This is a genomic window from Paenibacillus sp. RC21 (genome assembly GCF_044907935.1).
Taxonomy (GTDB): Bacteria; Bacillota; Bacilli; order Paenibacillales; family Paenibacillaceae; genus Paenibacillus; species Paenibacillus terrae_A.
Map to the genome: position 1 here is coordinate 1 of NZ_JBIYCS010000016.1, position 48,934 is coordinate 48,934.

At 42.4% G+C, this 48,934-nt stretch carries 40 protein-coding genes and 1 pseudogene; 8 read left to right on the forward strand and 33 right to left on the reverse strand.

Annotated features, from left to right (window positions below; genetic code table 11):
- Window positions 1-180: 180 nt before the first annotated feature.
- The 9 genes from ABIA61_RS25900 to ABIA61_RS25940 all read right to left on the reverse strand — a co-directional run bounded on the left by ABIA61_RS25900 (window position 181) and on the right by ABIA61_RS25940 (window position 14,404).
- On the reverse strand, window positions 181-1,338 hold the full coding sequence (locus ABIA61_RS25900) for a glycoside hydrolase family 32 protein (protein ID WP_404520726.1): 1,158 nt from the start codon (window positions 1,336-1,338) through the stop codon (window positions 181-183).
- Window positions 1,302-1,589: a glycoside hydrolase family protein gene (locus ABIA61_RS25905; protein ID WP_283656228.1), complete on the reverse strand. Its 288-nt coding sequence runs from the start codon at window positions 1,587-1,589 to the stop codon at window positions 1,302-1,304. Before ABIA61_RS25905 ends, ABIA61_RS25900 begins: the two co-directional genes overlap by 37 nt.
- Before the next feature lie 261 nt (window positions 1,590-1,850).
- Window positions 1,851-4,319 carry a glycoside hydrolase family 3 N-terminal domain-containing protein gene (locus tag ABIA61_RS25910; protein WP_404581454.1) on the reverse strand — a complete coding sequence of 823 codons (2,469 nt, stop codon included), beginning with the start codon at window positions 4,317-4,319 and terminating at the stop codon, window positions 1,851-1,853.
- Window positions 4,316-6,868 carry a beta-glucosidase BglX gene (gene bglX / locus ABIA61_RS25915; protein WP_404581455.1) on the reverse strand — a complete coding sequence of 851 codons (2,553 nt, stop codon included), beginning with the start codon at window positions 6,866-6,868 and terminating at the stop codon, window positions 4,316-4,318. The genes ABIA61_RS25910 and bglX overlap by 4 nt, the downstream gene beginning before the upstream one ends.
- 479 nt (window positions 6,869-7,347) lie before the next feature.
- A complete protein-coding gene (locus ABIA61_RS25920; protein ID WP_404581456.1) occupies window positions 7,348-8,940 on the reverse strand; it encodes an ABC transporter substrate-binding protein in 1,593 nt (530 codons plus the stop codon).
- 91 nt (window positions 8,941-9,031) lie between these two features.
- Window positions 9,032-9,916 carry a carbohydrate ABC transporter permease gene (locus ABIA61_RS25925; protein WP_404520714.1) on the reverse strand — a complete coding sequence of 295 codons (885 nt, stop codon included), beginning with the start codon at window positions 9,914-9,916 and terminating at the stop codon, window positions 9,032-9,034.
- Window positions 9,917-9,944: 28 nt separating this feature from the next.
- Entirely contained in the window at window positions 9,945-10,910 is a 966-nt protein-coding gene (locus ABIA61_RS25930; protein WP_283655297.1) for an ABC transporter permease, read from the reverse strand.
- Window positions 10,911-11,021: 111 nt separating this feature from the next.
- The gene (locus tag ABIA61_RS25935) at window positions 11,022-12,812 is read right to left on the reverse strand and encodes a sensor histidine kinase (RefSeq protein ID WP_404581457.1); all 1,791 of its coding nucleotides are present in this window, start codon (window positions 12,810-12,812) and stop codon (window positions 11,022-11,024) included.
- Window positions 12,809-14,404 carry a response regulator transcription factor gene (locus ABIA61_RS25940; RefSeq protein WP_283655295.1) on the reverse strand — a complete coding sequence of 532 codons (1,596 nt, stop codon included), beginning with the start codon at window positions 14,402-14,404 and terminating at the stop codon, window positions 12,809-12,811. The genes ABIA61_RS25935 and ABIA61_RS25940 overlap by 4 nt, the downstream gene beginning before the upstream one ends.
- 528 nt (window positions 14,405-14,932) lie before the next feature.
- Here ABIA61_RS25940 and ABIA61_RS25945 point away from each other — a divergent pair.
- A complete protein-coding gene (locus tag ABIA61_RS25945) occupies window positions 14,933-17,245 on the forward strand; it encodes a GH36-type glycosyl hydrolase domain-containing protein (protein WP_404581458.1) in 2,313 nt (770 codons plus the stop codon).
- A gap of 252 nt (window positions 17,246-17,497) precedes the next feature.
- Here the strand turns inward: ABIA61_RS25945 and ABIA61_RS25950 are convergent, their stop codons facing one another.
- From ABIA61_RS25950 to ABIA61_RS25985, 8 genes are all read right to left on the reverse strand, one after another.
- The gene (locus tag ABIA61_RS25950) at window positions 17,498-17,755 is read right to left on the reverse strand and encodes a hypothetical protein (protein ID WP_283655293.1); all 258 of its coding nucleotides are present in this window, start codon (window positions 17,753-17,755) and stop codon (window positions 17,498-17,500) included.
- A 327-nt stretch (window positions 17,756-18,082) separates the two neighbouring features.
- Window positions 18,083-18,556, reverse strand: coding sequence for a PTS sugar transporter subunit IIA (locus ABIA61_RS25955; protein ID WP_044647955.1), 474 nt, complete (start codon window positions 18,554-18,556; stop codon window positions 18,083-18,085).
- A gap of 48 nt (window positions 18,557-18,604) precedes the next feature.
- Window positions 18,605-20,662, reverse strand: a complete 2,058-nt coding sequence (locus tag ABIA61_RS25960) for a BglG family transcription antiterminator (protein ID WP_404520717.1) — start codon at window positions 20,660-20,662, stop codon at window positions 18,605-18,607.
- A 162-nt stretch (window positions 20,663-20,824) separates the two neighbouring features.
- On the reverse strand, window positions 20,825-21,388 hold the full coding sequence (gene hxlB, locus ABIA61_RS25965; RefSeq protein ID WP_025722481.1) for a 6-phospho-3-hexuloisomerase: 564 nt from the start codon (window positions 21,386-21,388) through the stop codon (window positions 20,825-20,827).
- A 10-nt stretch (window positions 21,389-21,398) separates the two neighbouring features.
- Complete coding sequence (locus ABIA61_RS25970; protein WP_023988788.1) at window positions 21,399-22,451, reverse strand: galactitol-1-phosphate 5-dehydrogenase; 1,053 nt, start codon at window positions 22,449-22,451, stop codon at window positions 21,399-21,401.
- Window positions 22,448-23,113, reverse strand: a complete 666-nt coding sequence (gene rpe / locus ABIA61_RS25975; protein WP_404581459.1) for a ribulose-phosphate 3-epimerase — start codon at window positions 23,111-23,113, stop codon at window positions 22,448-22,450. The genes ABIA61_RS25970 and rpe overlap by 4 nt, the downstream gene beginning before the upstream one ends.
- Window positions 23,114-23,135: 22 nt before the next feature.
- Window positions 23,136-24,389: a PTS transporter subunit IIC gene (locus ABIA61_RS25980; RefSeq protein WP_404581460.1), complete on the reverse strand. Its 1,254-nt coding sequence runs from the start codon at window positions 24,387-24,389 to the stop codon at window positions 23,136-23,138.
- 14 nt (window positions 24,390-24,403) lie between these two features.
- On the reverse strand, window positions 24,404-24,706 hold the full coding sequence (locus ABIA61_RS25985; RefSeq protein ID WP_049828419.1) for a PTS sugar transporter subunit IIB: 303 nt from the start codon (window positions 24,704-24,706) through the stop codon (window positions 24,404-24,406).
- 270 nt (window positions 24,707-24,976) lie between these two features.
- Between ABIA61_RS25985 and ABIA61_RS25990 the strand changes: the two genes are divergently transcribed.
- The 3 genes from ABIA61_RS25990 (at window position 24,977) to ABIA61_RS26000 (ending at window position 27,922) form a co-directional block, all read left to right on the forward strand.
- Window positions 24,977-25,252 carry a hypothetical protein gene (locus ABIA61_RS25990; protein ID WP_404529596.1) on the forward strand — a complete coding sequence of 92 codons (276 nt, stop codon included), beginning with the start codon at window positions 24,977-24,979 and terminating at the stop codon, window positions 25,250-25,252.
- A 1,024-nt stretch (window positions 25,253-26,276) separates the two neighbouring features.
- Complete coding sequence (locus tag ABIA61_RS25995) at window positions 26,277-27,185, forward strand: arginase family protein (RefSeq protein WP_283655289.1); 909 nt, start codon at window positions 26,277-26,279, stop codon at window positions 27,183-27,185.
- Window positions 27,186-27,331: 146 nt separating this feature from the next.
- Window positions 27,332-27,922, forward strand: coding sequence for a TetR/AcrR family transcriptional regulator (locus ABIA61_RS26000; protein ID WP_283655288.1), 591 nt, complete (start codon window positions 27,332-27,334; stop codon window positions 27,920-27,922).
- 79 nt (window positions 27,923-28,001) lie between these two features.
- On the opposite strand, the gene ABIA61_RS26005 is transcribed toward ABIA61_RS26000, so the two are convergent.
- Both ABIA61_RS26005 and ABIA61_RS26010 read right to left on the reverse strand, forming a co-directional pair.
- On the reverse strand, window positions 28,002-28,724 hold the full coding sequence (locus tag ABIA61_RS26005; RefSeq protein WP_044647961.1) for a DsbA family oxidoreductase: 723 nt from the start codon (window positions 28,722-28,724) through the stop codon (window positions 28,002-28,004).
- Between the two features lie 43 nt (window positions 28,725-28,767).
- A complete protein-coding gene (locus ABIA61_RS26010) occupies window positions 28,768-29,415 on the reverse strand; it encodes an NAD(P)-dependent oxidoreductase (protein WP_283655287.1) in 648 nt (215 codons plus the stop codon).
- A 126-nt stretch (window positions 29,416-29,541) separates the two neighbouring features.
- Here ABIA61_RS26010 and ABIA61_RS26015 point away from each other — a divergent pair, with 126 nt between their 5' ends.
- From ABIA61_RS26015 to ABIA61_RS26025, 3 genes and pseudogenes are all read left to right on the forward strand, one after another.
- The gene (locus tag ABIA61_RS26015) at window positions 29,542-30,198 is read left to right on the forward strand and encodes a TetR/AcrR family transcriptional regulator (protein WP_404559640.1); all 657 of its coding nucleotides are present in this window, start codon (window positions 29,542-29,544) and stop codon (window positions 30,196-30,198) included.
- 167 nt (window positions 30,199-30,365) lie between these two features.
- Entirely contained in the window at window positions 30,366-30,584 is a 219-nt protein-coding gene (locus tag ABIA61_RS26020) for a hypothetical protein (protein ID WP_283655285.1), read from the forward strand.
- A pseudogene (locus ABIA61_RS26025) lies at window positions 30,533-30,658 on the forward strand (transposase); the annotation flags it as partial. The gene ABIA61_RS26020 and the pseudogene ABIA61_RS26025, both read left to right, overlap by 52 nt.
- A 497-nt stretch (window positions 30,659-31,155) precedes the next feature.
- Here the strand turns inward: ABIA61_RS26025 and ABIA61_RS26030 are convergent.
- The 7 genes from ABIA61_RS26030 to ABIA61_RS26065 form a co-directional block, all read right to left on the reverse strand.
- Complete coding sequence (locus ABIA61_RS26030) at window positions 31,156-34,749, reverse strand: GH32 C-terminal domain-containing protein (protein WP_483874949.1); 3,594 nt, start codon at window positions 34,747-34,749, stop codon at window positions 31,156-31,158.
- Window positions 34,750-34,929: 180 nt separating this feature from the next.
- Window positions 34,930-35,754: a PTS mannose transporter subunit IID gene (gene manZ / locus ABIA61_RS26040; RefSeq protein WP_283655284.1), complete on the reverse strand. Its 825-nt coding sequence runs from the start codon at window positions 35,752-35,754 to the stop codon at window positions 34,930-34,932.
- A gap of 28 nt (window positions 35,755-35,782) precedes the next feature.
- Complete coding sequence (locus ABIA61_RS26045; protein ID WP_044647965.1) at window positions 35,783-36,553, reverse strand: PTS mannose/fructose/sorbose transporter subunit IIC; 771 nt, start codon at window positions 36,551-36,553, stop codon at window positions 35,783-35,785.
- A 39-nt stretch (window positions 36,554-36,592) separates the two neighbouring features.
- A complete protein-coding gene (locus ABIA61_RS26050) occupies window positions 36,593-37,075 on the reverse strand; it encodes a mannose/fructose/sorbose PTS transporter subunit IIB (protein ID WP_044647966.1) in 483 nt (160 codons plus the stop codon).
- A gap of 1 nt (window position 37,076) precedes the next feature.
- Window positions 37,077-37,526, reverse strand: coding sequence for a PTS sugar transporter subunit IIA (locus tag ABIA61_RS26055; RefSeq protein ID WP_404581461.1), 450 nt, complete (start codon window positions 37,524-37,526; stop codon window positions 37,077-37,079).
- 170 nt (window positions 37,527-37,696) lie between these two features.
- The gene (locus tag ABIA61_RS26060; RefSeq protein WP_404581462.1) at window positions 37,697-40,477 is read right to left on the reverse strand and encodes a sigma-54-dependent transcriptional regulator; all 2,781 of its coding nucleotides are present in this window, start codon (window positions 40,475-40,477) and stop codon (window positions 37,697-37,699) included.
- Between the two features lie 49 nt (window positions 40,478-40,526).
- Window positions 40,527-41,348, reverse strand: coding sequence for a Cof-type HAD-IIB family hydrolase (locus tag ABIA61_RS26065; protein ID WP_404581463.1), 822 nt, complete (start codon window positions 41,346-41,348; stop codon window positions 40,527-40,529).
- 277 nt (window positions 41,349-41,625) lie between these two features.
- On the opposite strand from ABIA61_RS26065, the gene rpoN reads away from it, so the two are divergent.
- Window positions 41,626-43,008, forward strand: a complete 1,383-nt coding sequence (gene rpoN / locus ABIA61_RS26070; protein WP_404581464.1) for an RNA polymerase factor sigma-54 — start codon at window positions 41,626-41,628, stop codon at window positions 43,006-43,008.
- A gap of 555 nt (window positions 43,009-43,563) precedes the next feature.
- Here the strand turns inward: rpoN and ABIA61_RS26075 are convergent.
- From ABIA61_RS26075 to ABIA61_RS26105, 7 genes are all read right to left on the reverse strand, one after another.
- On the reverse strand, window positions 43,564-44,532 hold the full coding sequence (locus tag ABIA61_RS26075; RefSeq protein ID WP_404581465.1) for a LacI family DNA-binding transcriptional regulator: 969 nt from the start codon (window positions 44,530-44,532) through the stop codon (window positions 43,564-43,566).
- Between the two features lie 882 nt (window positions 44,533-45,414).
- The gene (locus ABIA61_RS26080; RefSeq protein WP_404520729.1) at window positions 45,415-46,065 is read right to left on the reverse strand and encodes an FMN-dependent NADH-azoreductase; all 651 of its coding nucleotides are present in this window, start codon (window positions 46,063-46,065) and stop codon (window positions 45,415-45,417) included.
- Between the two features lie 560 nt (window positions 46,066-46,625).
- Window positions 46,626-47,057: an RrF2 family transcriptional regulator gene (locus ABIA61_RS26085; protein ID WP_044647973.1), complete on the reverse strand. Its 432-nt coding sequence runs from the start codon at window positions 47,055-47,057 to the stop codon at window positions 46,626-46,628.
- A gap of 202 nt (window positions 47,058-47,259) precedes the next feature.
- Window positions 47,260-47,439, reverse strand: a complete 180-nt coding sequence (locus ABIA61_RS26090; protein WP_404581466.1) for a hypothetical protein — start codon at window positions 47,437-47,439, stop codon at window positions 47,260-47,262.
- A 109-nt stretch (window positions 47,440-47,548) separates the two neighbouring features.
- Entirely contained in the window at window positions 47,549-47,935 is a 387-nt protein-coding gene (locus tag ABIA61_RS26095) for an integrase core domain-containing protein (RefSeq protein ID WP_404520719.1), read from the reverse strand.
- 53 nt (window positions 47,936-47,988) lie between these two features.
- Entirely contained in the window at window positions 47,989-48,432 is a 444-nt protein-coding gene (locus ABIA61_RS26100; RefSeq protein ID WP_404529599.1) for an IS3 family transposase, read from the reverse strand.
- Window positions 48,429-48,743: a transposase gene (locus tag ABIA61_RS26105; RefSeq protein ID WP_404581467.1), complete on the reverse strand. Its 315-nt coding sequence runs from the start codon at window positions 48,741-48,743 to the stop codon at window positions 48,429-48,431. The genes ABIA61_RS26100 and ABIA61_RS26105 overlap by 4 nt, the downstream gene beginning before the upstream one ends.
- Window positions 48,744-48,934 lie beyond the last annotated feature (191 nt).

Consider the following 48,934-nt stretch of genomic DNA (forward strand, 5'->3'; position numbering starts at 1 on the left):
GTTGTGAACCGATCGGGTGTTACGTGTCAAGGCAGAAAAATGTTACTTTAATTAGTTTTGGGGACCAAGTTCAGATATTGATGCACGCAGCCGGGCTGTAACACTTCGTCAAATCAAGCCGCTGCTTAACGAGTTCTGTCGTGAGATAATTTTAATTTGAATGATAACGGTAACTAAAGTCTAAACAGTCTCATTTCCCCAAATGCTTACTAGATCATTGATCTGAAGCGACTCGACCCTTAGTTCTCCACCAATGGCGTAGAGTTCTAGACCCTTACTTTCGAAATCCGGGAAAATCATGTCTGAAATGATTGTTTTTCCATGATTTCCGAAGACTTCAACACTTGACCAATCCAGATAAATGCTCAACTGTATCCTCTCATGCTCTGGCTTCATAGTGGCCTTGTGTATTGCTGTGAAATCGGAATGAAAATCAGTGGCGCTCGACTTCGTCCGATCGACGAACAATTCCTCATTCGAGATATTATATCCGATAATCGTCTCCTGATTGGCGGACTTCCGTACTTTAAACCCGAATTCCACAGCAGTACCGATTTCAAATTCTACAATAATTTCTGCCTTGGCTGCGGAAATATCAGACAACACGTTCATACCTGGCTTAATCATCAAATCTTGCAGAGACAAAATCGGTTTTCTTAGCTGACTTAATTCATTTATGGGTGTTTGGATTAATTGAAGTCCCTCTGGATAAGTCCTAAGCTGTAGCTCACGAGGAATTGACATCTTGCCACGCCATTCCTCTGAAGGTAGCGTGGTACCATAACGCCAATTGTTCATCCAGCCGATCCAAATCTTTCGTCCGTCCTCGTTCGGAATGCCATTCCAGGTCACAGCCGCGTAAAAGTCTGATCCGTAGTCTACCCATTTAATAGCATCGAAAGTTTCCAGCGCTTCATCCAGAGTAAATGTCTTACCGTCAAAGTTGCCAATGAAATACATCATGCCAGAACCCCCTGCCGGTGGTTCCGGATCGTCTGGATTCACACCATTTCTATCCCCCACGCTTAGCATTAGTATCCACTTCGTGGTATTCTCATCCCCATCTACTCGGATTCGAAATACATCAGGACATTCAAATATCCCTCGGTGTATACACGGAATGTCGGAACCGAACTCGCTTGCAAACGACCATTCTTTCAGGTTTGGAGATGTGTAAAATTCTACACGTTCTCTTACAGCAAGGACCATGATCCACATCGACGATTCATCATGCCAAAACACCTTCGGATCACGAAAATCTAGCGTTTCCGTTGGGAATAAGACCGGATTACCTTCATATTTTATCCAGGTTCGACCTTTGTCCTTGCTATAAGCAATGGCTTGCCGGGTTGAGCCCTGTTGCCCTCATTCGTATAAATTGCAACCAATCCTGATCCTTCTTCGTTGAAAAATCCGCTTGTATTGTTCTTACCCACCACCGCACTTCCCGAGAAGATCGCTCCGTCCTCTCCAGGCGGAATTGTCGGTGGGAGTTCGTCCCAATGTACTAGATCCTTGCTTACCGCATGCCCCCAATGCATGCGGCCAAAGTCAGGCTGCGTATCATGGGGCGTATGCTGGTAGAACAGGTGGTACTCTCCTTCATATTAAACCAAGCCGTTGGGATCGTTCATCCAATTTTTCTCAGGTGAATAATGGAATTGAGGCCTGTATGTCTCCCTATAATAACTGTTTCGTGATCCTTTTCTGCTGCTACTGTCGTCCGTTAGGTACATGTCTTTAATGGTATCAACTCTCCTCTGAATATCTGTTTCAGCCTTGATCTATAAGATATCGGTCGTAATAGGAAGCATTCGTGCAATCGCCGGCCTCCATTATCTTCAGACGTATTAATTAATAATTACTTGCGAGGCAAATGCCTTTCTGTCTACAATAAGTTTTTCTCCGGCAATTTCAAAGGATCCTTGTAAGCGAATATCCTGGGAGGAAGCCCCGATAAACACTTCCATCATCCCTGGTTCAACCACTTGCTCCATGTTCAGGTCATGGAATGCCAGTTGTTTCATATTTACCTTGAAGGTAATATCCTTCGTTTCATTAGGATCTAGGGTTACTTTTACAAATCCAACAAGCTGCTTAACGGGTCGGGCGACACTGCCAACACTATCTCTTATATAGACTTGAACCACCTCGTCTCCAGCATATGAACCTGTATTCTGCAGCTTGAAACTCAGATTCAATTCTCCATTGGGCTGAACGGTGCGGTTCCAATTCAATTCACTGTATTCAAATTTCGTATAACTCAAACCGTGTCCAAACGGATATAGCGGGGTAGCCTTATCGTGCCCGATATATTCCGCCCAATCATTAATTTCGACATAGAGCGACAATCTGCTGTTGTACATCGGAATCTGCCCGGCCTCTCTTACAATGGTCACCGGCAGCTTTCCACTCGGGTTTCTTCGACCGGTAAGGATATTCACAATGGCTTTCGCACCGAACTGTGCCGGCAGCCAGGAATATAGGACCGCCTTACTGTGCTCGCTAATCGAAGGCGTGGCCAGAGGCCGACCATCTACGATAATTGAGATAACAGGTTTGTTCAGCTTAAATACTTCGTCCATCATTTCCAATTGCGGTTGCTCAAGCTGGATATTGATATTATCCCTGTTTTCTCCGCAGGTCGCCTGAGGATCAATCATGCTTTCCTTGCCGCCTAATACAGCAATCACAATATCTGCTTCCTGAACAGCTGCCTTTACGGCCTCGATTCCCCCATCTATAGCCTCAAAAATAGTGCAGCCTTTGGCATACAGGATCTGATCCAAACCAAACTCTTCTTCCATGACTTCCTTTATCGATTTGCAGTCCGGATAGTATTTCCGGGCAAATTCTTCTGTCGTGTCATATACTTTGTTGGCGTTGCTGCCCGAGCTCAGGCTTTGCTTGATCATATTGATAATTTTCACTCTTTGTTCTGGAGTGGGCTTATCATCAAATTCTAGTCCTAAAGCTTTATAGGTCTCCTTGTGTTCGGAAATCGCGCCGGCATAAATCATTTTCAAAAAATTATCCTCTTCGGATTTGTCGAAGTCACTGCTTTGAGTACTCGCCGAATTCACAGAGGAATATCCTCCGAAAAAGTTCGTTCTTTCGTCTGCGGTAGGGCCGATAAGCGCGATTTTAAGCTTCTTTTGGAGCGGTAAAAAGTTGTCTTCATTTTTAACCAGTACGATGGATTTCTCAGCAATTTCCTGTGACAATTCCGCAGGTTCAACTTTGGAAATTTCCGCAAAGAAATCACCGATTTCAAAAGGATTCTCAAATAGACCCATTTTGAACTTGGTTTCCAGCACCCGTCTGACAGAACGATCAATATAGAACTCTTCCAATTCTCCGGATTCGACCGCTTCCACTAAGTACTTATAACAATTGTTATTTGGCTGCTCCACATCCATGCCGGCACGAAGGGCCAGAACTGCAGTTTCTTTCAGATCCTTGGCCACCCGATATCGTGAAAACGCATGGTTTATGCTGCCGTAATCCGCGACCACCAAGCCATCGAAACCCATTTTGTCTCTTAGTACGTCTGTCAGCAGCCATTTTGAAGTGGACACGGCCTGCTCATTCAAGATGCCGTAGCTGTTCATCACAGCCAGCAACCGGGCATCATGGATGGCCGCCTCAAAAGGAAAACAATAGGTATCGAATAATTTTCTGTCCGCGATTTGCTGTTCTCCACCGTTTCTTCCTCCTTCGGCGTTGCCATACCCGACAAAGTGCTTGGCGGCCGCCATTACTTCATGGTCACCCTGTATCCCCTTGACGTATGCTACGCCCATCTGCGCAACTAAATAAGGATCTTCACCATAGGTTTCGCCAATTCTTCCCCATCTTGGATCTCGGCCCAAGTCAAACAGTGGAGAATGCACTGCCCTGAATCCATAGGCAATTAGTTGTTTTTTTACAGCTTCACCCATTTTTAGCGCTAATTCGGGCTCCCAGGTGGACGCAAGGTTCAGCGACTGCGGAAAAGTCGTCGCTCCCGGGATCTGCGCTCCAGCGATCCCTTCGTTATGAATAATTACCGGAATCCCTAATCTGGTTTCCTCCAAAAGATATTTCTGAAGGCTTTTTAATTTTTCGATATCCTTCTTGTTGTCCCCGGTTAACGAAGAGTTCAGACAACTCAACGTCCCGATACCGTCTTTCATCGCTTCTTTCAGCGGTGCTACACTATCGTCGGCATCTGAAACGGAAGCACAATATAACTGGGCTACCTTTTCCTTGAGGGTCATTCTTCCAAGTAAATCCTCGACTCTTTCCGGAATAGGTTTGCTTGCATCTTTATAAGTCATTTTTCTGCCTCCTGCCAATTTATATTTGAGTTTGGGCTAAGCTCGAAAGATGCTTCCTTCACATCACAGGAGCTCGATCCGATATATACCTTGAACTCCCCCGGCTCTGCTTCGTTCTTCTTCTCCAGGTTCCAATACTCCAAATCAGCTTCAGTAATGCTGAAATGAACGTCCTGTGCTTCGCCTGCAGCCAGAATCACCTTTTGAAATCCTTTCAGTTCTTTCACCGGACGAACCACACGGCCATACAGATCCTGAATGTACAGCTGAACGGTCTCCTCTCCCGAAACCTTTCCTGTATTGGTTACCGTGACGCTGGCAATGAGCGTTTCCGAAGCCGTCATTTGGGTGTGGGACAACTGGATATCCGAATACTCAAACGTTGTATAGCTTAATCCGTAACCGAACGGATACAGCGGCTCATTTGGCCCATCAATATACCGCGAGAAGAATTTCTGTCCTTGATTGCTCTCTGTTGCAGGTCTTCCGGTGTGGAAATGATTATAATATACCGGCACTTGCCCGGAATGGGCCGGGAAACTCATCGTCAGCTTGCCGGACGGATTATAATCGCCGAAGAGTACATCGGCGATGGCATGCCCGGCCTCAGATCCCAAGAACCAGGTTTCAACGATCGCATCAACCTGGCGTACGAACCCGTCCAGTACCAGTGGGCGGCCATTGGTTAATACCAGAATGGTCGGTTTCCCTACCCGGACAACGGCCTCTGCAAGCTCCTGCTGTACCTTAGGTAAATGAATGTCCAAGCGGGAAGCCGCTTCTCCGGACATTTCACTGTTCTCTCCGAGCGCCAGAAGAACGATATCCGCTTGCTCCGCTGCGGCAACCGCCCGCTCTACTCCCCCATCCACTGCTTCTTCAACCTTACAACCTTCTTCAAGCAATAGATGTGTTTCTGAAACCCCTTTTTCTTCCATACCTTCTCTGAGCGTAACGGTCTCCTTTGTGAACCGGGACCACTGCCATGGTCCTAGGAGATCTTTGCTGTCACCAAAAGGTCCGATAATGGCTATCTTCTGTGCCTTGCATGCCAGCGGGAGAACACCGTTATTCTTCAGCAGCACAATCGATTTCCTTGCCAGACTCCGGCTGACCTCCAGATGCTGCGTATGGAAATGATACTCCTTTTCTTTCTCTGGACGCACATAACGGAACGGGTCGTCCATAATGCCGATCTTGTATTTTAGGGTCAGGATGCGCCGCACGGATTCATTGAGTTGTTTCTCCGCCACCAGACCTTCTTCAATCAATTCCTGCAGCTGATCGTAAGACCGGGTTACCATCTCAATATCCATCGTGGCATCCAGAGCCTTTCTCGCCGCTTCCTTGCTGTCCTTGGCATTCCCATGTGCAACAATTTCATCTATGGAACCATAATCAGAAATCAGGACCCCGTCGAAGCCCAGTTCCTTCCGCAGTACATCGTTAAGGAGGTAACGATTTCCTGCCACCGGCACACCCTGATAAGTATTAAAAGCATTCATGACCGACCCGGCGCCAGCTTCAATCCCCGCCTGGAACGGCGGCAAGTACACATTGCGAAGCGTGCCTTCTGAAATGTCCACCGTATTGTAATCCCGGCCGGCTTCAGCGGCTCCATAAGCGACGAAATGCTTCAAGCAAGCAATAAGCGTCTCCGGATCAAATAAGTTGTCACCCTGCAAGCCTTCGACCTGGGCTTTGGCGATCAGACTTCCCAAATATGGGTCTTCGCCGGCGCCTTCCACTACCCGGCCCCAACGCGGGTCTCGCGTAATATCGACCATCGGGCCATGGTTATACGTATTGCCGGAGGCACTAGCTTCTTTCGCCGCGATCGAACTGGCTTCTCGAATGGCCGCTATATCCCAGCTACAGGACCCCGCAAGCGGTACCGGAAACACCGTTTGAAACCCGTGAATGACGTCAAAGTTAAAAAGTAAGGGAATCCCGTGTGGAGACTGCTCGACCGCAATTTTTTGCAATTCGAACACACGCCGACTGGTAATAGCCGAGAGGACCGAACCTACCCGGCCTGCTGCAATCAACTTCTCCGGCGAGTCAGACGCCACCTCTGATCCGAGGGAAATGTTAGTCGACATACACTGGCTCATTTGGCCGATCTTATCGGCAACGGACATCTTCGCCAGAAGTATCTCCACCGCTTGACGGATTTCTTCCTCGTTTCGCTGCCTCACCTCATGCTTGCGGTAGGGTTGAAGCTCGGAAATCAGCATATCCTGAAGGGAAGGGCCAGGCCCTTTGGCACCTTGCATGAAGAAGGCTTCCTGATAGGGCAGCTTCACTCTGCCGTGGAATTCATCGTCTTCGAAGGTCAAATCAAATTCAATCGGTTCATCCGCTACGTAACGGGATGAGCCTTTGGCTTGCAGCATATCCCCGTCCACTGTCACGGTGTGAATCTCAATAGGAAATGGAAAAGGCTCCGCAATGACGGACAATGCATAAGCTTCCATTTTTTCAATGATGAACTGCAATTTAATCGTGGATTCAGGCGTTTGCAGTAAGAAATGCCAAGTGCCTATCATAACTCTTCATCTCACTTTCATTACTATTTGTTTAATCCTTTACATTACGTATGGTCACGCCTATAAAAAGCCTCTCCTATCATGGAGAATCAATTGTAGAGATACAGTTGCTCCCTTTTCTACCCAAACTACGAGATTGAATTGCGGTTCATCGAAGACTTGCTCCCACCAGGGGAGGTAGGGATTTAATCCTTGCTTCATAGTAAATCAGTTCCTTATAAGCGCATCGGACCAACTAATCATTTACTTAGAAATTGAAGAGTCGAAAGAAGTTACTTTATCCCATCCAATCATTATAGCTTTGGAACCTAATGATGACGCTCCTCTTAATAATGCCAGCAGATTGGTGGGAGTTGGGTTGTCTACCATACGTCAACTCGGAATAAATAGAATGCTCAGCAGCATATGCTGCTGAGCTTCTGGGTGCTTTATCCTTTACAGCTTTAACGGTCAGTCCAACTATTTTGATCGGAAGTATCTTATTTTTTCTTTGCTAAGAACGCCTCAGCCTGGGCCTGCACTTCCGCTTTCACCTTATCAAGACCAGCGCTTTTCAAGTTTTCAGCTAATTCTTCAAATGCTTTGTCGACATTCTTGACTGCACCGATATAGATTGGATTGGCATATTGCGTTGAAGCATTAGCCAGATTGGCGATCTGTGTCTTGACTTTGTCTGAGTCGAAAGTGAACCCGTTGTATACAAAGTCATCAGTTACATAATCCTTCACCTTCTCCCGGTGGTCAATATAAGACTGCGGCCAGGTGCTCATTGGCTTGAACAAATCCTTGTTCAGGAACCAGAAGCCCGCAGCATCCGGCGGATAGGTATTGTTAGCAGCCGTTACACCTTCCGGCAGGCCGATTTTACCATCTCCAGTGATGATGTAGTTTTGTCCTTCAATACCATAATAAGCTAGATACGCATAAGATGGATCTTCCATGATAAGGTCGAAGGCCTGCATGACACGATCGGGATTTTTCGAATTAGCCGCGATGGAGATCCCTTGAGTAACCCAGGGGCTAAAAGGTGCTTTACCGTTTGTCATCAATGACGGGACCAAATAGGTTTCAATCCCTTTCGCTTCAGCAGCTTCCATGGTGGCAGCGATATCTATGGTGTTACCAAATGCTACCGCAGATTTGCCTTCCACAAAATTATCCTTGGAGCGGATTTTATTCGAATATGGATTTTTATTGATATAACCTTTGTCGTACCAATCCTTCATAATACCTGCAGCATATTTCTGCGCGCTGAGGTAAGGCTCATCCACCATACTGTAGATCTTGCCGGTCGGATCTCCGAAATCGTAAGCTACGCCCTGGGCCAGAGGACCACCGCCAAAAGGAGCACCCCTGTAGCCAATTTTATCGCGCATCAGATGTTGATAAGGCGTCGGCAGGTCAACCTGTGAGTCCAAGTTCAGGCCGATCATATCCGGATGGTTTTTCTTCACGGCTTCCAGATAAGGGCCAAGCTCGGAGAACCGTTTCACCTCAGTCAGGCCCGCTTCCGCCATAATATCCTTACGGAGCACAGCTACAAAAACCGAACGATCCGCGGAGGAGCCCGGGATCATAAAGATTTTATCCTCAATCTTGACGGCATCCCAGGCGGCTGGATCGAGGATAGCCGATTTCTTCGGCATATTTTTGGCAATATCCTCAGCTTTCAGCTCATAAAATCCCCCTTTATTCGCTTGTTCAGCATAATAATTCCATTCAGCAGAAAAGATAAAATCCACATCTTCACCTGCAGCCAACAAAAGCGGGTATTTTGACTGCACGTCGCCCCAGCCGATGTAATTCAACTCAATGGTGGTATTGATGTCCTTTTTTAGCTTTTTATTGAGTGCCGCAAGCACCTCCGGCATCCCTTTCGGCGCTTCGCCAAGCAGATATCCCTTCAACACAACCTCTTTCTGATTGTCCGGCGAACTGGTGTTGCCTCCATCCGGCTTGTTTCCGTTTGCGTTATTCGTTTGGTTGTTGCTGCCGGCACAGGCAGACAATAGCATGGCCAGAGACAGAAGCAGCGTCAAGATGAACATAGATTTTTTCTTTGGTTTTCTCACTCTTTTTCCCCCTTTGGTGATGGAAATTTTATATAAATCCTCCATCTTGCAGGATTTATAACGAAACGGTTCTACACCGGCACAGAAGGGTTTAACCCTTTACTGCACCAATAGTGATGCCTTTGACGAAGTACTGCTGGAGAAATGGAAACAGAATTACAATGGGTCCGGTGGCAATCACTGTCATAGCGAGTTTGAATGTTTCCTTCGGTGTGTCGAGAGACGTCATATGTTGGGCCATTGCCGCAGACATGTTCATCGAGGACAGCATTTTATAGAGCAAGTACTGCAGCGGTACATACTGCTCCTTATCGGTGAACATCATCGGGGTCCACCAGTCATTCCAATAGGCCAAAATAGTGAACAAACCGATGGAAGCGAGCGCGGGCTTGCAGAGTGGCAAAACCATCTGCCAGAAGATCCGGAAATCCCCTGCTCCATCAATTTTGGCTGATTCCACCAGCGGCTCCGGCACGGAGCCCTGTATGAAGCTGCGCAGAATCAGCACGTACATCACATTGAACATGGGGAGCAGAATCAGCACCGCAAGCGTGTTCTTCAGATGCAAATAGCTGGTAATCCATATGAAATACGGGGCAAGTCCACCGTTGAACAATGTGGTAAAGAACAGGAAGAATGCCAATTGGTTACGGTATTTCACTTCCTTGCGGTACATGACATAAGCAGCCATCGTGGAAATCAGCAGTGAGAGTACCGTTCCAACCACTGCCACAATCACCGACACGCGATAGCCAGAGAGAATATCGCCGGGATTTCGAAAAATAAAGGTGTAGGCATCCAACGAGAATCCTCGTGGCAGAAATGAATAGCCCTTCGCCAGAACCTGCCCTTCATCCGAGACAGAGCCGGAGATTAGGAAAATAAAAGGAAGCAGACATAAAATAGCAATCAGCGATACCACAATATACGAGAAAGCCTGAAAGACAGGCGCTGAGTTCAATTTATTTTTCTCCATGGTTAAATTCCCCTTTCATGCAATCAAGTTAGAACAGCGCGTTGCCCTTGTCATAACGGCGGACTAAATAGTTGGCGAACAATACGATTATCAGCGTCAGAACAGATTGATAAAGTCCCACTGAGGAAGCCATGCCAAAGTCCTGTGTGCCCACAAGCGAGCGGAATACTAGTGTATCAATGATATCAGTGGCATTCATCAGCGCGCCGTTGTTGCCAATCAATTGGTAGAACATATCGAATTCGCCGCGCATGATTCTTCCCAGCCCCAACAAAATCAGTACCACTACTGTCGGCTTGAGTAAGGGCAGGGTGATTCTCATGATCTTTTGAAAACGGGTAGCACCGTCAATCGTCGCCGCTTCATAAATTTCCTGGTCGATCCCGACAATCGCCGCCAGATAAAGGACACAGCCAAACCCGACCCACTTCCACACATAGAGCAGCGGAAGCAGAAGATACCAGTAGCTGCTGGTCGAGTAGATATCAATGGCCTCAAGCCCCATATTCCGTAGGAACACGTTTACAATTCCGAACTCATAATTCAGAAAATTGTAAACGAACGCGGACACTGTAACCCAGGAAATGAAGTAAGGCAGGAACATAAACGTCTGAGCGGTTTTTTTGAAAAATTTGTTATACGTTTCCGAGATCAGCACCGCAGCCAGTATCGAGAAAAAAGTATATGCTCCCAGAAACACCAGATTGTACAGGATGGTATTCTTGGTCACAAGCCACGCCTTCCCGGACTGAAAAAAATATTCAAAGTTTTCAATCCCGTTCCATGGGCTCATAAAAATACCATCTCTGTAGTTAAATTCCTTAAATGCCATAACGACACCCGTCATCGGAATATAGGCAAAGATGATGAAATAAATAGCAATCGGCACAAACATCGCATACAGCACCCAGTTCCTCCTAAGCTCCCGCAGCAGCGACAGACTTTTGGCCGGTTTATGCTTGTGATCCGCGACTTGCTCTACCTTGGTACCCATAAGTAGCCTCCTTCAGTATGTTTTCTCTTTCTCCTCATTTATTGTAATTGGCTTTAAAGCCTGTACCTACGGGGCAAAGTTTCGTTCTTCTTTGAAAGTTTGTGATAACGCTTACATTTTTACTGATTTGGGAAGACGTATCCGGACACTGGTCCCTTCACCTGGGCGACTTGTAAAAGACAATCCATACTTCAGTCCATAATTCAGCTGTAACCGCTCTTGAATATTCCGGATGCCGAAGCCGCCCGTCCGTTTGCTTACGGCCTTAGTCAGTAAAGTCGACAACACCTCTTCATTCATGCCGATACCGTCATCGCTAATATCCACGACCAGATCACCCTTTTCCTCCATAGCAGATACATGAATTATCCCCGTCTCCACTTCCTTCTCCATAATGCCATGCAGAATCGCGTTCTCAATCAGGGGCTGCAGCATAATTTTCGGCACCTCGCAGCTCAGCAGAATTGGCGGTACTTTGAGGATCAATGTAATCACATTGCTGAAACGCATATTCTGAATTGACACATAGGATTCAATATGCCGCAGTTCACTCTCCAGGGTGACAATCTCACTCCCGTTCGACAAGCTCAAGCGGTAGAATAACGCCAACTGATCTACTACTTTGGATATTTCTCCATTACCGGATTCAATAGCCATAATATTGATCAGATCCAGCGTGTTGTACAGAAAATGCGGATTGATCTGAGCCTGCAACGCCTTTAGTTCCTTGTTTTTCACTTCCCGCCCAAGAGTATACGTCTCCTCAATTAACCTTGATATATTCTCTACCATCACATTAAAGTTCGTGGTCAGTTCACCGATTTCATCCTGGTTACCCGGAAGAGGGGAGATTTCAAAATTTCCGTCTTTCACCTTACGCACATGCCGAATGAGCTGACGCAGACGTTTGGTTGCGGAACCGGCAACGATATAGGACAGAATGAAGGTGAGCGGGATGATAAGTGAAAAAATAAGGATCAGCCGGTTACGCATCTTATTGCTGGATTTCTGAATGTCGGAGTAGGGTACAATCATCGCTATATTCATATCTGTGTCAGGGATAGCCTGCAGTCCGAGCAGAATTCGTTTTCCATTGAACTCCAAATGATCCGCCCAGTAGTTATCCTGCTCTCTACCAGTTGAAGCCTGTGACAACATATCTAGAAACTTTCTGGAGGTATGTTGAAATCTGCCTGCAGTGCTGAGAATATCTCCGCGGTCATTGAACAAGACCACAGAGGTATATGGAGTAGCAATGGCATGGTCCAGCACGGAGCGCAATGTGCTCTGGGAGATCTGGGCGCGAACAATACCATCGTTCTCCTGTATATTGTGAACATTTGGAATGAGGCGCAGAACCGATACCTCGTCGCCCTCTTCTTTCTCTCCAAAGGCGGAAGAGGGTAGCCAGGTGAGAACAGAATGGGATGCGATAAACTCCTTGAACCAGTGGCTCTGCTCTACCTTGCCCATGTTTAAATAGTCGAAATTTTCTGTAGCTGAAGCAAGCCCCTTCTTCATGTAGAGTTGAACGGTTTCAATATCTGAATTGTAACGAAATTTCCCCAGTACCCTGGCCAGTCTATTAGCGTCGGTTCCCCAAAGATTGACATCTTCATATCTACTTGGGTCTTCTGCTACCATCGTCTGCACTGTATCATTGAAGGCAATAAAGTTCAGTACCTCTCTGACTGTTTCTGCACGGTACTGCAAGTAGGATTTCGTTTCCTCCAGCATCTTTTGGGCCGTATACAATGCCTGCTTCTCATTTTCATTAGCGGTTAGATGTAAATGCAGAAAAAGCAGCACGACAAAGGGAATAATTATTACCATCATATAGGAAGCAAACAGCTTGTGGCGGATGCTGAAATCAGCGAACGGTTTTGGGGGTTTTAATCTCATTTGGCCATCTTCTCCCGATACTCCGAAGGCGTACAGCCCGCATATTTTTTGAAAAAGGTAGTGAAGTAATTGGCGTCCGTGAAGCCTGTCCGATCCGCAACCTCGTACAGTTTCAGTTCCTTGTCTAGCAGCAGCTCCTTGGCCTTTTCCACTCGCAGCGAAGAAATATATTCCTTAATCGTGCCTCCACTTTGCTTCTTAAACAGGGAACAGAGATAGGCCTCACTCAGCGACACATGATTCGCAATGTCTAGAATTGTGAACCCCTTTTCTCGATAGTTTTTGTGAATATAATGAATAATATCCCTCATCTTGGGTGTTATTCCGCTTGGATCCTGCGAAATCTGAAACAAGTCAAGAAAGGAAAGAATATATTTCTCTATACTTGCCAAATCTTGAATACGGTCAATCTCCTTCAAGATATAGCGTCTCTCCGTGTCTTCATCCGTATCTGTGAATCCAAGCTGTACCGCTACATCCAGAATCACAAACAAAAACTGGAAATAGGAATTCTTGAGCCGGGAAATATCCAGATCGCGTGCTGCCCTGGCCTCTTCCGTCCAATTCACAATAAGACTGCGAGCATCCTCCAGTTCGCCCTGCTTTAGCAGTCCGCGCAGACTACGAACCATGTTCCAATCTGTAGCAAGCTCCCGGTTACCGCCAATGGCACCAGCAAAGATCAATTGGCTACCTTCGCTGTAATAATGCAGATTGCACGCATCCACGGCAGATCTGTACGAATCAGGAATCTGCATCCTTTCTACCACTGGCTCACCGACCCCCATGCGAAAACGGATATCATCTCCTATGGTCTTAGCTAACTCCGAATACAGTTCTTCCAGCACGTTGCGATGTTCCCGGTAGCTGCTGCCGAAGGCTCCCGGCAGAATGAAGATCAAAAACTGATGGTAATCAAAACCACAAATGCCCTGTAGTGAAGCCAGTCTGCTGCTCATATTTATCTTCTGAAGCACTTCTTCCTGCACAACCTTCGGATTCTCCAGGTATTGCGTCGGATACCAGTACAAGGAAGATGCGATTACGGTGAAGGGTCCTTCTAAAGGCAGAAGAAAAGTTTCCCTGCTCTCTAGAGCTTTTGTCACATTGGGAGAACCGGGAAGCGAGATCAGCTTGCGGATCATCTCTTGTCTCAGGTAAGGCAGACCTTCATCATAGGCATCCTGCAGTTGGCGTTCCTCCATACGTTTCTTCTCATCATGCTTTCTGGACTCCACTGCAGCTTGAACGGCCTTTCGGACCTGATCCGGATTGATCGGCTTCTCGATATAGTCCAAAGCGTTCAACCGGATCGCTGACATCAGATATTCTTTGTCTGAGAATCCGCTCAGAAACAACAGCTTGCATGAAACTTCGCTTTCACGTAGTCGTTGTGCAAATTCTATACCGTCCATCTTCGGCATCCGGATATCACAGAGCACAACATCGGGGCGAAAGCTCCGGCAAAGTTCCAGGGCAATTATACCATTACGTGCTGTTTCAACCTCATGAATACCTATTTCCTCCCAAGCAATATGCTTGCGAAGCATTTCTCTGGTTCTCTCTTCATCATCTACGATCAGCAATTTCATGATGCTCCCCCTTTGAGATGTTTAGTGCTGGGATCTTCTTGAAAACAACAAAAGCAGACCGTTTAATCGGACTGCGATTAATCTTCAATATACAGTAATTGTACAGGATGGTGACTTTAAGCTACATAATAAACTGCAGGAGGCAGTTCATTAACATGTATTGATAACGGTTTCATAATAAATAATATTCAATTAAGAATCCACTGGTATGAATTCCCCCTCCTATATCATAGAGCATTCCCTTCCCCAGACCTACCAGAGAAACTTGTGATTTTCTTTGAAAGTTTGTGATTGTGGTATTCCTTATACTTCAAGTTATTCTTTCATTAAGCAAGCAGCACCTAAAATGAAGAAAGGGCAAAGAAGATTCTCCTACAAAATCGAAAGATTGACTGGTATCATCTCCTAACAAATGAAGTTAATATTATTCTGTAAAAAATGGACATGAAGATGAACGTTGCATTTTCAGCAGGTGACGGCTAGAACTCATCTCATAAAGGACATTAATTTATAATGGAGGGATTAATAATGAAAACAGGCAAAATTCATTATTTCAAAGATCACGGAAACTCATGCGTTATCACAGACCCTAGGCCCCCTCGGTACTGGTACAATTATTTGTGGAGTGAACAAGGATATTGTACACAGGTATCTCAAATTGGACACGGCCGCAGCTATTACATTAACACCAAAGCAGATATGTGTATGATTAATAACCAGGATGCAAAATATATTTATCTGAGAGATGATGACACGAACACATACTGGAACATCGGTGAAGGGCCACTCAATGAGGCTATAGATGACTTTACTTGTGAACACAGTATTGGCTATTCTGTTGTTCAGTCCCAGAAGAATGGTATTCACGCTTCCTGGAAACTGTTTGTACCGCATCAGGGCTATAATGAGGTATGGGTGGTAAAAGTCAAAAACTCCACAAATCGCGTGAAAAATATCAGTCTTTTTTCTGCAGTGAGCTTTGAGCTCGAAGGTTTTAAATACCCCCGCTATTATGAAATGTATAGAAGCTGCGAAACAATGTTTGATTCCGATCTCAACGGTGTTTACTGTCAGTCCAAGCATCCTTTTGCACCCCATGCCCGTTATAACGGCTATATCTCCTGTTCAGAAACCGTACATGCCTACGATGGTGACCTTGGAGAATTTTTGGGTCCATTGGGATCCATCACCAAGCTCGACTCCATACCTGCTCCCTTATTCCAGCGGCCTGATGTTGTTATCAAAGGCCGGGACTGTACAAATTCCACAACTACACTTTCCAATTTGGGAGGCGTGCTGCAGAATAAACTATCTTTGGCACCTGGTGAGGAGAAAGAGCTCTATTTTGTTATGGGAGTCAGTGAGACCCTGAAGGAAGCTGTTCAGACTGCGGACAAATATTTCGATAAGAACCGACTCGAGGAATCATTGCTTGAGACCCAGGTACATTATAAATCCAAGTATAAAAGCTTAAGTGTAAATACACCTGATGATAAGCTCAACATCATTATGAACGAATGGGTAAAGAAGCAGATTGATTTTTGCATAGTCGGCAAGAAAGGAGTTCGGGATAATCTTCAAATAGCTGTTGCTCTGCTGAATTATCGACAGGATCGGGCCAAAGAAGAAATTATCGAATGCTTGAGACATCAGTTCAAGGAAGGTCATGCCGTACTTACTTGGTTCCCCTATGACGACACTCGCTACTCGGACCAACCCTTCTGGATTATATGGGCGGTAATTGAGTTAATTAAGGAAACTGGAGATTATTCACTCCTTGATCTAGAGATCGAATATCAGGATGGTGGCTCTGGAACGATACTTGAGCATATGAAGGTAGCTGTCAATCGCTTGATTGAGGATAAAGGGACAAATGGCTTGGTGCGTATCATGTTTGCAGATTGGAATGATGCTCTGAATATTACAACTGACCCTGAAGCAGAGTCAGTCATGCTCTCAGAGCAGTTCTGCTACGGCCTGCGAGAATTGAGCCAACTGATGCAAATTGTCGGAGATAGTGACTATGCCAGTTACTTAACAGAACAGTACGATCTGCTCCGTCGGGCGATTAATGAGTCAGCCTGGGATGGAAACTGGTATATGCGCGCGCTGAGCAAAATAGAAAATATCGGTTCCAAAGACAGTGAAGGCAGCAAGATTTATATCAATGCCCAATCATGGGCTATTCTTGCGGACATTCCGAATGAGAAAAAACTCCCAAAAGTGTTGGAGTCGATTGACAGTATGGAGCATGAATTTGGTTTCCCAATCAACATGCCTCCCTATCCGGAGTACTCCCCTAACGTTGGGAGAATGTCTGGTATGCTACCGGGGTTATTTGAGAATGGTGGGGTTTACTGTCATGCCACAGGCTTCAAGATAATTGCAGATTGTAAGGTGGGGCGTGGAGAATCAGCGATTCGTACGTTGAAGAAAATCATCCCTGACAGTGAAGCAAACCCTTCCACTCGATCTGGGGCAGAGCCGTATGTCTTTACCAATTGTTATTCCATACATCCTAAGTTTTACGGAAAATCCTATCAATCCTGGACAACCGGAACTTCTGCCTGGGGACTCATGAGCCTGTACGAAGGCATACTGGGTATTAAGCGGGATTACGCTGGATTGCGAATAGATCCTTGTTTCCCTCCGGAATGGGATTCAGCTGAAGTGTACCGCAAATTCCGCGGCAATCAATATCAGATTTCCATTAATAACCCTTCCCATCTATCCAAAGGAAATGTAGAAATCCATGTAGATGGTCGCTTGATTTCTGGTAACATACTGCCGTTATTTGATGACGGGCTGCTGCACCAAGTTGAGATAACGTTAATACCTTAAATGGATAGGATGAGAAAGTGCGGAATTTTTTAAAAACCTAATTTATAAAGTGAGCTGACACCCACCTCAGAACAATAACTCCGTGCAGTGCTTGTTGTTTATTCATGCACTGCACGGAGTTTTATCGTCATGGTCTTTTGTTAAAATGCCTCTTCCCTTAAGCCAATATCCAAGGTAATCGTCCCAATCTCCAGTTCCGATACCCACATTACATACTTGGATTTCATAAAAATATCGAATCGTAATCTCTTGTCACCAACTGTGTGTGAATGCACTGTGAAGAGGAGTTCCATCCCTCGCATTCGGACCTTTGAGTTCCAGATAATATTGCAGTAATTTCTCCTCATCCTTATTCATTGATAATGCCCCCATCATTAAGGTATGTTTGGTTTGTTCAATTCGATTAAATACAAACAAAAATTGCTCTTCCAACTTTATGCCTTTCCCACTTGATATTTTGCTTATAATGTATTCTTCACCCCATATATAGAAGGTATCGTCTTCAATCATAACCGCCTCTGCAAATTTCCTGCTTAAGCTTGGATTTTATAAAGGTAGTTTTGATTGGAAACTTTGTGTCGATGTACATTGAACCAAACAGGATTAAGTATTCTGTCTCTGAAAATGGACCAAATAATTAAAAAAAGCCGTTGTATCCCATACATTGAGCCCAAAGTATCCTTCTTTATAAGTTTATCTTTTGTGTCAATAACTAATTTATTGTTCAAACTATTTGGCTGTAAATCCAGTTTTCCATCATTGTTACATGTTGCAATTTCATATCCGGTCCCATCAACAAATTTAATTAATTTTACAACATTATTTTATGTGTCTCTATTAAAGCAACTTCAAGAGTATTTCCTCGATCTCGTCAGGATTAGTTGCATTTTGAAAACGTTTAACGAATTTTTCTTCTTGAAACAAACTTGTTAAGTTCTTTAAAAATGAGATGTGCATCTTAGGATTTTTCACTACAAGTACCATCACGATTTCTGCGTTGACAGTTTCATCTGATCCCCCCATATCCTCGAACTCTATGCTATTATCTAAAACTGCAACGGCAATAGCAGTTTCGTTAACGAATTCTTTATTTGTATGTGGAATTGCTATACCAATTGTCCCCATGTTGATTCCGGTCGGATATTCGATTTCACGTTGAAGCAATGATTCTGTATATCCTTTTTTGGCATAATTTTTCTCTTCTATCATTTTTCCAAAGCTTTTGATAAGCTCTTCCCTCGAATCGTAACGTGCGTGCAGTTGAATTAAATCCTGATCAAACACGAGTCCATTTATCGTTTTTGCGCTCATAATAATTACTCCCTTTTATAAAAATCGGAAAACATAGATATCTTTTTATTAATCCGTACCATATTTTTTGATGATACTATGGATATCCATTGCACTTTGGGCTTGAATGATAGCTTCACAATCGTCTTTACTTTCAACAAGTTTCATTAACTGAACCAATGCCCTTAAGTGCTGTTGTTTATCGACAGCGGCTATAATAATAACGATGTTTATCGGCCTATTTCTTGCAAATTCAACGCCTTGCTCTAAACGGAGCAAGCTCATAGCTACTTCGTTTACGCCACTTTCGGGACTATCATGAGGAATTGCCACATTTGGGCTAATAATGATATATGGATCTTCCACATCGTAATGTTGGATCATAGCTTCTACATAAGAAGGTTGGATACTCCCTTGAAGCAGCAGCGGTAGCGCCCCTAATCGTATAGCCTCTTCCCAAGATGATACTGAAGGAAGCAATGTAATATTCTCCGGCGTTATCAGGTCATGCAAATTTGTCTTTTGTAATTCGGGTTGTGTTTTGAAAGACAACGAGTGATGGCTTGTAAAGTATTGTTGTAATTCCTTTGCAAGAAGTTGCCTGTTCTGAACGGTTGCATATTTCTCAACGATCTCTAGAATATTTTTCAAACTTAATTCAGATGGAGTGAATCCATGCAATAATTCCATCACTTGTTTTCGTAGAGAGATTTTTTCTTCCTTTTGTAATATTGGCTTGACTATAAATAGTCGTTTGTTCGTTTGCAGATATACGGAAGAAAAAACAATGTCATATTCCAAATCATACATCTTGAATTCTCTCACAGATAAGGAATCCAGAAAAATGAATTCAGGAAATAAATCATTCAAGGTAATGAGTAAAAGCTTAGAAACGGATACTCCGTTAGCGCAAACCACTACTGCTTTTGTTTTACTCAGAATGCTGTCTCCTTGCTTTGTTAACCAACCGCCTATCAGCATCGTTAAATAAGTGCATTCACTATCTGGAATATCACAGCCAATGTAATCAGCTAAAGGTTTTGCTGACTTTTTTACAAGGTGGTGCAGTTCTATGAATTCACTGTTAATTGTTTCTTGTAGTGGATTAGTAATAGTAAGTTTATATTTAATGCGATAATATGCAGGTTTTATATGCAGCATGATCATATGCAACAACTGCTTTTTGTCTTGTAAGAGGATGCAGGACATTTTCTCGAATCGCTCCAGCATCTTTTTCAATGCCTGATTTAAATCTGATACGATATCTTCCCCAAGGAGCTCAGATGAGGAAACATTCGTCGTAAGAATTTGCAATGTTATGAATAATCTTTCCTCGGTCGGTATATGCTCCAAATCCGATAGTAGTTCTTGAACCGCTTGGTACTCCTTGGTATCCGATAATTCTTCATAGCTAATATGAAAGGAATTTATTGTTTTCCCAAGTTTGATTCTTCGCAGCAAGATCAGTAGGATATGCGGCAAAGTTTTCATCTTATCGTCTGTAAATTTCAAGCTCAGATGGCTTTCAATCTTTTCAAGACGTTCATGAATCTGTTGCACTTCTTTTTCAGTGATCTCTGCTAACTGTTGAACCCATTTTTCCCCATTGTACATGTGATGAATTTTGTTAACGACATCAATCAATAACTTTCTTTTTTGAAATTCAACACCCTCAATTGAGTAACCAGATAACCGAGAATAACGGATACTAAGATCATAAGGTTCGACTAATTCTTGTGCTGCTTTTAGATCATTTAGTATGGTATTCTTGCTTACATAAATGGAACTGGTAAAATGAAATAAAGATAATTCTTCACTACGACTCAGTAGGATCAGAATAATAAGTTCCACTCGCTCTGCTTCAGAAAAAGTATACTTTTTTGTCGAAGGCTTGTTTACTTCATTAGGCACAGCAGAGAAGAGAGTAGCATCAACAATAAAAACACCCTGTTTATTCCGTTCAATTTTTGGTAGGCGTTGGCCCTCTAACCAGTCATTGATTTTTTCAAGGCTGTAACTGATTTGCCTACGGCTTAAACCATACTTATGTTCCAAGTTCTTACTCTTCACACTTGGATTTGATAACAATTCTTGCAGCAAGCTGCTGCTTCTATCATCAAGCTGCATGGCTCTCTCTCCTCCTTCCTTGTTAATAATAATATTGACAGCTCCAGAGGATTATATAAGAGGCTTCAAGTTTAGGTCATATTCAAATTACTCAATTTAATCTTTGCTCTTGGAGGCGCTCTGTGAAGAATCGAAATTTTGTTCTGCCTCCAAATCAAACGTTTATTCCAAATTAGCATGTCTTAATTTCATGTCATCATAGGTTTCATTAAAATTAGCTACCCATTCCAAAACAATCGCATCATACAAGAGAAGACTTAATTGCTCAAATGCCGATCCCATGGGTTGAATAGAAGATTCCATTAAATCAGTATCCGTTTCTTTATTGTCAACATTAATTAAAAGCATGTAATCAGCTAGTTTCCCCAAAGTCGACTGCGAATTCGTTGTATTAAGAATTACCTTTGCTCCTGATTGCTTTGCTTTTTTTGCATTTACTATTAGACCAGCGGTTTCTCCTGAACCAGAACCAATAAATAAAATATCCTCTGCTTGAATGCTTGGAGTAGTAATATCACCAACAATATAAACCGTTTTACCTAAGTGCAACAGTCGATTAGCGAAAGCACGGATCGCTAAACCTGATCTCCCTGAACCAGCAAGGAAAATCCGCTTTGTATTATACAAGACTTGCAGAATTTGTTCACTTTCACCAACATTCATTAAGGAAATACTTCTTTCTAATTCTTTCATAATGACTTCCATTTGTTTAATTAATTTGTCCATAAGTTCACCTTCAGCTTTCTGGATACATGATTACCTTGCCGATAAGTTCTTTTCTTTCCATTAATCGTTCAAACATTTCTGAACCTTCTTCAAGCGGTATACGATGTGTAATCATTTTTTTAGTATTTAATCTGTTATTGTGCATAAAGTGAACAGTCGTTGCCCATTCCTTACCTGGGAATGGTGCGGATACACAACTCCATGATCCCCACACGGTTAACTCACTTCTTAGGATTTTTTCAAAATAAAATCTTTCCATCGCAACGTCTGCATAAGGGATACCTAGGAACACAACTCCGCCGCCTTTTTTGGCGTAACCAAACACAGTTGCTGCTGTATGGGGCGTTCCAGCTGCTTCAACTACAATATCTGCATTCATGCCATCCGTATATTCAGCGACCTTTGTCAGAACATCTTCATTCAGAGAATTTATCGTATAATCGGCGCCTAATTCCTTCGCAATTTGAAGTTTTTCATCATCAATATCAACCGCAATTACTTTTTTCGCGCCAAATATTTTTGCCCATTGAACAGCAAACAACCCAATGGTTCCCCCTGCTCCAACAATGACCACATCGTCGCCCACCGATAGATTGGTTCGATAATACCCATGTAAAACTACAGTAGAAGGTTCTACCATAGAAGCTGATTCGAAATCCAAATCATCAGGTACTTTAACTAAATTCTTCTCTGGGAGTTTAATGTATTCGGCGAATCCACCAGGTTCCTTAGCACCTATTGCATGCAATGAATTCGCTCTAGCTGGTTGACCTGCTCGATAATAATAATCATCTTCTTCAATTAGTGCTGGACATCCAGCAACATGGTCTCCAACTTTTAGATCTGTTACTTGATCGCCAACTTGTTCTACAACACCTGCAAATTCATGTCCCCATACCTGACCAGGTGTGACTGCACCCAATTTTTTATATCGAGAGATATCAGATCCACAAATGCCACATGCTTTTATTTTTACAATGACATCTTTTCCATCCAGTATTTGAGGTTTTTCCGCTCCTCCAAAACGTATGTCTCTGGCACCATACAGTTTTAATGATTTCATTTTCTCTCATCCTTTCTCTCTCCATGTTCTAGACTTTTCAAATTCTTCACATGTGCTTTGTTATTCGAAAATAAATATGATCCGATGACAACCAAAGATGCTCCAGCTTCGATACATTGACTAGCTATACTCTCATCGACTCCACCATCAACTTCGATCTGAATATCTCGTTGACCTATCATTACTTTCAGTTCTCTTATTCTATCAATCGTTTCTTCCATAAAAACTTGATTAGGTCTTCCTGGATTGATCGACATAACTAGAACATAGTCAATGATGTTTAGAAAAGGTTTCAATATAAAGGTGTCCGTCCCAGGATTAATGACGATCCCTGCTTTCCTTCCATGTTGCTTAATCTGATCAATGACAAAACGAATATGAGGAGTTGATTCATAGTGAACTGATATCATTTCTGCTCCAGTGTTCAACACACTCGCTATATGCTGCTCTGGGGCTGATACCATCATGTGAACATCTAATTTCATATTCACTTGTTTTTTTATATTTTTAATTTGTTCTGGTCCAAATGCGATATGAGGGACGAAGTTTCCGTCCATCATATCTACATGAAGTACTTGAAATCCTTCTTCATATAAAACATCGCATTCACTTTTTAGGTTCATTAAATCTGCTGCAAATATTGAAGGTAAAATCAGATTCATTATTTTTCCTCTTCTCTAGTCTTTATTTAACTAAAGTGCTTGCCCAATAAATTAATAAGTTCCATATCTCAGAAAAAGTAACATCTGTCCCTAAACCTTTTAACTCGACACCTGCACTGTTAAGCATCTGTGTTGCACCTGGTGCAACAAATCCTGCCAAATAAAATGTGATAATACAAAATACTACTGTCGACACAATAGAACGGAATAGATTTCCTTTACTTGTTAACGTACACATTACAGAAATATAGGTAACAGACATTAACAGTCCTATTGGAAAGAACTGAACTCCAGGTAAAATGAGTGCCAATAACATAACAATTGGAATAGAAACGACTGTAGTTGTAATAGTAGTCGGATCGCCTAAGCCTAGCGCAATATCCATCCCCACATTTAGATTGGAGTTATTCCCCATGCGTTTAATCATAAAGTCTTTTGCCGATTTCCCAATTGGAGATAGCCCATCCATCATCACTCCAACAACTTTAGGCATTAATACCATAACTCCAGCTATCCCTGTGGCCATAGTCACTATCTCTGTAACAGGTCTTTTAGTAATTGCCCCTAAAACTAACCCAACAATAAATCCAATAATAACTGGGTCCCCGAGAACGCCTATTTTTTTATTAATTTTACTCAGAGAAAACTCCAATTTATTTAAACCAGGAATGAAATCAATGATTCTATTTACCAGCCAGGCAATCGGATAACCCCAAGCTGAATAAATAATAGTTGTGCAGGTTGTACCTTCTAAACCAAAGTATTCTTGCCATTTTGAAGCAATTAAATCACCAACGAATAGAGCAATAACAGACATCACCAATGTTACTACCAACCCTAACCAGAAACTGTCAAAAAGAAAGTAAGCCAAAGCTCCTGGGATTAGAAAATGCATGTAATTCCATATATCCACATTTAACGTTTTTGTCCATCTAAGTCGAACTAATACTAGATTAATAATTAAACCAAGAGGGATTGCTAATGCTGCAAAAGGAGGCACCCAAGATGCCGCCCCTACAGCTGGCCATCCAATATCTGCAATTGTAAATCCAGAACCGATTTTTGCATAATAATCAACTGCCGGTTTTAGGGAGGAATTGAGCAAGCCAACAACTAATGTTAAACCTAAGAAGCCTACCCCAACTAAAAGACCGGATTTGATAGCGTTTCCAATTTTCATTTGAAAAACTAGACCTAATACGGTGATTATTATTGGTAAAATCGCTGTTGCTCCCATATCAGTAATAGATTTAATAATATTATGCACAGTATCCATTATGATCTACCACCTTAACTATTTTTTAAATCCAGCAGTTTTTCAGCCAATTGATTTTTCAATTTTTCTTCATTAAGCCCTGTTACAAATCCCATGATGTTCATATATGGCTTTTCATCGGTTTTAAAATTATTAGTTGTCAGAACAATATCGACGTTGTCAATAATATTCGGTAATTCCGCCATACTCGTTTTAATGATATCGTAATGTTCAATTCCTGCTTCTTTTAATACCTCTTTCACTCCATCTGCTGCGATAGTAGAAGTTGCTACTCCGCTTCCACAAGCTACGGCGATTTTAATTTTTGAATTTGACATGTTAATTCCTCCTGGTATGTTAGTTTTCGAAGCTAGGTTTAAATCCATTTCCAACCCCGAAGGGTTGAAAAAATCCTCCTTGCAAATTGTTTTATATTTCCTTTTACTCAGCAGGATTAACTTCTTTCTTGCTGTGGATTCATAATAACATGATGAATTCAATTGTTGTATTCGTTTACATCCCACTTTATAGACAACCGGTTGTACAATATAGTGATGAAAAAAATGATTTCCCCTCGATATTTTTCAGGTTAAAATCCATCTATTCCAATGAATTCAATCGTATCAACGAGTTCCGGTACGGGTACAACGGTAGATGAGGCTGAGCTGCAACATGTAGACGTGAGAGATGATGAATCCTGGTACATGACGTCCTATGGAGAGGAACCCACATCTGCCACAACGGAGGAAATGACTCTTAGCAGCGCAGATTTGGTATTGCCCGGGTTGATTCCATTTTGTCTCACTCGTATATATGACAGCTCCAGGTTTGCTGAACTACCTCGGTTTTTCTTTTCTTCATTAATTCCTGTCCGTCCACGCTAGGATTTCTGTACCTCGCCAGTTCTGGTATTGGAATCGTATCCATTGGGGGGAATCTCCATGCTAATGTGGGCAGTACGAGTATATCCGCTTGCTGGATATCCCTCTCTGCAGCTCCTTGCGAAATAACTGAAAATGTGCTGAGAATTGTCCGCGTTCGTTGCGTACCCGTACTTGATGCTCTATATCAGTAAAACCTCGTTACTAAAATTCTTAGGAAAAGTCTCACTCGGATTTCCCACTTCCCGTCCTATGTATATCGCTGCTGAAAGCAACCATGATTATCCCACATTTTCCCACATTCTACTGTGGTTAGATAACGATCAAATCAGTTAGTGTAATTCCTTCGATGAAATAATGCTGCCAGATGAAATATACGATAATGAAAGGAAACAAAACAAAGTATTCTCTCATGTGTTTTAGTTCATCATGTTTACATCAAGTCTTTACTTATTTTCCTTTACTCAAAAGCATGAAATTTTAATTAAAAATCGATCATACATGCGGCGATCTTTCGTATTTTTCATCGCTTGCATGACTTCATTCCACTCTAATGATTTGTTCATCCTCATTCCCTACCTATCCGAATATGGTTTCTTAACTATTCGACAAGCAGGGTTGAAATTCCTGATCCTAGTTTTCAAATCTTTAGTTCAACTTATATAAATTACACAAACTTATTATCTTATCCAATATAAAAAAGTGTCAAATTGCCTTTAGTATATGAGCGTTTCTATCTTTCCTTTACTCTTTGTCTTAACTGCCATCGGCTTGCTCCTTCTTTATCAAAAAGAATTTTTCTCATTTGCTATACACTTCTTTTTGTTATCTTTATAGTATTGACCAAGAGTGTCAAAAATAATAAAAGATAAAAAGCTTCCTTTAGAATTTCATGATTTTCATTGTATAATCAGCATAATTTCAAATAGGCATTCCCTGTTATTTAGGGTTTGCAATATAAAAAGTAATCTTGTATCATTTTAAGTGAATGAACGTTCACTAACTTAAATAAAAGGAGAAATTTCTTATGAATGAAATGGATACAAGCCGTACACTGCGTTTGTTATTCCCTCAATGGCAAGGAGGGAACAACCCTCCTTACGTTCTGGGAGCTCACTTGTTAAACTGGCTTGCTCCCAAGTCTAATGGTCCTTTTGAAGAAGTACCCGTCGATCTGAACCCTAATGTAGAAAAAGAACAAGGTATAATTGCCAAAAGTACCGTATTGCAACAAGCTAGATCAGCCAAAAGTCTAATTCATAAACATAACCCTGAACGTATCGTTGTCCTTGGAGGGGATTGCAGTGTAGAACTTGCTCCTTTTTCTTATTTGAATGAGAAATATGATGGAGATGTTGCTCTGTTATGGGTAGATGCTCACCCTGATGTCTCGATCCCTGAAGACTTTGAAAATCATCATGCTCATGTTCTTGCCAATTTGCTTGGTGTAGGTGATCAGGAATTTGTTGCAGAGGTTCCTCATCTTTTTAAACCTGAACAAATCCTATATGTAGGATTGAACGACATGATCGATGCTCTTCACTCAGAGCCCATGAAAAACATGAAATTAGATATTGTAGGTCCCGATGAAATTAAGCAGGATAGTTCTAAAGTGCTCCAATGGCTAGCTGAGAAAAAACCGTCCAAGATTATTATTCATTTTGATCTGGATGTACTGGATATGAAAGAATTCCGTTCTCTTCTGGTTGCTTATCCGGGAACATACGAAGAATACACCAAGAGCTTCCCACAAGGACCAAGTATGGAAACCATTATCCGAGTTTTGCAAGATGTAGCCAAATCCTATGATGTAGTCGGTCTAGGGATCACTGAACATTTCCCTTGGGACTCTTATTTCTTGGCGAACATGCTGTCTCGTTTACCTCTGCTTGGAGATATTGATAACAAAGAGCGTCCAGTCTTTAATACACTTTAATCCAAATGCAGACTATGGTAATGTACATGGTATGATGGATGTACATTATTTCGCGAAACAAGGAGGTTGCAGGGATAAGAGCCAAGAAGGTATCCCTGTACATTTGAAATACAATGAATAACTCTGAACCGCCTAAATCGAAACGAATGAAACAAAAAGACGATAGCAGACGCTTGCTCATCGAGGCTGCTGTTCGATGTTTTTCACGCAATGGATTTCACAAAACAGGCATTGTCGAAATTGCAAAAGAAGCAGGAATGAGTGCAGGGAATCTGTACCGCCACTTTCCAAGTAAAGATGCATTTATTATTGCACTGGTGGAAGAAGAACAGCGCCATGCCTTGTCCAAAATGGAATTTAAAGAAACCGAAAAAGATCCTCTCGGACAGATTCTGACGATTATAACTAGTTGTGTCAGTAATCCCGTATATCCTATGGACCAGAGATTATGGATCGAAATTTTGGCTGAAGCTTCACGCAATAAGGGTGTGCGACATGTCTTCAATCAAAGTGATATCATCATGCGTGAATCATTCAAAAATCTGCTTACAAGTGCTATTCATGAAAAACAAGTAGATCCAGATTATGATGTGGAGACCCTTTCTCTCTGGTTGTATGCGCTGATTGACGGCCTTATTGCACGTACAGCCACTGACGAACAATTCAGTTTTGATCACCATATGAGTCAATTCAATCAACTGATTCGCCAAGCATTAAAACCCAAAGAGTTCCAATAAAAGAAACAGCGGCAGCTATGGACGAGAAAATAAAGTCCTGGACTGCCGCTGTTTTACGATTACTTTAATGGCGCCTCCGTCAACTGTTTTTTGGCGTACAATAACCATCCTCGCAAACATTGCCTGATTCTTGGTTTAGAGTCGTATCTAACGTCATCAGCGGATGTTCCTCGTCCCATGCTTTTTGCAGCGCCTCCAGAAATACTTCGCTTGATTGTGCTGCGCCTGAAATCGTATATTTGCGGTTGATGACAAAGAAAGGTACACCTTTAGCTCCAAGGTTGCTTGCTTCGCGCCCATCTGCACGAACTTCATCCGCATATTGCGTGCTTTCCAGCACGTTGATCGTTTTCTCGCGATCCATACCGGCTTCCGCCGCTATGTCGGCCAGTGTGTCCGCGTCGCCGATATGCTTGGAATCTGTGAAATACGCTTTATACAAAAGCTCCAACACTTCCGCACTCTTGCCATAGGTACCCGCAAACTTGATCAATCGATGCGCATCGAGCGAATTAGTAGGGATTATTCGGTCAAATCGAAAATCCACTCCATCGCTCTTCGCTTGTTGGGCAAATTGTTTATGCATGGCCTTGGCTTCTTCTCTGCTGCCACCATGCTTTGAAACGTACAAGTCATGTACATCGTAAGCAGGGTATTTCTCGGCATAAGGATCTAGCTGGAAGCTCCGGTACTCCACATTCACTTTATCTTTGGATGCAAACCGCCCCAGCCCGTCCTCGAAACGCTGTTTTCCGATATAACAAAATGGGCAGCCAATGTCCGACCAAATCTCTACTTTCATTTCGTTCCTCTCCCTTCACTTGATAAACAGATCGAATCATTTCTCAACTGTTGTATACAATCGGCATTTGATGAATTAAGGATGGCTCGGAAGCTGCATGATACATAAATTTAGCGATATTTTCTCGGGATACCCCCATCTTGGCTGGCTGATCGCCTAGCGAGTAAGCATAATGAACGTTTTCCTTATGCCTTACATTTGGATTAATAATCCGAACTACTGTCCAGTCTAAAGAAGATCGCTTGATGATTTTCTCAAGCTTTTTCATTTCGTGATAACCATTCGGAAACATCACCTTGGCCATAATTCCTGGTACAACTGTGGCAATCGAATTCCGATCCTTATCAGATTTCAAGGTTGGAGTAGCAAGTGTAATGAGTCGTTTCTTATTTAACTTCCTCATCGCATTTACAATAACCTCATGACCATCTGCAACAGGGGTACCTTTTAATTTTCTGGACGTATCGAGTGCGGGTCCCAATGTGCTAATGACGACATCAGCATTCGATATTGCTTGTTCCACCAAGTCTTGATTAGATAATTGACCCTCGACAACATTTAGCTTCTCATGTTTCTGTCCAATTTTCCCCGCATTTCTAGCATAAAGGGTAACGTTATCCCCGTTTTGAATTGCTACCTCAGTCAAAATTTTCCCAATTGCACCACTACCACCAAAAAGCGTTATGTTCATTAGTCGATCACCTCGATATTATATTGCAAGAATGTGCTGATAACTCAATGAGCATTTAGGTTATAACAAAACTTAATCGAACTTTCGTTGAATATATAACGTTCGTTGGTTATTATTATATGGATTATGTTGATTTCTTCAATCGCTAAAAAAGTGATTTTTGTTTTATATTCAACGGATTCAAATAATTTGTTAAATATCTTCTGGAGGCTATACATTATGGGAGTTAAAATTGATCGTAGAATCCTAAAAACAAAGGCAGCCATATTTAATGCATTTATAGGTTTGATCTCGGAGAAGGATTTTGAAGAAATAACTATTAATGAGATTGCGGATCGGGCGAATGTTAACAGGGGAACCATTTATTTTCACTACACCGATAAATACGATCTTCTTAACAAATGCATCGATGAGCATTTGAGCAGAATGATCTCCGTTTGCATCGATCCAAATCAGGGAAAGGTTGATTTTATTCATTCTTTGTTACCTGTTTTTCAATACTTTGAGCAGAACCATACGTTTTTCGCTTCCATGCTTTCGAATAAAGGAATCCCTGCATTTCGGGAGCATATGTTAGAGATCGTGACAGGGAACATAAAAGACCAAGTCAATATGGAGGACCTTAATAAGGGGTATGACAAGCTATTGATCACGCACTTTATGGCCTTTGCATTCATTGGGGTAATCGAATGGTGGATTATAAATAACATGCCACATTCACCGAAATACATGGCCGAACAGGTATGGGGATTGTTTAAAAGGAATCAGGTATCCCCTTCATAAGCGAGATAACCCGTTCTTTAACTTATAGATTAGCGAAAACAAGTTATTTGAGAACATCATGTATTACACGATGTTCTCAACGAGTATGAAAAATTGAGTCTGTAAAATAGATTGTGTAAACTCCCCAAACCATTAAACTGGTAATCAAGAAAGGTTGGGGAGCGCACATGGGACTTTGGACGAAACAGCAACTGAGAGCGTTCATCAAAGAGAATAAGCTGGTGACGGCTCAAGATGCACAGAAGGCTTTAAAAGAGTTATTTGCTGAAACTTTGCAAGAGATGTTGGAGGCCGAGCTGGATACCCATCTGGGCTATGAGAAACATGAAGTCCAAGCCAAAACGACCGCAACAGCCGTAACGGAAAAAGCAAGAAAACGGTGGTGAGTGAATACGGCGAACAGGAGCTCAGCGTCCCTCGGGACCGGTTGGGTGAATTGGAGCCGCTGGTCGTGACAAAAATATCGAATGTCTTCTCTACGTAATCCCTTGTCACCAACTGTGTGTGAATGCACTGTGGAGAGGAGTTCCATTCTCCCGCATTCGGACCTTTGAGTTCCAGATAATATTGCAGTAATTTCTCATCATCCTTATTCATTGATAATGCCCCCATCATTAAGTTATAAAATCCAAGCTTAAGCAGGAAATTTGCAGAAGCGGTTATGATTGAAGACGATACCTTCTATATATGGGTTGAAGAATACATTGTAAGCAAAATATCAAGTGGGAAAGGCATAAAGTTGGAAGAGCAATTTTTGTTTCGTATTTAATCGAATTGAACAAACCAAACATAGGGTAGTTTTGATTGGAAACTTTGTGTCGATGTACATTGAACCAAACAGGATTAAGTATTCTGTCTCTGAAAATGGACCAAATAATTAAAAAAAGTTTGTATCGCTGTGCGGCGACACAAACTAAATCCATAGAGATACAAATATCATTATTTAACTTTTCTTAATCATTCATCTTTATGTTTTAGTTTCACTTTAACTTCTTTAAAAAAAGCCGTTGTATCCCATACATTGAGACCAAAGTATCCTTCTTTATAAGTTTGATCTTTTGTGTCGATAACTAATTTATTGTTCAAATAAACCTTAGTGATATTGCCTTGCGCTTCTACTTTGAGATGATAATCTGTATTTGGCTGTAAATCCAGTTTTCCATCATTGTTATATGTCGCAATTTCATATCCGGTCCCATCAACAAATTTAATTAATTTTACAATATTATTTTTTATATCAACATTTGCTGCATACGAATTCTTTGCTGTTAAGTCAGAACGAAAAACCAATGAACCCGCTCCAATGGAGTTATCTATCAAATCTTTTTCAGAATTACCAGGGTGGGAATCTGTATCTGGCACGTTTATATTGGCTTCATATACAAAATTCCTGCCGGTCACTTTTGATACTATAAAAGCATCTCCCTTACTCTGTCCCTGTTTTCCATGAATGGTATCCGCCCATTTCCCGTTAACGGTGGTCCAACCTGATAAGTTGGATTTAAAAGAAGAGTTCTTTTCTTTCCATACACTCTTTAGAGGATATAGGTCCAAAGATTTCAGCTTTACATTTCCGCCCTTACTATAGATCTTTAGTCCTTTGCTTGCAGAATCCGCGAATATCTGATCGGTAATCACTGTCGTACCATCATTGCCGAACACCTCTACAGCTGATCTATCAACAATAACCTGCAATTTAACCGTGCCGTTTTTAGCATGTAATGGTCCCTCATGCTTACCAACTACACTACTTCCGTAATCGAAATCTCCTGAATGAGTCCGGTCTACGAATAATTGTTCGTTGTAGACATCATAACCGACAGTTGTATTTTCCTCACTTCCTTTACGGATTTCAAAGCCAAATTCTGTTGCTTCCGTATTTGATACATCAAACAAAGCTATCAGTTCAAATGTATCTTCTGATAAATTAGAAAGAAGATGGCTGTTACCCGATATCATTTTATTGGTATACGATATACGATCCCCTCTGTCACGAATGCTTTTTAGCGAAATAGGGGTTTGTTTTAAACGTAGACCCTTTGCGGTTTGAGTGAGCTCCATCTTCCGCGGCAGTGTTGTTGAACTTCTCCACGTTGAGGTGGGTGTATCGTTGGCATACTGCCAATTACTCATCCAGCCGAGCCAATATTTCTCACCATTCTTCCCTTCTACTCCACTCCAATCCACAGCAGCATAAAAATCAGCTCCATAGTCAGTCCATAATACTTTATCGGAAGTATTTTCATTTTTAAACGTTTTACCGTCAAAGCTGCCTACAAAATACTGCATGCCCGATCCGCCTGCCGGAGCACCATCATTTATACTTACCTGTAGGACCCCCTTTCTTTTTGAAGGGTCGCCATCAACCGGCAATTCGACTAACGTAGGACATTCCCATACTCCTCCGATGCTGCCGTTTGTGGAAGGAATCCACTGTCCAGAAACAGCGGACCAATCTGTGAGGAGTCCGCTTTGTTTCATATCTGTTTTCTCCGGCTCTTTTGCAACCTGGTCAACTTTATCCGATATGATCCCTTCATTATAAACATTAACATCATCAACATTTATATGACCGTAACCATCTTTTGCATGGTCTACTACCTTGATATATAACACTTCACCAATATATTTGGACGCGTCCCATACGTATTTTGAATATTTTTCTTCATTAAATCTTGTATTGGCCTGGCGGATCAATTCTTGATCGTCGGCTGCTCTGACCAATGATACATAGGTATTGTCGCCATCATCGCCTGCTCCTAATAATAGATTGATTTCACCGGAACCGCCTAGTTTAAAATAGGAGGAATGCAGTTCACCCGTTGCTTCATCTCCCTCGTGAAGCTTGGAATATCCCCACAAGTGATAATTCCCTTCATGTCCGAAGGATCCACCCCAATAAGTCGCTTCACTGGATACATGATCATCCGAAAAAGTATCACCCTGGGTCACAGTCCATCCGGTTAAATCGCCTGTTTCAAAATCATGATTGGTGATTTCTTTCTCATCGGTCATGATATTTCTACCCAATTGAACATCCTGAAATATCGCAGAAGAGTGCAAAAGATGTAATCCAAAATGGCCGGACAGGAAGGTTGCATCATCGATATCATGAATGAGATTTCCGTCCAGATACATCTTTATATTTGTTCCTAATGTGCTCACTTTTAAATCATGGCTTTGATAAGTATCCAGCGTTACTGTGGTTTCGGCCAGAACCGTTCTATTCCCGTCTTCCATTTTCACGATTTTCACTTTATCGTTTAAAGCATCGATATTCGCCATATATCCATTTTCCGCATCAGCATCCGCTCGGAAAATAAGTGATCCTGTTTCATCTCCTCCCTCTGACAAATCAATAATCGCATTATATATAAAGTTATCCCCAGTCTTACCACTTATGATAAAAGCATCATCTGCTGATGTACCGCTTTTCCCCTCCAAGGTATCTTCCCACCGGCCGGTTACAGCCGCCCAATTAGATAGGTTGGTTGCAAAGTTAGAGGTGTTCTTGAAATTTACATTTCGGAAGGAAGCTGTTGAATTCCAGGCGGTCAGACCGTAATAACCATAATCAAATTCAGTATCCGTTTCTTTAATTACAGACTGATTATCTACAAACACATGAATGTCATGACCATATACGTCCACCTGCACGTTGTAAGTTGATGAGGTTCTCAGGGTTAAAGACTTGCTTGCAATTTCTGTTATCGATCCATCGACATTCTTATTTAAAGTAACGACATCATTTTTGGCGTCCAGGCTGACGACATAACCGTTTTTCGCATTCTTGTCAGCACGAAAAACCAGACCTCCTGAGCCTTCCCTGCCATTCTTTTTATTAAGGGTAATATCTCCCTCATAGGTGAATGAACCGCCTTCCTGTGAAGACATAGCGTACGAAGTGGTATCCAGACTGTTGGCCTGTATTCCGTTATCTTCACCAAATTCACTTGCATAGGTCCACTGTTTTAAATTGGGGGAAGTATAAAACATTACTTTATTCGCTGCGGCCAAAGACATCACCCATTGTCTGGAGTCTTCATGCCAGAATACTTTAGGGTCTCGCCAATCCGATATCGGGGGATCCGGCATTACCGGATTTCCTTCATACTTAGTCCAGGTTCTGCCTCTATCTAAGCTGTACGCAATGCTTTGAACCTGGCCGTTATCCCCGGAATGAGTAAAGATCGCAACCATCGCTTCTTTTCCGAACCCTGCTGTATTGTTCCAATCGATCACGGCACTTCCCGAGAAAATCTGACCGTTTTCATCTGGATATAATGCAATCGGTAAATGTTCCCAGTGAATAAGATCTTTGCTCACCGCATGCCCCCAATGAATCGGTCCCCATTTCGTTCCATAAGGATGATACTGGTAAAAAAGATGATATTCACCCTTATAATAAACCATTCCATTCGGGTCGTTCATCCAGTTAGCCTCAGGCGAAAAATGAATCTGATTACGGTAAGTTTCATCGTAATAACCAAGATCCGCTGCAAAGGCGGGAGTTAACGGTAAACTAAATACCATAAAGCAAATAAGCAGCATACTTAACTTCCTCTTCACCATCTTTCACATCCTCTTTTAATATTTTGAACACCAAGTGTTATTTCTTAACATTACAAATAAAGCGTTTACATTTATCTCTTTAGCTCAATATGTTTACGCTGTTTTGGTCACAAAAATCCGACAAAGTCCGGCCAAGGATGACTCCCTGACCGGCACGTTTTAGGCCAAAACACCAAATGCGTACCCAATAATGCCTACTGCGAATAAAGCAAAAATCAGAGCGATTGCGTTCACTTTCTTTTTCAGTAGCCTCATACATAAAAAGGTCAATAATAGTGGTAAAAGTCCGGGCATCAATTGATCCAAAATCATCTGAACGGTCGTAATAACCTCTTTTCCATCCGTCCCCACATATCTTGATACCACCAGCGGCACATTCAGGGTGGTCCATTTGGAAACAAGTGCGCCCATAACGAAAAGCCCCAGTATGGAGGCTGACTCCGTGAGTTTTTGCAACCGGTTTCCCGACATATCGGAGACAATCTCCGTACCTTTGTGATAACCGTATTTCAGACCGTACCATTTCGTTGCCAAGCGTACAATGTTAAAGAGCAGGAAGAAAATAAACGGTCCGATAAGGCTGCCGGATAAGGCGATTGAGGCTCCCAGCGCAGCCAGAACCGGACGTAAAGTCCCCCAGTAAATTGGGTCACCCACTCCCGCAAGAGGTCCCATTAGACCGACTTTGACTCCACTGATGGTAGCATTGTCAATCGGCTGGCCGCTCGCTTTCTGTTCTTCCATCGCAGCCGTTACACCCATAATAGGCGCCGAGATAAACGGTTGAGTATTGAAAAATTCCAGATGTCTTTTCAATGCCTCTTTTTGATCTTCTTTCTTGCTGTACAGCCGCTTAATCGCCGGGATCAAGGTGACACAGAAACCAATCGACTGCATTCGCTCAAAATTGAACGAGCCTAACAGGAAGCATGAACGTACAAACATTTTATTTAAATCACTTTTAGTCAGCTTCTTTTCTTTCATAATGCTCTCCTCTTCCGTCAGGTATTTACTATAACTCTTCAATTTCTTCCATATTCTCATTACGTTGGTTGTATTTTGGACTCAACTGGATGTAAAGCAGAGCCAGAACCGCGCCAATGACCCCAAAACCAACCAGATTAATGTTTGTAAAAGCTGCAATGACAAAGCCCAGAAAGAAGAATGGCATCAGGTATTTGGCTGCCATCATATTAATGACCATCGCATACCCTACGACTACGATAAAGCCGCCCGCAATTTGTAGTCCTCTTGTGATAACCTCCGGAATTGCGTCAAGCATTGCAGTCACCAGACCCGTTTCTGCAGCAACTGCCACCAGAACAGCGGGCAGAGCGACGCGCAGACCTTGCAAAAGTAAGGCAGTAAAGTGACATAGCTCAATTCCTTTGAAATTTGCAGATTCCGCATACTTATCAGCTAAATGCTGGAAGAAGACAGTAATCGTCCTGACAAAAATGGTAAGCACTTGTCCGGCGGCTGCAATTGGAATCGCAACGGCAATTCCGGCGCCGATCGATTGATGGCCGACGATGACCAAAATGGTGGAAACTACGCTGGCTAGAGCAGCGTCTGGTGCTATGGATGCTCCTACATTCATCCATCCCAAAGCCATTAATTCCAGAGTACCGCCAAGTATAATGCCAGTTTTGAGATCGCCAAGGACAAGGCCAATCAACGTACACGCAATCAGAGGACGATGGGTTTGCCCTTCATCCAGAACGCTGCCCATGCCACATATGGCCGCTACCAGTGTTACCATCACAATTTGAAAAACAGTCATTTCTATAACTCCTCTCTTGTTGCCGCCTGGTATTTACGATCATAGATCCTGCAGTTTGGTAATTAAGTTGATTTTCGGATCACTGGCTACTTTTCTGATTTCCAGCTCAATGCCTTTTTCATGCAGCTTACGAAATGCGTGTACATCCTGTTGGTTTACGGAGACCGCCCCGGTAATCTGTGTCTTCCCTTCCTTAAAACACATTCCGCCTACATTCACCGAGCGGATGGGTACTCCCCCTTCCACAACCCGCAGTACATCCGTAGGGTTGGTAAAGAGGAACAATGTTTTAAAATCACTGTATTTGGGGTTATTATAAGCCTCTATCGCTTTGTTAATCGTTACGACATACGCCTTAATTCCAGGCGGCGACACCTGAAGCAATAAGGTTTTGCGTAGTGTATCCGCTGCGACTTCATCGCTAACGGCGATGATCTTGTTGCACTTCGCTTCTTTCACCCAAACGGTCGCCACCTGACCGTGAATCAGACGGTCATCAACACGAACTAATGCAATTTGCATTCTATAATTCCTCCTCTGATTGACTGTTTCGAATAGCACGAAAAGACATCATGGAATCGTGCCCCGCATGGATCGCTAGATTTACCAAATTCTCCACTTGTTCAGTCCCTCTGTTTGCAAGAAGGTCAACGATCATTGGCAGGTTGACTCCTGTCACAATATCCATTTTTTCATGGTTAACCACAATTCGGCTGGCAGCATTATAAGGACTGCCACCGAATAGATCAACAAGGAAGATAACACCGTCCGTCCAATCCAGCGATGCCAACGCAGCCTTATATTTCTCTACAAGTCCGCTGACACTTTCACCTGGTTCAAACGTAACACCTGCCACATTATCCAATTGGCCGAAAACCATTTCCGTTGACCTCAGTATTTCTTCAGAAAATTTCCCATGTGTCCCAACAATTACACCGATCATCTGTCTCACCCCCTTTGTTTCTCTCCACATATATCTATAATGCAAGTTCTGTGCCAAACATCTGTATAGATCAGAGGAAATTTTGTAAACAACAAAAAACCCCCGTTGCGTCGGAGGTTTTTTCCAGTCTGAACAGATCATTATTTATCAATCCTCGCTACTTTCATACACATATGAAAGCGTTTTATACTCTTTGGCCATTACTGTGGAATAAAGTTATATACTTCGCTCAACATTTCGCAAATATAATATTTTTCGTCATCAGAAAGTATAAGATTCATACCAGAAACAAATATGCTGCATGAACGGTTTACCACCTCGAATATGCGCTGGTCGAGCTGTTTCACTTCCCCCTGATAAACAAGTCCATCGCGAATAACCATGCGTTCCAGCGCATAAGCTGTGTGAGTAGAAATTTGGACTTTTGTTGCATAATCAAATTTGACTTCCAATCCAAGTTCCAGCTCTTGCACAAATCTCATCACCATTCCCAGAATTTTGTGGGGATTCAAATAAGTCATAAATTCTTTCAGACTTTCCTCGCATAACTCCCTGACGACTACGCTTTGATCCACAGCAGGGATCTGTTTGTTATTCAGCAGTAGCTCTCTCAATGTCTGCTCACCGCTTGCTTCAATCAGCTTTTCCAAGGGAATAAACGGGATTTCCGGCTCGCTTGGCCGTTTTACTCCAATCACGGCAAGAATTGTTCGCTTAGACCGCATATCCTGGACCACTTTATCCAACTCTCTTACGTTTACCGGGACAACCAGTATTTTCTCATCCGTCAAATCGCAGACAATTTTCTCCACAAACTCTTTCAATTTGACCGCTGCACCTTTGCCGGAGGAGCAAACCGTCACAATTGCCTTATGAACTACTTTCACTGCGGCGCTGCTATTGTTATATCCCCTGAAATCCTTTAGCGATTGGTATATCTCCTCTATCCCCATGTCAAAAACACTGGCCTTTCGGACAGCCTCCAGCGTGAGCGGAGTTGAAACCATATCAATGGTCTTTACATTGATTCCAACACGTTCCATAATAGTTTCTTCAAGATTGAGCAAAGAGCCCATATCAACCAGCAGCAGCACGCCTCTACCACGGTCAATGCTCTTTACTTTATCGATAATAAGCTCCAAAATTTCCCTAGGACTGACATCGAGAGGCATATCAACAGCGCAAAGATTAGAACTGCCCAGCAAGCTGTCTACGACGCCGACGATGCTGCTCGCTGTACTGGTGCCGTGTGCTGCCACGATAATTCCCACACTACCCTGTCGTTCCTCCTCAACAGATTTCAGAAGAATCGCCATATAAGTTATTTCGGCCTCTGGTACATGTACACCGAACTTAGACTCGATCAAACTTTTGATAGTCTGGGCCAGTCTGTACTCTTCATCATGGTCATTCATCGGTTCATAGATTCGTGCATCACCGTATTTTTTCTCTCTGGTGCGCTTGAAAAAGGCGCTTAAATGAAGACTGAAAGCATACACGAATCTCTCGCTGTAAATTCGGTTTAGTTCTTTTTTGGCCATTTCCTTAATCTGCTCGGAGAATTCAAGGATGTCTTTGTCCACAATTTTCAGAATTCGTTCCCTGCTCCCCTTGGTGTTATAAAAACGGTTATAAAAGCTTTTAATATGGATATTGACATCCGTAGCAATAAATCTGTGGATGTAGACGTCGTCGAGCCCTTCTTCCTTCAGCATGCCAATCTTGTCTTCAATTAGTTTGTAAAGGTTAAACGGCAGCTCGGAAACAACCTCTTCATCCAAAGCTTTTCTTCCTTCTGGAGTAATGTATAGGCACGAGGAAATACATCCCATTTCCTTCATCTTATATTGCGTTTTATCAATATTAAACAAACCATCTCGGATATTTCCCGGCAGGTTTTTAAAATCAAGTCCTATTTCTTCTTTGTTTTCATGTATGCTGTTTAAAAACCCTTTAGCGCATACCAGCTGGATGTTCGACTTTAACTGGCCGATATTGCCGTAAGTGACGCTGCCGATCAGTGCTCTTACTACCTCTGGTTCAATCCTAATCGGCTTGTTTACCCTATTGGCCTCGTTAGCAAACAAATGCTTCAAAATCAGCATTTGCTCCTCAATAGCACGTTCCTGAAGGGAAGGGATATTGATCGTGATGGGTATGCGCCTAATGAAGGTTTTCAGCATGGATGATCCGGGATCCTCCGTCGTAGCTCCAATCAATAACACACTCGCGTCTCTTTTTCGATCCGTTTCGCCCAATTTGTTATAGGTGTGAGTATCCATGAAATAGAAAATCATTTCCTGGCCTTCCGGGGGTAAACGGTGAATCTCATCCAAAAACAGGATGCCTCCGTCAGCTTTCTCCACCAGCCCTGCTTTTTCATGATCAGCGCCTGTAAACGCCCCTTTAACGTGACCAAAGATGTGGGAAAGTAGCAAGTGGGGGTTATTGAAATAATCAGCGCAGTTAAAAACGATAAATGGCGCATGCTCTGAAAACCGCTTCATATACTTGCCATAATGGTACATCAACCTGGCAAACATAGTTTTTCCAACACCAGTCTGCCCGACTATCAGTGTATGCAGACCTCTAGGAGGATACAGAATCGCTGCCTTCCCCTGCTCAACCTGGTTACGCATGCTGCCCCTGAAACCGATCAAGGCATGGAACGGATCGACCTGTTCGTCAGGCAGCAGTACCTCTTTGATGCTTTTGACCTCAATTTGTTTCTCTTTCAGCCGAACCCGAAAGGTGTCCTCGATAATCTGCTTGTGCAGAAACCTGACCGGTCTTCCTTTGATTTTAAGGATTAGATCGTCACGCAGCAGATTATTCAACTCTTTGCTCACATTGTTTCTCAGCATCTTTTGATCATCAGCAATTTCCGCAACCGTAATCCCTTTCCCCCCAAGTAAAGCCTCTTTGGAAATTTTCTTGGTGCTTTCGGCAATATACTCTAAAATCTTATCTATTCGTTTCATCTGTATTCCTCCAGCCAGAATCAGTCATTGGAAATTGATTTCAACCTGCTTATTTAGGGAACAGAATATTGTTTTTCAGCGCATAAGCTACTCCATCCTCGTCATTCGAAAGAGTAACGGTGTTGGCAGCAGCTTTGACCTCAAGGGGAGCATTTTCCATGGCAATGCCAAGTCCCGCAAAGGCCAGCATGTCCATATCATTGTAGTTGTCACCAATAGCCAGACAAGCGCTTTGTTTCAGTTGGTACTCTTTTAGCAGAATTTGAATGGCTGCGGTTTTGGAAGCCTTTTTTGACATGATTTCCAGATACGTAGGCTTGGATAAGTAGAGATTTACTTCTTCGCCGTATACGGGTCGCAATACTTGAAGGACGCGGCTGATCTCTTCGGGATCACCCATGCACAAAATTTTACTGGTTCCATCAGTCTCTTCCCTCCAACCATTGGTAAGTTTAGAAAAACTATAAATGCGAGGCTCGATATTGGTGATGTCACGTTCTTGAAGCGCCCATGCATCCAATTGCTCAATATACCACTCATCATCCTTATACAGGCTTACATGAAGATCATATGCAGCCAGGCTGTCAAGCAAACACTGTGTCATTTTCGTATCTATATAACGGGTGTTCAGCTTGTTCCCGTGCCTATCTATAACAAGTGCCCCACTGTAGCATATGAGAGGCTCAGAAATACCAAGATGCTTCTGCAATGGAATAATTCCTTTTGGCATTCGCGCAGAGACAAGAACCACTGGAATCTGCTTATCATTTATAACCTGGAGAATGGTTTCTTTGGTCGCTTCCGTGATTTGATGCGCCGAGTTAAGCAGCGTCCCGTCAATGTCAATGCAGACAATTTTATAAGTTTCCATAAATGATTCCTCCAACCCCAGTGTAATTTTGTTATTCAATGAATGAATATACAAGAAAGATAGTGTATATAACCAAAAATGTAACACACATAATAACTGTTACTCATTACTACAAGCTTTGACCTTGTGTATGAATCGTTTCTTATCAGAGAAAATTACTCGGTAACGTTAACATCTAGGCAGGAGAATTGCATAGGCTTAGAGAAGTAGATCTTTCATAAATGACAGACTGTGAAGTTGTACCGGAAATGTACGGGAAAGGAGTTTGAATAAGTCAATGATACGATATGGATTACAACAGGAACAAGGATTCAAGCTGGTTATGACGCCCGAATTGCGACAAGCAATCACGATCTTGCAATATTCTTCGGCTGATTTAATATCCTATCTGCATGAACAGGCGAACGATAATCCAGTCATTGATTTGCCGGAGTTTAATATGTCCATAGGCAGTATCAAAGAAGCAGCAGAGCGGTTTTCACAGAAAGATCGAGGTGAGCTGCTTGAACATTATCGTGGCGGAGAAAAATATCCATCGGTCCAGCGTGCAAACCCCGTTACTTTTCTGGATTTTGTTGCCAATCCAAATGATACCCTGTTTGAACATCTGAACAGGCAGCTTGGACTGGTAAGTGGGCTTACAAATTCACAGCGTATGGTGGCATGGTACCTCATTGGCAATTTGAACGAAATGGGATATTTAGAACTTGATGTTCCAACAGTCGCATCACTATTGGACGTTCCCTTAGCCGAAATTGAGGATATGCTCTTGGTGATACAGAGTTTTGATCCACCGGGGATCGCCTCTTACAGCTTGGAAGAGTGTCTTCTTCTCCAGCTCCAGCTTGCTGGCATGGATGATGAATGCATAGTCAGAATGGTGAGCAACCATCTGGCCGATCTGGCGAACAATCGGATACAAAAAATTGCGGATGCTCTTGAAATTGGTAGGCGAGAGGTTATACAGATGGCCGATCGAATTCGCAAGCTAAATCCATGCCCGGGCGCAGCATTTGCTCATAAAGAGCAGCAATACATCATAGCAGATATAACGGTCGAAAAAGCCAACGGTGAATATCTTGTCCTGATTAATGACATTAGTGCGTCGCGGGTTGAGATCAACCCTTTTTACCGACAAATGATGCAGGATCTACCGAATAGTGAAACCAAACGTTTTATCCATGAGAAGATGAATACGGCAAAATGGCTGATCAATAGCCTGAAGCAACGTCGGCTGACCCTTCTACGGGTTGCCAAGGCCATTGTGGAAAAGCAGCAGGATTTTTTTGAGCATGGCGTGTATTTCCTCAAACCAATCACCCAAAAGGAGATTGCCGAAAAGACGGGCTTACACGAATCCACGGTCAGCAGAGCGGTCAGTAATAAATTTATACAGACGCCTCGCGGATTGTTCGAACTCAAATTCTTCTTCACTTCCTCCTTGACGTCAGCGGACGGAGAAGCTGCTTCATCGGAGAGTGCAAAAAAGCGAGTTAAAAAGTTGATAGATGATGAGGACAAGCGAAAGCCGTTATCGGATCTGGCTATTACCACCCTGCTGGGAAAGGAAGGTCTGCATCTATCACGCAGAACCGTGGCGAAATATCGGGAAGAACTGAGATATCTTTCTTCTGCCAAAAGAAAAAAGTTTGAAGTTTAAATGTCTAAGGGCAGCGCTCACATATCGAAAAAAATTATAGGTAGCCAATCTTTTGGTGCTCATTTCGGCCGCCTTCCTCTTTTAATCAGTTTAAACGTACGTTAAAAAGCCGGGCGCTCTCTTTCACAGATAGTGGTAGGTGCAGCAAGACAGGCAACGTCTCAGGAAAGCTTTTATGCAACTCCCGCTGATACCAGTAAGCGACCGACAAATAGTGGTTCGATTGGGAGTTCCCATAACCATGTTCTTGGCAGCGGTCTGTTCCGCTCCGCTGTTCACTCCTTTGAAATCAGGCTGGAATGTTGGTGTTCATTTCATCCAGCGATAGCAAAAACAGATACAGTTAATAGTCGCGTTTGATCCGGTTCCATATTTTTCGATTTGGCTTGATCCAGAATGATCCGACTCGCTAGTTCTTGAATTCACCATTACACCCCCTTTCTTGAACTAGGATGTTTTCACTTTTGAAACGTTTCCAATTTGCTGTAAGAAAAACGTCATTCATTAGATCCATACTATGAATCGACCGAATGAGCTGATACTTTTACAATAAAATCATGTAGTTTCGCCTTGCTTGAAGACAACGGGGAGACGATACACTTGCTGATCTAAAGTTTCACCTTCGATTTTCTTATAAAGCAGTCTGATTGTCATACGTGCCATCTCCTCCAGTGGCTGCCTGATTGTAGACAATATCGGATGAAAATAAGGATGATCCTGAATGCCGTCGTAGCCGATAACCTTTACATCTTTTGGAACACGAATACCCTGCCTACCTGCTCTTTCTATGTATTTGGCGGCAAACATATCGGTAATAGCGAAAATGCCGTCCACATCCTGATGCTTAGATAGAAATTCGCCAAAATAGGCTTCGTCGTCCACAATAGGATCTGGTTTCTCGTATACAACATAGTCTACACCTAATTTTTTCGCCTCATCAATGAAACCTTTTCTTCGATTCATGGTTTCACTAAAAACAGAAGTTACACTTCCCATAAAAGCCGGTTTCTGGGCCCCTGCTTTAACAAGTTCCCTCAAAGCTAGACGGCCTCCCTCATAATTATCTGAGGTCACACAGGTAATTTTTTTGTTGAAGTGCCTATCAATACTTAGAATCGGAATGTCATTGCTTACGCTATTCTCTATATCATTGTAAGTAATGCCGACAATACCAGCCACTTTGTTTTGCCGTAGCATATCCAGATAATACAGTTCCTTTTCGGGCTTGCCGCCGCTATTACATAACATGAGCTTAAAGCCTTCCCGATCCAACTCATCCTCAATGTAATAAGCCAGTTCAGAAAAAAAAGGATGCCAGATACTTGGAAGCAGCAAGGCTACCATCTTGGATTTCCTCATCTTGAAATTTCGAGCGACTTCATTAGGAAAATAATTCAGTTCTTGTATAGCTTCCTCCACTTTTCTGCGTGTATCTGGTTTTACAGAGCCCGAGTTGTTAATAACTCGGGATACAGTTCCTACAGCTACGCCAGCTAAGTTAGCTACATCTTTAATACTTGGCATCTCACTCCCCCTATCTCTCTTTATGAAAATTATAATAACACTGAGATGGAAACGTTTCAATTTTTTTGATGCTCTTTTTTCGCTGACCGTTTTCATGCTTCCTAAAGAATGTCGTCGCTTTAATGAAGCTCTATTGTCAGTTGTATGCGGATCTTGAAAAAACAAGGCTTGTGATGAAAATTATCATTAGAGAGAACGGTTATAATCTGTATCAATTTTTGTTCCGGAAATATCCCTACGCTTGCTCAAGCGTTCTCTCCAGTACATCCGTCAGAAAAATGATTTGCTCCTCGATCTTGCCCTTTTCATGCCAACCCTGCATATGAATTTTGTGCCTCCAGCTTCAATAATACTTATTCATATTTTCAGATTATTCATCAATGGAAAGTGTTTTTGTTGTTACTTTATTTTTTCGACAAACGTTTTACTAATTGGTTGAGGGGTCTTGGTATGTGGCGTTCTTTTCGTGTTCTATCGTTCCGTAAGTAAGCGTGCAGCCTTATAAACGTTCATGACCACAAATGCCCACGGCCTTTATAAAAGCTTTTTATCTTCCCTGTCAGGCTGAAGCGCCAGCGCGGATTCCATTAGATATACGTCCTTGTCCTCTACATCTGTTCATATTCATCTCTATCTTTCTTGTTTTAGTGGTTAATCCCAAATTTCCTCAGAGATCACGTTAAATTTGTAAAGGCAGCCGATAATCAGCTGCCTTTACGTTTAAATAGTGTTTGCAAAATTATAATTCTTATTTTCTAGAATAGGCTTGCAGATTTGCGTACATAGGCCTTACAAGAGCACATTTCTCAAGTGCTTGCCGTATCAACATCTGCCCAATAGAGCCGCTGGCGCCAAACAGGTGAAGCCCTCCTGGAAAGTGTCTTAGAACGTTGATGCTACTTTGGCCACTTCTTGAAGTCCTTCTTTTACAATCACCTCTGCACGATCCTTGTACTGATTATGTCCTTCAATAATAACATCGATAGTTTGAATTCCGAAAAGGCCAAGATTCATCTTCACTGGTTTAACCGCTGATTCGAAGGACACCATCGGCTCTATGGAGTACATTCCTCCACGTGCGCTTAGCAATGCGACTTTTTTATCACCGGCAAGACCAACAGGACCTTCAGCAGTAAATTTAAATGTTTTGCCAACCTGGGAGATATGAGCGATGTAGTTGACCAACGGTGCAGGTGCCATGGTGTTCCAGAGTGGAAAGGCAATGATTACTTTATCTGCGGCAAGGAATTGATCCAGATAACGATTGGACGTTGTTGTGGCTTCCAACTCTTCTGCCGTAATTTCATAACCTTGACTTAATTTATAGATGCCTGTGATCACAGTATTCCCATAAGTAGGAAGGTTCTCTACGAACAAATCAAGTTCAGTAATTACATCAGAAGAATGGGTATCTTTATAAGTCTTGAGAAAAGTCTCATACATCTGAACACTTACTGCTTGATCTGCTGGACGATCATTCGCTTTAATAAAAAGTACATTGGACATAGTAATTTCTCCCTTATAGTAAGATATTTATCTCAGTCCATTTCATATTGCGCCTTTTTAAAGCACACTTAAAACTTTTAAATGCAACTGTTATAAGCACATTATAATTCGTTTATTCCTTAATCTCAAGTTTTATTTCTGTACGAATGTTAGGTTACAAAATATGCTTTCTTCTGAATACAACAATAGACGACTAACTATGATCGATGAAGAGGTATACTTTTAATCACTTTTCTTACAACTAGGGTTTTAAAAAGCTTACTTTCGTCTATTGATTGAACTTACCATCAAAATTTATATGATTATCTAAAAGATATTTGGAACGGGTCTATTCTGGTAGTATCCTTTAATACTTTAACCGGTATTACCATACCAGTGCTGTTCTCTATATACATTAGTTACAAGTATGCGCAATTGGGGGGATGAGCGATCAGTGTACTGTTATAACAAAATTCAGCAAGAAAATAAAAAGTCGCCAATATGGCGACATCTTATAACTTTTAACCACTAAGGCAGCATCATTGGTTAAAGCTTTTGAGATGCATCTTTGAATCAGCACATTATAATTTTTTTTAAATTTTTACCAATTAAAAGAAATCTATACGATTAGCGACATCATCGATTGTAAACTGACTCAAATATTTTATAGTGTGCTGTTCAGTTTCATACAGAATTTTTTCCAATTCAAGATCAAGCTGTTTAGCGGCATCTCCACAATCAATATCAAAATCAGATTCTGATATATCCGTATTTACTGCATAATAAATATCACCTAAAGTAATTAGACCGGGAGCTTTTCGTAAAATGTAGCCCCCCTCACGTCCACCTTTTGACTCCACGATACCTGCAATGGTTAAAGACTGCATGACTCTTCTCATGAATGTAGCATGCGATTTAACTTGACTCGCAATCATTGCACTAGATAAAACGCTGTTACTTTTTGCTAGCCATACGACAGAATGAACGGCTATTTTAAAACGGGGAGGACCAATGTGGATTCCACGATTTGCTGTACTCATATGAACACACCTTTTCTCTGTTTAGTTATTATTGGTTATTTAAACTGAATTGGAACTGATAATAAGCTTTAAATATTCTCAATTCGTTCTGCTAAAGAATATATTCCTTCATTAACGCACCAGTCGAGTATAACACCTCTAATCTATATTAGCAGGTACGAGACGTGCTCACACTAAAATCAATGAAAATTCCTGATCTCTCCTACTGGTCCGGCGGGATGGAGAAAACCACATAAGCACGCAAGCCCTCAATGTTACAAACCATCCAGCGAACGATATAAACAGGCCCAAATTTATGAATCAGGATGAACCCCAGCACAGCGGGCCAGTTAGTCTGGCCGGGAAAGGTTTTTCTCAACCCTCGGAAAGGTACAAAATCCATTCAGAGTCCCAGCCCCGCCAATAACAGCGGTAAATAGACAAAAACTATGATCCAGCCATTTGGCTTAAAGGTCCCTTTAATGTGTTAACTCCGCTAATGATTAGGAATCCTAATACAACCAAGGAATACGTAGTTCTCGGATTAACCCCCTAAGTTTGGACACTAACTCTCTCTTGCTCATCGAGATTTCGTTTTTGAAATTATACACGAACTTCTCGGATCGGAATCGGTTTTGTCTGGTTTTTCTCATAAAACTGAGACGGCGACAAATCGCGAATGCCGGAATGAATTCAGTGACGGCTTCATAAGCTTCGCTGTACGTTTCAAAGTCGTAGCGAACTAAGCATTCATCCTGCAATAACCTATGAAAAGATTCAATATGTGCGTTCATATTCGGTGTTCGTGGAGGAATGCGTTCATGCTCCACTCCAAAGCTTTCACAGGCAGTTACAAACCCATGAGAAATAAACTGAGGGCCATTGTCTGAACGAATCACAGGTTGGTTTGCACCTTAAATAATTGTCTCTTAAGCAAGGCCGTTTGTAGCGTTCAGATCACATCTTTGGCCTCGCACCGCAATCCTATGTGGTAAGCGACCACAGAACGGTCGTAAACATCGAGGCAGGACTGAATGAAGAAGAATCGGTCTTCTCCTGCAATATAACCGTACTTAATGTCCGTCTCAAACAGTTGGTTCGAATTCGTAATGATCCGATTTCGTGCCAGTTTCCGTGGGTAAGACGAGTTCACTTTTCGCTGTGGTCGCAGGATGTTCAGTTCTCTGAACAATCGGTAAACCTTCTTTTTGTTAATGATTAGGCCATAATCTCGGCGTAAAACGACGGTTAATTTTCGGTATCCATACGCATTGCCGTCTGCAGAAACCAGCTCCATAATCCGTTCCATAATCTGAGCATCCGGTACTTTTACGCCGTCCGAACGCAGCGAATATCCTGGCTTTTGTCGTCCCTCACTTGCTGTTTTCTCGATCACTTTTCCATTTTTATGGTAGTAGTAGCTAGATCTCGGGATGTTGGCCAATCGTAGCACAAGCGTGACGGCATATCCTTCATGGATGGTTTCTTCAATTGATCATTTTCTTGGGAAAGCACTTTGGAATCCAGTCCATGTATGGTTTCCAGTGAAGTTTCACCATATTTACCTTCTTCAAATTCCTTTACCCAACGTTGAAGCATATTGACGGCAATTTCATATCTCCGGGCTACAGCCGCCTTATTCCCGGTTTCGATGGCTTCCTTGACGATTTGGCGTTTAAATTCTCTAGAATGTTTATTTCGTGTCATTTCCTCAGCCACTTATCACTAGTAGTGTAATCCATATACACTCTTAGTGTCCAAGTTCACTAGGGGGCTAAAGAGTTTTGCTATCTACACAAACTTATTATCTTATCCAATATAAAAAAGTGTCAAATTGAAAAATCAATTTGACACTTTTTCTACACGTCGTGAATTACCAGAGTAATCCCTGTGGTTAA

What these genes read in the sequence shown, in the direction of transcription:
- ABIA61_RS25925 (WP_404520714.1), bottom strand. Translation starts at nt 9,916, where the DNA reads ATGGAGAAAAATAAATTGAACTCAGCGCCTGTCTTTCAGGCTTTCTCG.
- ABIA61_RS25940 (WP_283655295.1), bottom strand. Translation starts at nt 14,404, where the DNA reads ATGAAATTGCTGATCGTAGATGATGAAGAGAGAACCAGAGAAATGCTT.
- ABIA61_RS26020 (WP_283655285.1), top strand. Translation starts at nt 30,366, where the DNA reads ATGGGACTTTGGACGAAACAGCAACTGAGAGCGTTCATCAAAGAGAAT.
- ABIA61_RS25945 (WP_404581458.1), top strand. Translation starts at nt 14,933, where the DNA reads ATGAAAACAGGCAAAATTCATTATTTCAAAGATCACGGAAACTCATGC.
- ABIA61_RS26060 (WP_404581462.1), bottom strand. Translation starts at nt 40,477, where the DNA reads ATGAAACGAATAGATAAGATTTTAGAGTATATTGCCGAAAGCACCAAG.
- ABIA61_RS26055 (WP_404581461.1), bottom strand. Translation starts at nt 37,526, where the DNA reads ATGTGGAGAGAAACAAAGGGGGTGAGACAGATGATCGGTGTAATTGTT.
- ABIA61_RS26090 (WP_404581466.1), bottom strand. Translation starts at nt 47,439, where the DNA reads ATGGATTTTGTACCTTTCCGAGGGTTGAGAAAAACCTTTCCCGGCCAG.
- ABIA61_RS25980 (WP_404581460.1), bottom strand. Translation starts at nt 24,389, where the DNA reads ATGGATACTGTGCATAATATTATTAAATCTATTACTGATATGGGAGCA.
- ABIA61_RS25930 (WP_283655297.1), bottom strand. Translation starts at nt 10,910, where the DNA reads ATGGGTACCAAGGTAGAGCAAGTCGCGGATCACAAGCATAAACCGGCC.
- rpe (WP_404581459.1), bottom strand. Translation starts at nt 23,113, where the DNA reads ATGAATCTGATTTTACCTTCAATATTTGCAGCAGATTTAATGAACCTA.
- ABIA61_RS25985 (WP_049828419.1), bottom strand. Translation starts at nt 24,706, where the DNA reads ATGTCAAATTCAAAAATTAAAATCGCCGTAGCTTGTGGAAGCGGAGTA.
- ABIA61_RS25970 (WP_023988788.1), bottom strand. Translation starts at nt 22,451, where the DNA reads ATGAAATCATTAAAACTGTATGGTGCCAGAGACATACGTTTTGGAGGA.
- ABIA61_RS26065 (WP_404581463.1), bottom strand. Translation starts at nt 41,348, where the DNA reads ATGGAAACTTATAAAATTGTCTGCATTGACATTGACGGGACGCTGCTT.
- ABIA61_RS26050 (WP_044647966.1), bottom strand. Translation starts at nt 37,075, where the DNA reads ATGCAAATTGCATTAGTTCGTGTTGATGACCGTCTGATTCACGGTCAG.
- ABIA61_RS25910 (WP_404581454.1), bottom strand. Translation starts at nt 4,319, where the DNA reads ATGACTTATAAAGATGCAAGCAAACCTATTCCGGAAAGAGTCGAGGAT.
- hxlB (WP_025722481.1), bottom strand. Translation starts at nt 21,388, where the DNA reads ATGGACAAATTAATTAAACAAATGGAAGTCATTATGAAAGAATTAGAA.
- ABIA61_RS26000 (WP_283655288.1), top strand. Translation starts at nt 27,332, where the DNA reads ATGAAACAAAAAGACGATAGCAGACGCTTGCTCATCGAGGCTGCTGTT.
- ABIA61_RS26010 (WP_283655287.1), bottom strand. Translation starts at nt 29,415, where the DNA reads ATGAACATAACGCTTTTTGGTGGTAGTGGTGCAATTGGGAAAATTTTG.
- ABIA61_RS25995 (WP_283655289.1), top strand. Translation starts at nt 26,277, where the DNA reads ATGAATGAAATGGATACAAGCCGTACACTGCGTTTGTTATTCCCTCAA.
- ABIA61_RS26075 (WP_404581465.1), bottom strand. Translation starts at nt 44,532, where the DNA reads ATGCCAAGTATTAAAGATGTAGCTAACTTAGCTGGCGTAGCTGTAGGA.
- ABIA61_RS25990 (WP_404529596.1), top strand. Translation starts at nt 24,977, where the DNA reads ATGAATTCAATCGTATCAACGAGTTCCGGTACGGGTACAACGGTAGAT.
- ABIA61_RS26005 (WP_044647961.1), bottom strand. Translation starts at nt 28,724, where the DNA reads ATGAAAGTAGAGATTTGGTCGGACATTGGCTGCCCATTTTGTTATATC.
- ABIA61_RS25935 (WP_404581457.1), bottom strand. Translation starts at nt 12,812, where the DNA reads ATGAGATTAAAACCCCCAAAACCGTTCGCTGATTTCAGCATCCGCCAC.
- ABIA61_RS26085 (WP_044647973.1), bottom strand. Translation starts at nt 47,057, where the DNA reads ATGAGTACAGCAAATCGTGGAATCCACATTGGTCCTCCCCGTTTTAAA.
- ABIA61_RS25960 (WP_404520717.1), bottom strand. Translation starts at nt 20,662, where the DNA reads ATGCAGCTTGATGATAGAAGCAGCAGCTTGCTGCAAGAATTGTTATCA.
- bglX (WP_404581455.1), bottom strand. Translation starts at nt 6,868, where the DNA reads ATGATAGGCACTTGGCATTTCTTACTGCAAACGCCTGAATCCACGATT.
- ABIA61_RS26105 (WP_404581467.1), bottom strand. Translation starts at nt 48,743, where the DNA reads ATGACACGAAATAAACATTCTAGAGAATTTAAACGCCAAATCGTCAAG.
- ABIA61_RS25955 (WP_044647955.1), bottom strand. Translation starts at nt 18,556, where the DNA reads ATGAGCGCAAAAACGATAAATGGACTCGTGTTTGATCAGGATTTAATT.
- ABIA61_RS26015 (WP_404559640.1), top strand. Translation starts at nt 29,542, where the DNA reads ATGTTGATTTCTTCAATCGCTAAAAAAGTGATTTTTGTTTTATATTCA.
- ABIA61_RS25950 (WP_283655293.1), bottom strand. Translation starts at nt 17,755, where the DNA reads ATGATTGAAGACGATACCTTCTATATATGGGGTGAAGAATACATTATA.
- rpoN (WP_404581464.1), top strand. Translation starts at nt 41,626, where the DNA reads ATGATACGATATGGATTACAACAGGAACAAGGATTCAAGCTGGTTATG.
- ABIA61_RS26030 (WP_483874949.1), bottom strand. Translation starts at nt 34,749, where the DNA reads ATGCTGCTTATTTGCTTTATGGTATTTAGTTTACCGTTAACTCCCGCC.
- manZ (WP_283655284.1), bottom strand. Translation starts at nt 35,754, where the DNA reads ATGAAAGAAAAGAAGCTGACTAAAAGTGATTTAAATAAAATGTTTGTA.
- ABIA61_RS26045 (WP_044647965.1), bottom strand. Translation starts at nt 36,553, where the DNA reads ATGACTGTTTTTCAAATTGTGATGGTAACACTGGTAGCGGCCATATGT.